Source organism: Kitasatospora sp. SUK 42, from assembly GCF_015776785.2.
Classification (GTDB): Bacteria; Actinomycetota; Actinomycetes; order Streptomycetales; family Streptomycetaceae; genus Kitasatospora.
The window spans coordinates 1841680-1884720 of the sequence record NZ_LFMD02000003.1 but is presented as its reverse complement, the minus strand read 5'-3'; the positions used below and the strand labels follow the sequence as shown (position 1 = coordinate 1884720).

General features: G+C 74.4%; 19 protein-coding genes, 1 tRNA gene and 2 pseudogenes (1 of these 22 only partly in view). 7 read left to right on the top strand and 15 right to left on the bottom strand.

Annotation, left to right across the window (positions count from 1 at the left end; genetic code table 11):
• Together RZ50_RS18135 and RZ50_RS18130 are read left to right on the top strand one after the other, a co-directional pair.
• Positions 1 to 815, top strand: a pseudogene (locus RZ50_RS18135) (hypothetical protein); the annotation flags it as partial.
• A gap of 168 nt (positions 816 to 983) precedes the next feature.
• The gene (locus tag RZ50_RS18130; protein ID WP_196950501.1) at positions 984 to 2600 is read left to right on the top strand and encodes an alpha/beta hydrolase; all 1617 of its coding nucleotides are present in this window, start codon (positions 984 to 986) and stop codon (positions 2598 to 2600) included.
• Positions 2601 to 2610: 10 nt separating this feature from the next.
• Here RZ50_RS18130 and leuE read toward each other — a convergent pair whose 3' ends face one another.
• The gene (gene leuE / locus RZ50_RS18125; protein WP_196950502.1) at positions 2611 to 3261 is read right to left on the bottom strand and encodes a leucine efflux protein LeuE; all 651 of its coding nucleotides are present in this window, start codon (positions 3259 to 3261) and stop codon (positions 2611 to 2613) included.
• Positions 3262 to 3418: 157 nt separating this feature from the next.
• A tRNA-Thr gene (locus RZ50_RS18120) sits at positions 3419 to 3495 on the bottom strand.
• A gap of 229 nt (positions 3496 to 3724) precedes the next feature.
• Here RZ50_RS18120 and RZ50_RS18115 point away from each other — a divergent pair.
• From RZ50_RS18115 to RZ50_RS18100, 4 genes are all read left to right on the top strand, one after another.
• A complete protein-coding gene (locus tag RZ50_RS18115; protein WP_196952625.1) occupies positions 3725 to 4534 on the top strand; it encodes a hypothetical protein in 810 nt (269 codons plus the stop codon).
• Between the two features lie 46 nt (positions 4535 to 4580).
• Positions 4581 to 7334: an SUMF1/EgtB/PvdO family nonheme iron enzyme gene (locus RZ50_RS30170; RefSeq protein ID WP_196952624.1), complete on the top strand. Its 2754-nt coding sequence runs from the start codon at positions 4581 to 4583 to the stop codon at positions 7332 to 7334.
• A gap of 88 nt (positions 7335 to 7422) precedes the next feature.
• Complete coding sequence (locus RZ50_RS18105; RefSeq protein ID WP_196952623.1) at positions 7423 to 8598, top strand: phosphomethylpyrimidine synthase ThiC; 1176 nt, start codon at positions 7423 to 7425, stop codon at positions 8596 to 8598.
• Between the two features lie 124 nt (positions 8599 to 8722).
• Positions 8723 to 10624, top strand: a complete 1902-nt coding sequence (locus tag RZ50_RS18100) for a PEP/pyruvate-binding domain-containing protein (RefSeq protein WP_196952622.1) — start codon at positions 8723 to 8725, stop codon at positions 10622 to 10624.
• A 27-nt stretch (positions 10625 to 10651) separates the two neighbouring features.
• Here RZ50_RS18100 and RZ50_RS18095 read toward each other — a convergent pair whose 3' ends face one another.
• From RZ50_RS18095 to sbnA, 13 genes and pseudogenes are all read right to left on the bottom strand, one after another.
• Positions 10652 to 11296: a response regulator transcription factor gene (locus tag RZ50_RS18095; RefSeq protein ID WP_196952621.1), complete on the bottom strand. Its 645-nt coding sequence runs from the start codon at positions 11294 to 11296 to the stop codon at positions 10652 to 10654.
• Positions 11260 to 12579, bottom strand: a complete 1320-nt coding sequence (locus tag RZ50_RS18090; RefSeq protein WP_254802522.1) for a sensor histidine kinase — start codon at positions 12577 to 12579, stop codon at positions 11260 to 11262. Before RZ50_RS18090 ends, RZ50_RS18095 begins: the two co-directional genes overlap by 37 nt.
• A 188-nt stretch (positions 12580 to 12767) precedes the next feature.
• Positions 12768 to 13211: pseudogene (locus tag RZ50_RS18085) on the bottom strand (MaoC family dehydratase); the annotation flags it as partial.
• Between the two features lie 177 nt (positions 13212 to 13388).
• Positions 13389 to 14420 (bottom strand): 2,3-diaminopropionate biosynthesis protein SbnB, encoded by a 1032-nt coding sequence (gene sbnB, locus RZ50_RS18080; protein ID WP_196952619.1) that lies wholly within the window; start codon positions 14418 to 14420, stop codon positions 13389 to 13391.
• A 91-nt stretch (positions 14421 to 14511) separates the two neighbouring features.
• Complete coding sequence (locus RZ50_RS18075; RefSeq protein ID WP_308271730.1) at positions 14512 to 16170, bottom strand: NAD(P)/FAD-dependent oxidoreductase; 1659 nt, start codon at positions 16168 to 16170, stop codon at positions 14512 to 14514.
• Between the two features lie 92 nt (positions 16171 to 16262).
• Positions 16263 to 16991 carry a 3-oxoacyl-ACP reductase FabG gene (gene fabG / locus RZ50_RS18070; RefSeq protein WP_196952617.1) on the bottom strand — a complete coding sequence of 243 codons (729 nt, stop codon included), beginning with the start codon at positions 16989 to 16991 and terminating at the stop codon, positions 16263 to 16265.
• The gene (locus RZ50_RS29920; RefSeq protein ID WP_305853038.1) at positions 16988 to 18157 is read right to left on the bottom strand and encodes a beta-ketoacyl synthase N-terminal-like domain-containing protein; all 1170 of its coding nucleotides are present in this window, start codon (positions 18155 to 18157) and stop codon (positions 16988 to 16990) included. The genes fabG and RZ50_RS29920 overlap by 4 nt, the downstream gene beginning before the upstream one ends.
• A 2-nt stretch (positions 18158 to 18159) precedes the next feature.
• Complete coding sequence (locus tag RZ50_RS18060) at positions 18160 to 19428, bottom strand: beta-ketoacyl synthase (RefSeq protein WP_196952616.1); 1269 nt, start codon at positions 19426 to 19428, stop codon at positions 18160 to 18162.
• Between the two features lie 66 nt (positions 19429 to 19494).
• Positions 19495 to 19743 (bottom strand): acyl carrier protein, encoded by a 249-nt coding sequence (locus RZ50_RS18055; protein ID WP_196952615.1) that lies wholly within the window; start codon positions 19741 to 19743, stop codon positions 19495 to 19497.
• A 257-nt stretch (positions 19744 to 20000) separates the two neighbouring features.
• A complete protein-coding gene (locus RZ50_RS18050) occupies positions 20001 to 20204 on the bottom strand; it encodes an MbtH family protein (RefSeq protein ID WP_196952614.1) in 204 nt (67 codons plus the stop codon).
• 65 nt (positions 20205 to 20269) lie between these two features.
• A complete protein-coding gene (locus RZ50_RS18045; protein WP_308271726.1) occupies positions 20270 to 27586 on the bottom strand; it encodes a non-ribosomal peptide synthetase in 7317 nt (2438 codons plus the stop codon).
• Positions 27583 to 35508: a non-ribosomal peptide synthetase gene (locus tag RZ50_RS18040; protein WP_217680606.1), complete on the bottom strand. Its 7926-nt coding sequence runs from the start codon at positions 35506 to 35508 to the stop codon at positions 27583 to 27585. Before RZ50_RS18040 ends, RZ50_RS18045 begins: the two co-directional genes overlap by 4 nt.
• Positions 35509 to 35580: 72 nt before the next feature.
• Positions 35581 to 36618, bottom strand: a complete 1038-nt coding sequence (gene sbnA, locus RZ50_RS18035) for a 2,3-diaminopropionate biosynthesis protein SbnA (protein WP_196951853.1) — start codon at positions 36616 to 36618, stop codon at positions 35581 to 35583.
• Positions 36619 to 36874: 256 nt separating this feature from the next.
• On the opposite strand from sbnA, the gene RZ50_RS18030 reads away from it, so the two are divergent.
• A protein-coding gene (locus RZ50_RS18030) for a non-ribosomal peptide synthetase (protein ID WP_196951852.1) crosses the window boundary here: on the top strand, positions 36875 to 43041 show its 5' portion. 979 nt of this gene lie beyond the right edge of the window; 6167 of the gene's 7146 nt are visible here — the first part of the coding sequence; it begins with the start codon at positions 36875 to 36877; its stop codon lies off the right edge, out of view.

Sequence of the window (43041 nt, the reverse complement as noted above, 5' to 3'; positions counted from 1 at the left end):
AGCAGGCCGCACCGCCGGCGGCCCCGGAGTCCGCCGCCGCGGCGCAGCCCGCGGCCAGCCGCTTCGACAGCGTCGGACACCCGGCCGGCGGCGAACTGCTCCAGTCCGCCGTGCCCGGCCCGGACGGCAAGCCGCGCAACATCAGGATCTGGCTGCCGCCGCAGTACGCCCAGGAGCCGAACGCGCGCTTCCCGGTCGTCGTGATGCACGCCGCCACCCCGGGCAGGACCGCCGACGCCGAGGTCCCGGACGTCTTCGAGGGCATCGGCGCCGCCCTGCAGACCGGCCGCTCCCGGCCGTTCATCCTGGTCGCCCCCGAGGCGCCGAGCGGCACCGCGCACCCCTGCGAACTGGTCGCCGCCGCCCCGGCCGCCGTCGCCGACGACGAGGCGCTGCGCACCACCGTCGCCACCTCCTTCCGCATCCTGCCGCCCGGCCCGGCCTCCTGGGGCGCGCTCGGCGTCGAGGGCGGAGCGCCGTGCGCGGCCGCGGCCGGGCTGGCCCGCCCCGACCTGTACGGCGTGGCCGCGGCCGTCTCCGGCCGCTACGACGCCGCCGTGCTCGCCCAGACCGGCGCGGAGGCCCCGGCCGGCAGCACGGTCAAGCTGCTGCTGGCCGCCGCCAAGGCCGACACCGCCGGGCTGGACGCGGCCCGCAAGCTCCAGGGGGCGCTCAAGGCCGGGTCCGGTTCGGCGGGCAAGGCCGAGGTGAAGGTCTCGGACAACGTGCAGGACTACACCCCCGACCGGGAGCGGCTGCGGCTGGTCCGACAGGCGGCGCAGTTCCTGTCCGAGGCGTTGACCAAGGCGTCCTGAACGCCGGTCGGGCGGCCGTTACGCTGCCCGGTACCCGGGGTGGGTACCGGGCAGCGGGCGTTCCTCCGCACTCGTCCTTCCGCCCGCTGCGGGGGCGGTGGTCGGGCAGCCGGGGCAGTCTGGGTTGGGTCGGGTCGGGGTGGGTCGTCTGTTGTGGAAGGGAAGCGGATGAGGGTCTTCGGACGGGTACGGGTGGCGGCCGCGGCGCTGGCGGCCGGAATGCTGGCGGCCGGGTGCAGCGCGGGGTCGTCCGGGGCGCCGGGTGCGGCCCCGTCAGACTCGGCGGGCCCGGCGGGCTCGGGCGGGTCCCACGGGCCGACTGCGCAGGCCGCCGCCGTCACCCCGTTGGAGCCGCTGCCCGCCGCCGTACCGGCCGCGCTCGCGCCGTACTACGGGCAGCGGCCGGCGTGGAAGCCCTGCGACGACGGGTTCGAGTGCACCACCTTCCGGGTGCCGATGGACTACGACCGGCCGGGGGACGGCGACCTCACCCTCGCGGCGGCACGGGCGGCGGCCGTCCCGGGCGGTTCCTCCGAGGCCCGGATCGGCTCCCTGCTGCTCAACCCGGGTGGGCCCGGCGCCTCGGCGATCGAGTACCTGGAGGCCGCCGCCCGGACGTACGACGGCGGGGTGCGCGCCCGGTACGACCTGGTCGGCCTCGACCCGCGCGGGGTGGGCCGCAGCAACCCCGTCACCTGCCTGAGCGGCGAGCGGATGGACGCCTACGCCGCCGTCGACCTCACCCCCGGCGACCAGCGGGCGATCGACGCGCTGGTCGCCGCCGACAAGGAGTTCGCCGAGGGCTGCCGGCAGCAGGCCGGGCCCGCGCTCGGCCACCTCAGCACCGTCGAGGCGGCCCGCGACATGGACGTGCTGCGGGCCCTGCTCGGCGACGAGCGGCTGAACTTCGTCGGCGAGTCCTACGGCACCTTCCTCGGCGCCACGTACGCCGGGCTCTTCCCGGCCCGGGTCGGTCGGCTGGTGCTGGACGGCGCGATGAACCCGGCGCTCGACTCGGCCACCGGCAACCGCACCCAGGCCGGCGGCTTCGAGACCGCCTGGGCCGCCTTCGCCAAGGACTGCGCCCGGCGCGAGGACTGCCCGTTCGGCCGCACCGAGCAGCAGGTCGGCGACCAGCTCACCGCCCTGCTCACGACCGTCCACGCCAACCCGCTGCCGGGCGGCGACGACGGGCGCCGGCTCACCGCGGCCCAGGCGACCACCGGCGTCATCCAGTCCATGTACGCCGACTTCCTGTGGCCCAGGCTGCGCACCGCGCTCGCCGACGCCAAGGCGGGCGACGGCACCGGCCTGCTGGAGCTCTCCGACGAGTACTACGGGCGCGAGGAGGACGGCACGTACCCCAACCTGATGTTCGCCAACACCGCGGTGAACTGCCTCGACCTGCCTGCCCCGTTCGGCTCGCCGGCGGACGTCCAGCAGGCGGTGCCGGACTTCGAGCGGGCCTCGCCGCACTTCGGGCGCGGCATGGCGTGGATGGCGCTGACCTGCGCCTACTGGCCGGTCAAGGCCACCGGGGCGGCGCACACCATCCGTGCCGCCGGCGCCCCGCCGATCGTCGTCATCGGCACCACCCGTGATCCGGCCACCCCGTACGACTGGGCCCGGTCGCTCGCCGGGCAGCTGGAGTCCGGGCGGCTGCTCACCTACGACGGCGACGGCCACACCGCGTACGGGCGGCACAACGCCTGCGTGGACGGCGCGGTCAACCGCTTCCTGCTCACCGGGGAGGCCCCGGAGCAGGATCAGCGCTGCGACCGGTAGCGGTGTCGTCCTACGCGGAGGAGACGGCCAGCTTGGCGGCGAAGCCGGCGAACAGGACGGCGACCCCGCTGGTGAGGGTGGCGGAGAGCCGCTTGCGGCGGCGGAAGGCGGTGGCCAGCGTCGTCCCGGCGAAGATCAGCAGGGAGAGGTAGAGCACGCTGAAGGTCTGGAGGACGCCGCCGAGCAGGGCGAAGGACAGCGCGGGCTGCCCGTAGGACGGGTCGACGAACTGCGTGAAGAAGGAGAGCAGGAAGAGGATCGCCTTCGGGTTGAGCAGGCTGATCACCAGCGCCCGGCGGAACGGCCGCTCGACGGACTCCGGGGCCGCCTCGGCGGCCGGGTCGGCCTCGGCCCGCCGCTCGCGCCACAGCTGGCGGGCGGCGCGCAGCATCCCGAAGCCGATCCAGAGCAGGTAGGCCGCGCCGCCGAACTTGACCACCGCGAACACCGCCGGGTTGGCCTTCAGCAGCGAGGCGGCGCCCAGCGAGGTGAGGCTGATCAGCGTGAGGTCGCCGGTGAACACCCCGGCCGCCGCCTTGTACCCGGTCCGGACGCCCTTGCGGGCGGCGACCGACAGCACGTACAGCGAGTTGGGGCCGGGCAGCAGGACGATGACGAGGGCGCCGAGGACGTACGTCGCCAGGTTGTTGACACCGAACACGGTGCACTCCGGGGAGAGGGAGGAGGGTGGCAGAGGGGCGCTCATCGTAACGTCGTACCGGTGATCGATTGAAGCGAAAACCATCCGCACCCCGCCCGGCAAACGCCCCGCGGGAACGACAGAACCCCGGGCCGTGGTGCCGACCCGGGGTTCTCGATGGAGCCGCCTGCGGGATTCGAACCCGCGACCTACGCATTACGAGTGCGTTGCTCTGGCCAACTGAGCTAAGGCGGCACCGTTGCCGTGTGTGGTGGCAACGCGGGCCAGTCTACACAGGTTCGCAGGTGATCCGTACCCGGGTTCGGGGTGGGGTGGGGGGTGGTGGTGGCGGGGGGTGGGGTTGTGTGGTGGTGCGGGGGCGGCGTGCGGGGTCAAGTCTGGGGCGGGGAGGGTGATTTGGTGGTGGCGGGGGGTGGTAGACCGTTGGTGGAGCGGGCAGGGTGGTCGGTGACGGGAGGGCCGCGTGCGGGTGCGGCGGGTCGAGGGCGACGGGGCGGGGTTCTTCCGGCGGCACGAGTCCGGGCGTCCGCTGAGCGCCTGTGTCGGGGTGGACGAGGCCTCGGGCGGGGCGTTGAGGCTGGAGTTCGGGGCGGGCGGCGGGCACGTGCTGGTGGTCGGGCGGTCCGCGGAGGCGGCGCTCGGGATCCTGGTGATGATGCTGTTCGACCTCGCGACGCAGGTCACCGGTGCCGCGGACCGCGGGAGCGCGTACACCACACCGCCGTTCAGCGTGATGGACTTCCACGGGAGCGAGGGCGCCCGGGTGTTCGGCGAGGCCGCGATGGCGCTGCCGCTGCCGGTGAAACTGGAGCGGGCCACGGACACCGCTATGACCACGCTGAGCGACTTCCAGTACGAGCTGACCAGGCGGGGCGAGCCGGGGGCGCCGAGTCCGGCGAAGTTCCTGTTCCTGTGCGGGCTGCAGTCCGCGCACGGGATCCGCTCGCGGGGCGCGTACGCGGAGGACGGTGCGAACCCGGGGGCGGCCAGGTTCGGGCGGCTGCTGCGGGAGGGGCCGGCGAACTCGCTCCACCTGATCACCTGGTGCAACAGCTTCGCGAACATCGACCTGACGGTGGCGGAGGGTCTGGGCTTCTTCCGGCACGTGATCGTGCTGGACGGGGCGGGGCCCGGCCAGGGGCTCGAAGTCCCGGACGGGGACGGGGAACGGGCGTGGTACCTGGACGTGGGGGAGGGGCGGGCGGTGCCGATGACGCCGTTCGCGCTGCCGGCGGCGGACTGGTGCGAGTCCTTCGCGCGCGGGCTCGGTTGAGACGGGCAAGGCCACGGACGGTCACCGCAGATCGGGAGGGGGTCCGGTGCGACACATTCGAGTGTTCCTGTCCTCGCCGTCGGACGTCAGGGAGGAGCGGGCGGCGCTGCGCAAGGTGATCAGCGATCTGCCCTACGACGCCTTCCTGCGCGGTCTGGTGGAGATGGAGGAGATCTCCTGGGACCGGCCGGGCGCGGGGGTGCCGCTGTTCGCCTCGCTGCCGCCGCAGGAGGCGGTCAATCGGGGGCTTCCGCGGCCGAGTGAATGCGATATCGTGGTCATCGTTCTATGGAGCCGTATGGGTACGCCTCCGCATGTACCCGCCTTCTCGGACGATGATCGTGCGTACCGTTCGGGAACGGAATGGGAATTCTTCGACGCCGTTCAGGCCGAACGGCGGACCGGGCGCCCCAAGGTCCTGCTCTACAAGCGCACCGCCGATCTGTTCGTCTCGTTGAAAGATCCCGAATTCGAGCAGAAGAGGTCCCAGCAGGAGCTGGTGGACGCCTTCGTCGCCGAGATCACGGATGCCGCGAACGGGATTCCGGTCGGCGTCAACCAGTACGCCGACCTCAGCGAATTCCGGCCGCTGGTGGAGAACCACCTGCGGTTGATCGTCAAAGAGATCATGGATGAGGAGTTGACGTTGGAAGCGGGCTCCCGATCGCGCCGCGATTTCTCCCTTTCCCCGTTCCCGGGGCTCCGGCCGTTCACCGACGAGGAATCCCTGGTGTTCTTCGGCCGGGAGCACGAGACCAGTGAGATCATCCAGCGGCTCGGCGATCAGAGACATCGTTTCCTCGCCGTCATCGGGGCCTCCGGCATCGGCAAGTCCTCGCTGGTCAACGCGGGGGTCATGCCGGCGCTGCGGGCCGGGGCGATCCCCGGGGCGGAGAGCTGGCGGTCGCTGCGCTTCACCCCGGCCGAGATCGAGGGGAACCCCTTCCTGGCGCTGGCCGCCCAGCTGTCCGAGCACGGGCGGGCGCCCTGGACGGCCACGCCCGAGGTGGCCGCCCGGGAGCTGGAGGCGGACGCCGCGGCCGTCGGGCGCTACATCGACGAGGCGCTGGCCGGAGCGCCCTCCTGGGCCCGGCTGCTGGTCGTCGTCGACCAGTTCGAGGAGCTCTTCGGCTCGGGGGTGGAGGAGGAGCGCCGGGCCCGCTTCGTCGGCCTGCTCACCGAGATGGTGGCGGCCGAGCGGGCGCTCGTCGTGGTCACCCTGCGCGCCGACTTCTACGCCCACTGCCTGAACCACCCCCGGCTCGCCGAACTGCTGCGCAGCGGCTCCTTCCCGCTCGGCGGGGTCGGGCTCGGGGCGCTCTACCGGATGATCACCCGCCCGGCCGAGATCGCCGGACTCCAGTACGAGGGGGACCTCGCCGAGCGCATCCTGGAGGACGCCGGGGCCGAGCCCGGGAGCCTGGCGCTGATGGCCTTCGCCCTCAACACGGTGAGTCAGCACGCCAGCCCCGAAGGCCTGTTGCTGCTGAGCGAGTACGAGCGGATCGGCGGCATCCGCGGGGCCGTGGCCACCCGGGCCGAGGAGATCTTCGACGAACTCGCCGAGACCGACCGGGAGCAGCTGCCCGCCCTCTTCCGCAAGCTCACCGACGTGAGCGAGTCGGACGCGCCGGTGCGTCGGCGGGCCAAGCTGAGCGGCCTCACGGCGGACCCGTCGACCGCGCGGCTGGTCGACCTGCTGGTGCGGGCCCGGCTGCTGGTGGTCAGCGACGACGAGTACCGCGAACCGACCGTGGAGGTCGCCCACGAGGCGCTGTTCGGCTCCTGGCCGCGCCTGGCCGAGTGGATCCAGCAGACCCAGGACGACCTCACGCTGCTGCGGCAGCTGCGCCGGGCGGCCGTCGACTGGGTGAAGGCCGACCGCCCCGCCTCCTTCCTCTGGCCGCACGAGCGGCTCGTCCTGGTCGAGGCGATGCTGCGCAACCTCGATCCCGAACTCGACCCGGAGATCGAGAAGTTCATCGTCCCCGAGGCGGCCCGGATCCTGGCCGAGACCACCGACGCGGCGACCACGCACCAGCGCCGGGCTAGCCTCGGCGACCGCCTGTGGGAGATCGGGGACCCTCGCCCCGGCGTCGGTCTGGACGCCGACGGGCTGCCGGAGATCCAGTGGTGCGAGGTGCCGGGCGGATCCGTCCGGCTGCGGGACGTCGGCGAGATCGAGGTCCCCGGCTTCCGGCTGGCCGCCTACCCGGTGACGTACCGCCAGTACCGGGCCTTCCTGGACGACCCCGGGGGCTTCGCCGACCCGCGCTGGTTCGAGGGCCTGGCGGTGCGGCCCGAGGCCCCGGGGAGCCAGTTCCGCAAGCTCGGCAACCACCCGGCCGAGAACGTCTCCTGGTACGACGCGGTCGCGTTCTGCCGCTGGTTCAGCGCCCGGACCGGGACGGAGGTGCGGCTGCCGGCCGACTGGGAGTGGCAGCTCGCCGTCGCGGGCTCCGGGGACGGCGGCGGCTACGCCTGGGGCGGGGCCTGGGAGGACGAGCGGGCCAACCTGCTGGAGAGCGGCCTGGGCCGGACGGTCGCGGTCGGCCTCTACCCGGACGGCGCCACCGCCGCGGGCGTGCACGACCTGCACGGCAACATCTGGGAGTGGTGCCTCAACCTGCTGTCGGACGCCAGCGTCAACGGCACCGACCAGGGCTCGACCAGCGCGAGGGTCGTCCGGGGCGGGTCCTGGCTGGTCTCCCGGTCCTTCGCCCGCGCCACCTTCCGGGGCTGGGACGATCCCGAACTGCGCTACCCGGCCCTCGGGTTCCGGCTGCTGCGCGCCGCCTGACCGCTCGGCCGGTTCCACGCTCAACCATCCACCGCACGCGCGTACGACGGTTCGATCGGTTCGAGAGCTTCGATCGGGAGGGGAACTCATGGACGCCGGAGCCGAGGACAGGTCCTTTCTGCTGCGAAACGACGCCCACGACATCGACGGGGCCCTGCTGGGCAGACCCCACCCGGTGGTGCTCGGGGTGATCATCGGGGTGACGCCCGGGGAGACCACGCCGGAGACCGAGTACGACAAGGCCGTGCGCGCCGTCGCCCAGGGGGCGCACACGCTCACCGACGTGACCACCGACGGCGACCCGACGCTGCGCCGCCGGGTGCTGGAGAGCCTGAACGTCTCCTACGGGACCGTCCCCACCTACGAGGTCTTCCGCCGGATCAAGCGCGACGGGCGGGACCCGCGCGACGCGGTGCTCGCGGTGCTGGAGGAACAGGCGGAGGAGGGCGTGGACTTCTTCACCGTCCACGCCTCCGGGACCCCGGAGATGGCCCGGGCGCTCGGCACCTCGGACCGGGTCATCCCGGTCACCAGCCGCGGCGGCGCCATGATGGTCGAGGTGATGGACGGCCTGGGCGGCGAGAACCCGTACGCCGGCTGCTTCGACGAGGTCCTGGAGCTGTGCCGGGCCAGCGGTGCGGCGCTCAGTCTCGCCGGGACGTTCCGGCCCGGGAGCGTCGCGGACGCCATGGACGCGGCGCACCTCGCCGAGATCGAGGTGCAGGCCGAACTGGTGCGGCGCGCCCAGGAGCGGGGCGTCAAGGTCTCGGTCGAGCTGGTCAACCACGTGCCGGTTCACCTCATCCCGGCCTACTGCGCGTTGGGGCGCGAGAAGCTGCACGGCGCGCCGTTCGGGGCGCTCGGCCCCTCGCCGACCGACATCGCCATCACCTACGACCACGTGGCCGGGGCGATCGGGGCGACGACCGCCGCGCTGCACGGCACCTCCTGGGTGACCTGCGTGACCGCCGGGGAGCACTGCCGCATCCCCGACGCCGAGGACATCGTCACGGCGGTCAAGTACTTCCAGATCGCCCTGCACATCGCCGAGTTGGGCTGCACCGGGGACCTCGCCCGGGACGCCAAGCTCTCCCGGGCGCGCAACGACAACGACTGGACGGCCATGGCCGAACTCGCCGTCCACCCCGCGGACGCGCAGGCGCTGGTCGAACGGCAGGGCTACCACCACGGCGAGGCCTGCACGATGTGCCGGGGCACCTGCCCGCTGGTCCGCGGCAAGGCGATCCGGGCGCGGCAGCGCTGACCCGGGGCGGTGGTGCCGGGCCGTGGGGCGAGCGCCGGGAGCGGTGCTCGTGCCACACTCACGTGTCCGAACTCGCTTGTCCGGCCCGCACGGTGACGGTCCGATGGTTGTCTGAGGGGAAGCCATGAACGGCGCGGTCCGATGGAGTGAGGAGTTCGCCGCGCTGCCGGCGACGGCGATCGGCGGCAAGGCCAAGGGCCTGGGCACCCTGATCGCCGCCGGGCTGCCGGTGCCCGAGGCCTTCTGCGTCACCGTCGAGGCCCACCGGGCGGCGCTGGCCGGCGCCGGCCAGGACGTGGACGGGGAGATCCGGCGGGCCCTGGCCGTGCTGCGGGAGCGCGGGGCCGACTCCTTCGCGGTGCGCTCCTCCTACCTGTCGGAGGACACCGCCGAGGCGCTCTCGCCCGGGGTCTACCTCAGCGAGGTCGGGCTCGGCGAGGACGAGGAGGTGCTCGCCGCGGTGCGCCGGGTCTGGCGCTCCGCGGGGTCCGCCGCGGCCGTGGACTACCGCCGGACGATGGGCCTGGCCGGCGGCGCGGACGCGATGGCGGTGATCGTGCAGCGGGCCGTCCCCGCCCGGGCCGGCGGGGTGGTCTACACCCTGCCGCCCGGCGGGGACCCGGCGACCGTGCTGGTCGAGTACGCGGCCGGGGCCCCGGGCAACGTGATCGACAACCTGGCCCCGCCGCTGCGCAGTGTGCTCGGCAAGCGCGAGCAGTCCGTACCCGAGGTCGGGGACGGCCCGGTGAGCGGTGCGCAGCTGCGGACGCTGGCGGGCTGGGCGGCCCGGCTGGAGCGGGAGCTCGACGGCCCGCTCGACCTGGAGTGGCTGCTGGACGGGGCCGGGGAGCTCCAGCTGCTCCAGGCCCGGCGGCTGCCGTACCCGGTGGTCGCCGCCGAGCCGCCGTACGTCGCCCCGGCGGCCGGGACGGCGCTGCGCAGCGACAAGCTGGCGCCGTTCCGGCTGCGCGGGCGGGTGGAGCTCAACACCATCGAGGCGGACCTGGTGCTGCCCTCGGCCTTCGCCGCGTACCGGGACTCGGGGGCGGTGCCGGAGGAGTGCCGGGAGGTGTTCGCGCGGTACGCCGCCAGGGGGCCGGTGTCGGTGCGCTCCGTCTACTGGTCGGCGCTCGGCTCGGGGGACATGCTCCCGCAGTCGGCGCTGCTGACCTCGGTGGCGGACTGCGTCGCGCACCTGGAGCGGTACTGGCGCTACGTGCTGGAGCACGGCAAGGCCGACTACTCGGCCGAGGTGGCGCTGCTGGTGGCGAACTGGACCGATCTGCGGGCCTCGGTGATCGCGACCGCCGGGGCCGGCGGGCCGGTCGAGATCGGCGCGCTCTTCGGCCAGTTGGAGGGACTGGAGACCTGCGCCCACGACCGTTACACGGTGGCGCTGCCGGAGCTGCGCACCGAGCGGGCGGACGTGCCGCACAAGCCGCTGGCGGTGACGGTGCCGCGCCGCCCGCCGCAGCCGCTGCCCGAGGAGCTGCGCGACCGGCGGGTGCTGGACGAGGAGGAGGTCCGCGAGGCGGCCGCGATGACGGCCCGGCTGGCGGAGCGGCTGGGACCGGTGCGGGTCGAGCTGCTGGTGCTGAACGGCGCCTCGGCCGCCGCCGAGCGGGTGGTCGCCTGGCAGGTCACCGAGCTGCGGGAGACGGCCGGGCTGCGCTACTTCCACCTGCGCGGCGCGGGGGCGGGCGGCGGTACGGGCGGGGCCGGGAGGGAGGCGGTCGCGTCCGGGCGGCTGACCGTGCTCGGCGCCCCCGAGGACGTCGGGGCGCTGGACGGCGGCGGGCGGCGGGTGGTCGCGGTCGACTTCGAGCGCTTCGACCTGCGCGACCCGCAGCTCGCCACCGCGATCGCCAGGGCGCTGCGCGCCGCCGGCCACCCGGTGCTGCTCAAGGGCAGCATCCTGTCGCACTTCGCCGCGCTGCTGCGCGAGTACGGCGTCGCCGTCTACCCGGTGAACTCGGTGCCGGCCGGGCTCGGCGACGGGGACCGGGTGGACGTCCTGCCGGACTGAGGGGCCGCAGGGACCACTGGTCCGGGACTACTGGTCGAGGTAGGCCAGCACGGCCAGGACGCGGCGGTTGTCGCCGTCGGTGGGCAGCAGGTTGAGCTTGGTGAAGATGTTGCTGATGTGCTTGGCGACGGCCTTCTCGGTGATGAACAGGCCCTGTGCGATGCCGGCGTTGGAGCGGCCCTGGGCGACCCACTCCAGGACTTCGCGCTCGCGCTCGGAGAGGGCGCCGATGTTCTCGTCCCGCTCCTTGCGGACCAGCAGCTGGGAGATGACCTCCGGGTCCATGGCGGTGCCGCCGTCGGCGACCCGACGGATCGAGTCGAGGAACTGGGAGCCGTTGGTGACCCGGTCCTTGAGCATGTAGCCGACGCCGCGGCCGCCGCTGGCGAGGAGCTCGCGGGCGTAGAGCGGCTCGACGTACTGGGAGAGCAGCAGGACGGGGAGGCCGGGCATGCTGCGGCGGGCGGTGATGACGGCGCGCAGGCCCTCGTCGGTGAAGCTCGGCGGCAGCCGGACGTCGACGACGGCGACGTCCGGCTGCTGTTCGGTGAGGGCCTTGAGGAGGTCGGCCCCGTTGTCCACGGCAGCCACCACCTCGTGGCCGTAGGCCTGGAGGAGGCGGATCAGGCCGTCCCTCAGGAGGAAGTGGTCTTCGGCGAGGACAATGCGCAAGGGAGCTCCATGGTGACCATGGTCGGGCCGTTGACGGGACTGCTGACGGCCAGGACTCCGTCGAAGGTGGAGAGCCGTCGCTCGATGCCGCGCAGACCGCTGCCGCGGGCGGCGTCGGCGCCGCCGCGTCCGCTGTCCGTGACGGTGATGCGAAGCATGCCGTGATCGTAGCGAATGTCGATCCAGGCGCGGTCGGCGTGCGAGTGCTTGGCGACGTTGGTGAGGATCTCGGAGATGGCGAAGTAGGCGGCGGACTCGACGGGCATCTCCGGCCGGCCGGGCAGGTCCACCACGACCTCGGTGGGGACCGGGCAGACCATGGCCAACGCCCGCACCGCGTCGGCCAGTCCGCGGTCGGCGAGGACCGGCGGGTGGATGCCGCGGACCAGGTTGCGGATCTCCTCCAGGGCCTTGGAGGAGGACTCGCGGGCCTCGATCAGCAGGGCGCGGACGGCCTCCGGGTTGGTCTCCAGGAGGTGCTCGGCGGCGTCCAGGGTCATGCCCATCGCGACCAGCCGGGCCTGGGCGCCGTCGTGCAGGTCGCGCTCGATCCGGCGGATCTCGGCCATCTGGGTGTCCACCGCGGTGCTGCGGGTGGTGGTCAGGTGCTCGATCCGGCTGGCCATCAGCTCCTGCTCGCTCGGGGCGAGCATCGAGCGGGTGTACAGCGCGTGCTTGCGGACGGCGCGGGGCGCCATCCAGAGCGCCAGCGGCAGTTGGAGGACGCCGAGCACGCCGGCCAGTACGGCGGTGGCCTGGCCGTCGATCGGGATGAACTGGTACCAGAGGCCGTCCCACTCGGTGGACAGCGGGATGCCGAAGAACGCCAGGAAGATGCCCCAGAAGCCGCTGAGGACGAAGGCGATCGGCATGAAGGCGAGGAAGCCGCCGGCGATCGGGTCGGTGAGGATCCAGGTGAACTCGCGGCGGGTCTGCGGGTCGCTCATGATCCAGCGGTAGCGGGCGATCGCCCCCGAGGCGCCCTCGGGCGCGGTCGGCAGCGGTCCGGGCGGGCCGGGGATCCGCACTCCGGACCAGCTCTCGGCGAGCCCCCGCTGACGGGCCGCCAGGGCCCGTACGCGCTCCATCGCCCGCGGGACCAGGCCGAGGCCCGGGCCGATCAGGGAGATCGCGGTGGTGACGCCGAGGGCGCGGCCGAAGCCGGCGATCGACATCCAGCAGAGGGTCAGCGCCCGCCGCAGCCCGGTGAATCCGGCCGAGGCGGAGAAACCCCTGACCTCGGCCGGTGCGGGGTTGCCCCCGAGCTGCATCGTGCGGTCCATGGACACGCTCCTTCCTGGTGCCTTCGCGGTGCCCTCGGCCGTGGTGGCCGTGGGACCATTCTGGCGTCCGTGAGGCGTCGAAATCGGTAGTACTAACTCCCCTCTTGACCGGCGGACCCGGCGGATCCGGTGGACCCGGCGGACCCGGATGCCACCGCCGGCTCCGACTCCGGCTCCGGCTGCGCGATGAACAGCGACAGGGTGTCCGCCACGCAGGCCGCGCGCGGATCGCCCTCGACCTCCACGGTCATCCGCACCGCCGCCAGGTGGCCCACCGGCGTCTCGCGGACGCTGGTGACCTTCGCGCCGCCGCGGACCCGGGCGCCGACCTTGATCGGGTGCGGGAAGCGCACCTTGTCCAGGCCGAAGTTGACGCCCATGGTGACGTCCCTGATCTCGAAGATCGCGCGCATCATCGCGGGCAGCAGACCGAGCGTCATGTAGCCGTGGGCGATGGTCCCGCCGTACGGGCCGGTGGCCGCGCGCTCCGGGTCCACGTGGATCCACTGGAGGTCGCCGGTGGCGGCCGCGAACCGGTCCACGTTCTCCTGGGTGACTTCGAGCCACTCGCTGTAGCCCAGGTGCTCGCCGATCGCCCCGGTGAACTCGGCCAGGTTGGCAAAGGATCTCATGCGGTGATTCTCCTGCTTCCGTGCTGACGCCCAACTGACGCAGCGCTGACGTGCGGCCCTACGGGAGTGGCGGCCGGAGAACACCGGACGGCCGGAGAACACCGGACGGCTGGAGAACACCGGACGCCCGCCGGGCGGGGGAGCGCGGCGGGCGTCCGGGACTCGTGACGGCGCGGGTCAGCCGTAGCGCTTGAGCTCGTGGAAGAAGTCGGGCACGGTGTGCAGCTGCCCGGCGGCCCCCACGCGGTCGTAGACGTGCTTGGCGACGGCGAGGTCGAGCACGCCGAGGCCGAACGGGGAGAACACCACCGGGCGGTCGGCGGGCGGGGTGATCGCGCCGGTGAGCACGTCGTACAGCGTGCCGGCCACGAACTCCCGGTGACCGACCCGCTGTTCGGCCAGGTGCGGGGAGGTGTCGGCCTTCATGCAGTGCTCGATGTCGTCGACCACGTTCCAGGAGCCGAGGACGATCTCCGGGGAGAGGTCGCGCAGCGAGACGTGCAGCACCAGGGGGTTGTGCGCGAACCAGGCGGGGTCGGTGACGTGCGGCTCGCCGGCCACGGTGGCGAAGACCACCAGGTCGCTGGAGCGGATCAGGTCCTCGGGCTTCTCGTGGACGGTGATCGCGAGCTGCTCGCCCCCGGCCCGGCGCAGGTAGTCGGCGAAGCCCTCGGCGTGATCGGCGGACAGGTCGTGGACGCCGGCCTCGGTGAAGTCGAAGCCGTTGGCGGCGAGGTAGGTGTGGATGTAGCGGGCGATCAGGCCGACGCCGAAGAAGCCGACCCGGCGCGGGCGTTCGCCGCGGGCGTCGGCGAGCCGGGCGGCGGCCAGGGCGGCGGAGGCGGCGGTGCGGGCCGCGCTGATGATCGAGCTCTCCAGGCAGGCGATCGGGTAGCCCGTCTCGGCGTCGTTGAGGATCAGGACGGCCGAGGCGCGCGGCAGCCCCTCCGCGACGTTCCCCGGGAAGCTGGAGATCCACTTGACGCCGTGCACGCCGACGTCGCCCTTGACCGAGGCGGGCAGCGCGATGATGCGGTCGGAGGGCCGGTCGGGGAAGCGCAGGAAGTACGAGTCGGGGTTGACCGTCTGCCCCTCGCCGTGCAGCCGGTACGCGGCCTCGATCGCCGTGACGACCTCGTCCTCGTGCCCGTGGAGGGCCTCGTGCACCTGGGCGCCGGAGACCACGGCGAAGGTTGGTACCTGGGTCATGGGAACACTGCTCCTGGTCGGGTGAAGCCGGGTGAAGCCGGAGCCGGAGGGAACCGGGCGAGTCGGTGGAGTCGGTCGACGGGCGGGGAGCTCAGCCGATGCGGGCGAGGCCCTTGGCGGTCCGGCGGGTCCGGCCGCGGGAGACCACCAGCGGGTCCCAGTCCGGGCCGCGCTCGGGCAGCAGGGCCGGGTCGCCGAGCACCGCGCCGCCGAGCACCTCGGGCAGCAGCGGGCGGCCGAGGACGTGCCCGGCGGCGGCCATCCCGCTGGTGGCGACGGCGCCCAGGCCGCTGCCGTAGCGGACGCTCTGGCCGACCACGTACAGGCCCTCGACATCGGTGCGGACGTCCGGGCGCTGGCCGACGCCGCCCCAGTTCGCCATGCCGTACGGGGTGCCGCCGGTGCCGCGGATGTAGCGCTCGTGGCTGAGCGGGGTGGCGGTCTCCAGGTGGGTGATGCGGTCCTGGAAGGGGCCGATCACCTTCTCGGCGGTGGCCAGCATCAGCTCGGTGAGCCGGCGCTTGCGGGCGAGGTAGGCGGGGTTGCGGCGGTAGGGCTCGCCGCCCACCGGGCCGCCGTCCAGGCCCCAGAAGCCGTAGCCGGGCGGGCAGCCGGTCATCAGCTGGAAGTTGCTGTGGCCGGGCGGGCAGACCGCGGCCGCGCCGGGGTCCTTGAGCGAGGCGAAGGAGAAGGTGAGCTGCGGCACCGAGTCGAAGACGCCGTCGCGCTCCCAGCGCTCGGTCATCGCGGCGTGCGCGGCCTCCATGTCGTCGCTGTCGTGCCACCAGATGTTGGCGTTCGGCAGGCCGGGCAGCTCGGTGTCCAGCGCGACGTACACGGCGATCACGGCGCCGCGCATGGTGGCGGCGCGGGTGCGTTCGACCACCTCGGCGGGGAAGGTCCGCTCGCCGCCGCACAGGTCGAGCACGGTGCGGCGGTAGTCGGCGTTGGAGATCACCAGCGGGGCGGACACCCGGGTGCCGTCGGTGAGTTCGACACCGGTGGCACGGCCGTCCTCGGTCAGGATGCGGCGCACCTCGCAGCGGGTGCGCAGCTCGCCGCCGTGCGCCTCCAGGGCCTCGACCAGGGCGGCCACCAGGACCTGCCCGCCGCCCTCGGGGTAGTAGGCGCCGCGCAGGTAGTGGTCGAGCATGGCGGCGTGCTCGGCGAAGGTGATGCCGTCCGGCATGGTGCCGTAGTTGCCGGCCTGGGCGGCGACCAGGGTGCGGGCCTTGGGCGAGAACCCGCAGTGGTCCAGGGCCTGGCCGAGGGTGCGGCGGGTCCAGCGCATGGTCTGCGGGGAGCGCCGGAACAGCTCGACCATGGAGGCGCCGTGCAGGCCGTCCCGGGTGGCGCCGGCCACCGCCCGGGCGAGGTCGACGAACGCGTCGATCCGGTCGGCCTCCTCGGGCAGCGCCTGGCACAGCCGGTCGCGGTAGGCCGTCCAGCCGGCCGGGATGTCCACGGTGGCCGTGGGGGTGATGATCCGGTCGAAGCCGTGCTCGTTGTCCATCGGCCGGAAGGTCACCCGGTCGCGGACGCCGAGGCCGGCCAGCAGCGACGGGAACAGCCCGCCCTCGGCGCAGTCGCCGATGTAGTGGGTGCCCACGTCGAACTCGTACTTGCGGCGGCGCCGGAAGACGTGGGCGTTGCCGCCCGCGATGTCGTGCTGTTCGAGGACCAGCACGCTGCGCCCGTCGGCGGCCAGGTAGCCGGCGGTGACCAGCCCGCCGAGGCCGCTGCCGACCACGATCGCGTCGTAGTGTGCTCCGAGCCCTTCGGCTCCCGGTCTCGCGAGTCTCCCGACTCCCCGCATTCGCGCCCCCATTCGCGTCGATGCCATCAGAAGGTGCCGCCGCCGTGGATCTCGAAGACCGAGCCGCTGATGTACGAGGCCCGGTCCGACAGCAGGAAGGAGACCAGGTCGGCCACCTCCTCCGGCTTGCCGGCGCGTCCGAGTGCGACGTTCTTCAGCATCCGCTCCACCGCGGCCTCGGACATGTCGCCGACCATGTCGGTGGCGATCAGGCCGGGGGCGACCACGTTGGCGCGCACCCCGCGCGGGCCGCACTCCTTGGCCAGGGACTTGGTGAAGCCGATGATCCCGGCCTTGGAGGCGGCGTAGTTGGCCTGGCCGAGGTTGCCGTAGATCCCGGACACCGAGGACAGGTTGACGATCGATCCGCTGCGGCGCTTGCTCATCGCGAAGGCGGCGGCCCGGCAGACGTGGTAGACGCCGTCCAGGTTGGTGCGCAGCACCTCGGCCCAGTCGTCCTCGGGCATCAGGATGACCGGGCGGTCCCGGGTGATGCCGGCCGAGGTGACGACGGCGTCGACCGGGCCGAGCTCGCGCTCGGTGCGGGCGAACCAGTCGCGGACCTCGGCGGCGTTGGCCACGTCGCACCGGGTGGCGGTGATCCGGGTGCCGAACTCTCCTGCCTCCTTGGCGAGTTGCTCGGCGGCCTCGGCGTTGGAGCGGTAGCAGAAGGCGACGTCGTAGCCGTCCCGGGCGAGCCGCAGCACGATGGCCCGGCCGATGCCCCGGGAGCCGCCGCTGACCAGGGCGATCATGCGGTGGCTCCGTTCGGGTCGGAGTTCGGGGCGAGGTTCGGGTCGAGCAGGCGCAGCACGGCGCAGCCCACCGCGCCGTCCCGGTCCACGGCGGTGACCAGGGCGATCCGGCCGGCCGCGGCGGGTTCGCCCTCGGCGACGCTGAGCACCGCCTGGATCTGGAAGGTGGCGGCGGCCGCGCTGGTGTCGCCCAGCAGCTCCATGGACGGGACCTTCGTGAGCGCCTCGGCGGGCAGCAGGGCGGTCAGCGCCTCGTGCTCGGCCCGGCCGGCGGCGGTGGGCGCGGCGCTCGGGACGGCGGCCCACACCTCGTCGGCGGTGACGCCGGCCTTGGCGAGGGCGCGCCGGACGCAGGCGGTGACGGCGGTGCCGGGGTCGTCGTCGATGTCCACCCGGGTCTCGACCGCCAGGACGGCGGCGAGCGCGGGCCGCTGGGCGGTGCCGGCGTGCTCGACCACGAACAGGCCGCAGCCCTCGCCGAGCAGCGGCGACGGGTCGCCGGGCAGGACGGCGGTGTGCTCGATCCAGGCGTGCGCGGCGGAGAACTCCTCGGCCGAGCCCACCAGGTACTTGGTCGCCCGGCCCTGGCCCATCAGCCGGCGCGCGTAGTTGAGGGCCAGCAGGCCGCTGACCCGGCCGCCCGCGACGGTGGTGTTGGGGCCGGTGAGGCCGTGCCGGATCGCGGTGGCGCCCGCGGCGTGGTTGAGGCTGCCGAAGGGGATGCGGCCGGCGTCGACGTGGAAGGGCAGCGCGTTGGTGTACGACTGCTTCAGGAAGTTGGTGACGTTCTCCAGGCTGCCCATCGAGATGCCGAGGACCACGCCGGTGCGGCCGTCGGTCTCCACCACCCGGTTGCCCTCGGCGTCCTGGAGCAGGCCGTCGGAGGCGACCAGGGTGAGCGCGGTCAGCCGGTCCATCTTGGCGGTGCCGACCGGGCCGAGCAGGCCCTTGATGTCGAAGCCGGGCACCAGGCAGACCTCGGGCGAGGGCAGCGGGCCGTAGGCCTCGTCCGGCTGGACGGAGGTCTTGGCGCCGGAGCGGACTCCGGCGGCGAAGGCCCGGCCGGTCAGGCCGTGCGGCGAGACGGCCGACCAGCCGGTGATGACGAGGGTCTCCGGCGGCAGGGCCGCCGGGGTGGCTGCGGGGCTCTTCAACGAACTCGTCATCGTCAGACTCGCTCTCCGTACGTGCCCAGGATCAGGATGGCGTTGTTGCCGGCGAAGGCGCTGGAGTTGTTCTCCACGATCCGGACCTCGGCGTCGATCGCCTCGTTGGGGACGACGTCCAGAGGGCAGTCCGGGTCGGTCTCCACGTGGTTGATGGTCGGGGGGATGAACTGGTTCTCGATGGCGAGGCTGCAGGCGATCGCGCCGAGCGCGCTGGCGGCGCCCATCGAGTGGCCGAGCATCGACTTCACGGCGACGGTGCGCGGCGGGGAGTCGCCGTACACGTCGAGGATGGCCGCCGACTCGGTCTTGTCGTTGGCCTTGGTGCCGGTGCCGTGCGCGGAGATGAAGTCGATCTCGTCGCGCTCGACCCCGGCGTCGTCCAGGGCGAGCCGGATGCCGCGGGCGATGCCGTCCCGGTTGGGGGCGGTCGCGTGGGCGGCGTCGCAGCTGAGGCCGTAGCCGAGCACCTCGGCGTAGATGTGCGCGCCGCGGGACAGTGCGGACTCCAGGCTCTCCAGGACGAGGATGCCCGCGCCCTCGCCGGTCAGGATGCCCTGGCGGTTCCTGTCGAACGGGCGGACCACGTCCGGGGTGAGCGCGCCGAAGCGCTTGAACAGGGCGAAGGCCTTGCGGCAGACCGCGTCGGCGCCGCCGCACAGCGCGATGTCGACCTCGCCGGAGCGGATCGCGTCCAGGCCGTAGCCGATCGAGTAGTTGCCGGCCGCGCAGGCGGTGGTGATGGTGGTCGGCTCCACGTTCGGCATGCGCAGCTCGCGGGCGATCACGGTGCTCAGCCGGCCGGCGTTGATCCGGCGGGACAGCACCGGATCCAGGGCCCCCGGGTCACCGGCGGCGATCTCCTGCTCGACCAGCACGCCGATGTCGTGCGACTCGCCGTCGGTGGTGCCCACGCTGATCACGGCCTGGCGCTCGCCGAGGTCGGCCTCGGTCAGCCCGGCGTCGTCCACCGCCATCCGGGCCGCCGCGACGGCGAACTGCCCGGCCCGGCCCATGTCGTCGAGCGGTACGCGGTGGATCCAGCGCTCCGGCTCGAAGTCGGGGACCTCGCAGGCGATGTTCTGGCCGAAGCCCTCGGTGTCGAACCGGGTGATCGGCCGTGCCCCGGAGCGGCCGGCCCGCAGCCCCTCGGTGTACTCCTCGACGCCCGTACCGATGCTGGAGATCGCCCCGAGGCCGGTGAGGACGACCCGGCGGCGCCCGTCCGGTGTACCGGACCGGGGGGCCGCTGGTGACTGTGCGGTGGACATGGGACTGGACTCCTTATGCGGTGGGAAGCGTGAGGCTGGCCGTCCGGGGTCGGGGACGCCCTCGGGTCACCAGCCGGCGGCCGCCGCGGTCACCTGGTAGGTGGTCTCCACGTTCACCATCTTCGGCAGCTCGTTCATGTCGATGACGATGGAGTACTCCATCTCCAGAGCGCTCAGCACGTCGATGAGCTTGAGGGAGTCGGCGCCCAGCTCGTCGACGAACAGCGCGGTGTCCGAGAACTCGCTGTGGACGTCGATGTTCTCGGCGATGATTTCGCGGATACGGGTGAGGCGCTCCGGCGCAACCGTCGTCATGCTCGTTTCCTCCGTTTTCCAGATGCCCGGATATGGCTTCTGGCCAGAAAACTAATGAGCACCGATGACGGGTCGATGACGTCCAACTGACCGCTCACTGACATGAGTCGGCGTGCGGTCCGGGGCCTGGTGGGGCGGGCTCGCGGGGACAAAACGATCGCCCGCCGCACCGGTGGGCGAGGGCTCCACGGGTACGGCGGGCGGGGTCGGCGGGGCCGGCCCGCGGGGATTGGGGAATTCCCGCGACGGCCGGAGGGTCAGCCCAGACGCTGCAGGCTGAGCGGACGCATGTCGGTCCAGTTGGCCTCGATGTGGGCGACGGCGGTGGCCCGGTCGGTGGCGTCCAGCGCGACCGACCAGCCGCCCGGGACGGCGGCGAAGGACGGCCACAGGGAGTGCTGCCCCTCCTCGTTGACGAGGACGAGGAAGGTGCCGTCTTCGCGGTCAAAGGGGTTCGCCATGGCGGTTCTCTCCAGGTGGTTGTTCGTCAGGTCGGTTGTGGTCCGGGGTTGTTCAGGGCCGGGGGTCACCGGCGGTGCAGGTCGGCGAGGCTCCGCTCGACGACCGCGCCGATCGCGGCGGCCGGCCCGGGTTGCAGCAGCTGCTGGTGGCCGGCGTCCACGGCGTGTGCGTGGACGGCCGGACCGACGTACGGCTCCCAGCTCTTGAGCTTCAGGGTGAGCTCCTCCGGGGTGGGCCGCCGGGGGCCGCCGACGGCCGTGAAGAGCGTCATCGGGCAGTCCTCCAGCCGGCCGGGGGTGAAGCGCTGGAACAGCTCCAGATTGTTCCTCATGACGGCCAGCAGCCGCTCCAGAACGGCCGGTTCCAGTCCGGAGAGCGGCCCCCCGGCACCCGCGAGGTGGGCGGCGACGCCCTGCGGGGTGAGCTCCGCGGGCCCGGCCGGATCGGCCCCGGCCTCGGTCAGGAAGTCGGCGAGGAACTCGGCGTCGCTCGGCCGCGCGCCCCCGGCGTCGTCGGGGTAGGAGTCCAGGTTGGCCAGGAAGGCCACCCGTTCGCCGGCCGCGCGCAGCCGCACCGCCATCTCGTGGGCGACCACGCCGCCGTAGGACCAGCCGAGCAGGTGGTACGGGCCGTGCGGCTGGACGCTCCGGATCCGCGCCAGGTACTCCTCGGCGACCGCCCCGAGGTCGGTGGGCAGCGGGCCGGGGTCGGACAGGCCGCGGGCCTGGAGGCCGTACACCGGCTGCTCGGGGTCGAGGTGTTCGGCGAGCGCGGCGAACGGGAGGGCGAAGCCGAGGCCGCCGTGCACGCAGAACAGCGGGGCGCGGCCGCCGGTGGGCCGGATCGGCAGCAGCGGGGCGAGCAGGTCGACGCCCCCGGCCCCCGTCGGTCCGGAACTCGCCGCCAGGGCCTCGATGGTGCGGTGCTCGAAGACCGCGCCGAGGGTGAGCGGCAGCCCGGCCCGGGTGGCGGCGTTGACCAGCCGGATGGCCTTGAGGCTGTCCCCGCCGAGGGCGAAGAAGGAGTCGTCCGGGCCAACCTCCGGCAGGCCCAGCACCTCCTCGACGGCCGCGCAGAGCAGCCGCTCCGGCCCGGTGCGGGGGGCCCGCGGGGTGCGGGCCGCCCGGGCGGGCTCGGGCAGCGCCCGGACGTCCAGCTTGCCGTTGGCGTTCAGCGGCAGTTCGGGCAGGGCGGCGTAGGCGTCGGGGACCATGTAGCCGGGCAGCGAGCGGGCCAGGTGGCGTCGCAGCTCGGCCGGTTCGGGCGCCGGGCCGTCCTCGGCGGGCACCAGGTAGGCGACCAGCCGGCGCTGGCCGGCGGCGTCGGCGGGGGCCAGGACGGCGGCGCGGGCGACGGCCGGGTGGGCGGCCAGCAGCCGCTCGATCTCGCCGAGTTCGATCCGGTAGCCGCGGATCTTGACCTGCTGGTCGGCGCGGGCGACGTACTCGATCCGGCCGTGCCGGTCCCAGCGGACCAGGTCCCCGGTGCGGTACATCCGGGTGCCGGGCGGGCCGTACGGGTCGGCGGTGAAGCGTTCGGCGGTCAGCGCGGGGCGGTTCAGGTAGCCGCGGGCCAGGCCCTCGCCGGCCAGGTACAGCTCGCCGACCACGCCGCGCGGCACCGGGCGCAGCGCCTCGTCCAGGACGTACCCGGCGGTGTCGCCGATCGGCAGGCCGATCGGGACGGTGCCGTCGGCGCGGCCGAGGTCCTGGCCGGTGGCGAAGGTCGTCGTCTCGGTGGGGCCGTACACGTGGAACACGGTGGTGCCGGGCAGCGCGGCCCGGAGCCGGTCCAGGTGGTCGCGGGAGTGCGCCTCGCCGCCGGTGAGCAGGGCGCGCAGCGGGGCCAGGGCGCGCGGGCGGGTGTCGGCCAGGGTGTTGACCAGCTGGGTGGTGAGGAAGGCGATGGTCACCCCGGCCCTGGTCAGGAAGGACTCCAGGGCCTGCGGGTCGGCCGGGCCGGGTGGCTGGATCGCCAGCCGGGCGCCGTGGGCGAGCGGGCCCCAGAGCTCGAAGGTGGAGGCGTCGAAGGCGACCGGCGCGAAGTACAGGAAGGTGTCCTCGGGGGTCGGCGCCACCTCGGGCAGACCGAGCACCAGGCGGACGGCGGCGCGGTGGGAGACCGCGACGCCCTTGGGGCGGCCGGTGGAGCCGGAGGTGTAGATGACGTAGAGCAGGTCGTCCGGGCGGATGGCGACCTCGGGGGCCCCGGTGGGCTGTTCGGCCAGCTCCGCCTCCGTCTCCGGGGCGTCCAGGAGCAGCGGGCGGACCCCGGCGGGCAGGTCGAGGCCGGCCAGGGCGTGCTCGGTGAGCAGCAGCCGGGCGCCGCTGTCGGCGAGCATGTCGCGCACCCGCTCGGCGGGGTACGACGGGTCGATCGGCAGGTAGGCGGCGCCGGTGCGGGCGATCGCCAGCAGGGCGCTCACCACGGCCGGTCCGCGCTCCAGTCGCAGGGCGACCAGCTCGCCCCGGCGGGTGCCGCGGGCGATCAGCAGCCGGGCCAGCCGGTTGGCCGCGGCGTCCAGTTCGGCGTAGCTGGTGAACCGCAGCCGGTCGGGGTGGCCCGGTGCGGTGTGGACCAGGGCGACGGCCTCCGGGGTGGCCGCGATCCGCCGGTCGACCAGGGCGGTGAGGGTGCTGTGCGGGGTGCCGAGCCGGTGGGTGCCGAGGGCGAGCAGTTCGGCCTGCTCCTCGGGGTCGACGAGGTCCAGCCGGGAGAGCGGGGTGGCCGGTTCGGCGAGGCCGGCGGCGAGCAGCCGCAGGTAGGCGTCGGTGATCCGGCGGGCGGTGGCGGGCTCGAAGAGGTCGGTGCGGTACTCGACGTCGAGGGCGAGGGCGTCGGGGGCCTCGGTGAACTGGAAGGAGAGGTCCCACTTGGCGGTCCGGACCGGGACGGGCTGCTCGGTGACGGTCAGCTCCGGGTCGTCGGCCTCGGGGGCCCGGGTGGACTGCTGGTGGCCGATCATCACCTGGAACAGCGGGTGCCGGGCCATCGAGCGCTCGGGGTTGAGCACCTCGACCAGCTTCTCGAAGGGCAGGTCCTGGTGCTGGTGCGCGGCGAGGTCCGACTCCCGCACCCGCTCGGCGAGTTCGCGCAGGCCGGGGTCGCCGGAGGTGTCGGTGCGCAGCACCAGGGTGTTGACGAACATGCCGACCAGTTCGTCGAGTTGCGCGTCGGTGCGCCCGGCGATCGGGCCGCCGAGCGGGATGTCGGTGCCCGCGCCGAGCCGGGTGAGCAGCGCGGCGAGGGCGGTGCGCAGCAGCATGAACGGGCTGACGGCCCAGTCGGCGGCCGAGTGCCGCAGCCGCTCGGCGAGTTGCGGCGGCACGGTGGTGCGCAGGACCTCGCCGCGGTGGTCGGCCCGGGTGCCGCGCGGGTGGTCGAAGGGCAGTGCCAGCTCCTCCGGCAGGCCGCTCAACCGCTCTGTCCAGTAGTGGAGCTGGCGGGACATTTCGCTGTCCGGGTCGCTCTCCGTGCCGAGCAGTTCGTGCTGCCAGAGCGTGTGGTCGGCGTACTGGACGGGCAGCGGCGGGAGTTCGGCGCGGTGGCCGTCGCGGCGGGCGCGGTAGCAGGCGGTGAGGTCGCGGGCGAGCGGGGCGAGCGACCATCCGTCGGCGGCGATGTGGTGCAGCACCAGGGAGAGCACGTGCTGCTCCGGGCCGAGGGTGAAGAGCCGGGCGCGCAGCGGGAGCCGGCTCTGGAGGTCGAAGCCCCGGGCGGCCTCGGCGGCGAGCGCCTCGGGCAGTTCGGCCTCGGTGGTCGGGCTGACCGGGAGCGGGAGGACGGCCTCGGCGGGGGTGAGCACCCGCTGTTCGGCGGTGTCCCCGGTCGTGGTCCCCTCGGTCGAGGTTCCTCCGGTCGAGGTTCCCCCGGCCGGGGCGCCGTCGGCGCGGCGCGGGAAGACGGTGCGCAGCGCCTCGTGCCGGGCCACCACGTCCTGGAGCGCGGCGGCCAGGGCGAAGGTGTCGAGGCGGCCGGTGAGCCGGATGGCCAGCGGGATGTGGTACAGCCCGCCGGGGGCGCCCAGTTGCTCGACGAACCAGAGCCGCTGCTGGGCGGGGGAGAGCGGGAGCACGGCCGGGCGGGGGCCCGCGGTGAGCGGGGTGCGGCGCGCGGCGGCGTCCGGCCGTCCGGTGCCGGGCGGCCGCTCGGTCAGTCGCTCGGTCAGCCGCTCGGCGAGGCGGGCCGGGGAGGGCGCCTCGAAGAGGTCCCGGACCTGGAGTTCCGCGCCGAGTCCGGCCCGGACCCGGTTGACGATCCGGGTGGCGAGCAGCGAGTGGCCGCCCAGGGTGAAGAAGTCGTCGTCGGCGCCGACCCGTTCGAGCCCGAGCACCTCGGCGAAGACGTCGCAGAGCAGCTCCTCCTCGCGGCCGCGCGGGGCGCGGGCCGAGGTGGCGTACACGGGGGCGGGCAGGGCGCGGCGGTCGAGCTTGCCGTTGGCGGTCAGCGGCAGCGCGGGCAGCGCGACCACGGCGGCCGGGACCATGTACTCGGGCAGCCGCTCGGCGGCGAATTCCCGGAGCAGGGTGGTGAGTTCGGTGTGCGACGGGTCGGCGGGCACCACGTAGGCGACCAGCCGCTGGTCGCCGGGCCGGTCCTCGCGGGCGACGACGGCCGCCTCGGCGACCAGCGGGTGCCGGTCGAGGACGGTCGCGATCTCGCCCAACTCGATCCGGAAGCCGCGCAGTTGGACCTGCTCATCGGCGCGGCCCAGGTATTCCAGGGTGCTGTCGCGCCATCGGCCGAGGTCGCCGGTGCGGTACATCCGGGTGCCGTCCGCCTCGAAGGGGCAAGCGACGAAGCGTTCGGCGGTCAGCGCGGGCCGGTTCAGGTAGCCGCGGGCGAGGCCGGGTCCGGTGATGTACAGCTCGCCGGGCACCCCGGCCGGGACGGGCCGCAGGGCGCCGTCCAGCAGGTACACCCGCAGGTCGGGGATGCCGCGCCCGATCACGCTGCCGTTCCCGGCGGCAGCGGTGGCGGCGTCCAGCTCCTGGTACGAGACGTGCACCGTGGTCTCGGTGATGCCGTACATGTTGACCAGCCGCGGCGCGTCCTCGGCGTGCCGGGTGTACCAGTCGGCGAGCCTGCCGAGGTCCAGCGCCTCGCCGCCGAACACCACGGTTCGCAACGACAGGGCTCGCGATCGCTCGGCGTCGGCGCGCATCAGCTGGTAGAAGGCGGAGGGGGTCTGGTTGAGGACGGTCACCCGCTCGGCGGCGAGCAGGTCCAGGAAGGCGTCGGGGGAGCGCGAGACGTCGTACGGGACCACGACCAGCCGGCCGCCGCGCAGCAGGGCGCCCCACAGCTCCCAGACGGTGAAGTCGAAGGCGATCGAGTGGAACAGCGTCCACACGTCCTCGGGCCCGAAGCCGAACCAGTGCTCGGTGGCGTCGAGCAGCCGGACCACGTTGCGGTGCGGCACCACGACGCCCTTGGGGCGGCCGGTGGAGCCGGAGGTGTAGATGACGTAGGCCGGGTGCTCGGGCCGGGCGGTGGCGGGGGGCGCGGTGGCCGGGCGGTCGGCGAGCGCGGCGGCGGTGTCCGGCGCGTCGAGGTCGATGCGCGGGAGGTCGAAGCCGGGCAGCAGGCCGGAGGCGCTCAGCAGCAGGGTGGGACGGGCGTCGCCCAGGGTGTAGCCGATCCGGTCCGCCGGGTGGGTGGGCTCCAGCGGCAGGTAGGCGGCGCCCGACTTGAGCACGGCGAGGACGGCGGTGATCAGCTCGGCGCCGCGCGGCAGGGCGACGGCCACGAAGGACTCCGGCCCGGCGCCGTGCTCGACCAGCAGGTGGGCCAGCCGGCTGGAGCGCTCGTCCAGTTCGCGGTAGGTCAGCGAGGCGCCCGGTGCGGTGACCGCGACGGCCTCCGGGGTGCGGGCGGCCTGCTCGGCGAACAGCGCGGGAACGGTGGTGTGCCGGGCGGGCCAGGCCGGGGTGGCGGCGCCGCTCCACTCGCCGAGGACGCGGGCCAGCTCGGCGGGTTCGGGCGCGCCGAGCCGGGAGAGCGGGGTGTGCGGGTCCTCGGCGACCTGCTCCAGGACGCGCGTCAGCCGGTCGAGCGTCCGCTCGGCCTCGGGCTCGGTCAGCGCCGTGGCGCGGTAGCCGAGTTGGAGGTCGAGGCGGTCGCCGGGGAAGACGGTCAGGCTCAGCGGGTAGTGGGTGGCGGAGAGGATCCGGGCCGCGCTGACGGTGCCGCTGGACTCCCGGTACAGCGCCGCCTCGTCCATCGGGTAGCTCTGGAAGGCGAGCACGGTGTCGAACAGTTCGCCCTGCACCCCGGAGGCGGCTTGCACCTCGGCGAGCGGCAGGTGCTCGTGCGGCATCATGGCGAGCTGCTGGGCGGCCAGCGCCGCGAACAGCTCGCTCGCCCGCCGGTCCGGCCGCAGGTCGGCCCGGACCGGCAGGGTGTTGGCGAACAGCCCGATCATCGACTCGACCTCGGGCACCTCGGCCGGGCGGCCGGAGGTGACGGCGCCGAACACCACGTCCTGGCGGCCGGTGAGCCCACCGAGCAGCAGCGCCCAGCAGCCCTGGACCACGGTGTTGAGGGTCAGGCCCTGGCCGCGCGCCCAGCCGGCCAGGGCGGCGGTGTGCTCCGGCGACAGCGCCCGCCGGACGAGGGCGGGCGGTTCGAGCGAGTCCTCGGCGTCCGGCAGCACCCGCAGCGGCCCGTCCAGGCCGTCCAGCAGCTCCGCCCAGGCGGCCCTCGCCGCGGCCCGGTCGCGGCCGTTCAGCCAGGTCAGGAAGGACCGGTACGGTGCCGGGGCGGGCAGCGCGGCGGCCCGCTCGGCATCGCCCAGCAGGCCCAGCTCCCGTACCGCCATGGGGAAGGACCAGCCGTCCATGACGATGTGGTGCACCGACCAGAGGAAGCGGTGGCGCCCCTCGCCGAGCCGGATCAGGGTGAACCGCATCAGCGGCGGCCGGGCCAGGTCGAAGCGGCGCAGCCGGTCCTCGCGGGTCAGCCGCCGGGCCTCGGCCTCCCGCTCGGCCTCGGGCAGGTGGGTGAGGTCGTGCCGGACCCACTCCGGTTCGACCTCGGTGTCCTTGAGGACGACCTGGACCGGCTCGCCGCTGCGGCGGTGGCGGAAGCAGGCCCGCAGGTTGGGGTGGCGACGCAGCAGCGCGGCGGAGGCGGTGCGCAGCCGGTCGGCGAGCTGCTCGCCGTCGCCCGCGCCCGGCCCGTCCAGCTCGGCGACGAGCTGGAGGGTGTACGGGTCGGACGCGGCCTGGTCGTACGAGGACAGGAACAGCAGCCCCTGCTGGAGCGGGGAGAGCGGCAGGACCTCGCTGATCTTCGTCCCGGCCCCGGCGGTGTTCGGCCCGGTGGCGTTCGGCCCGCCGGCGGTCGGTCCGGTGGCGCGTGTTCTCGGAGCGGTCGTCACGACAGTTCCTCGTTCAGCTCGAATTCCAGGTCGGCCAGTTCCTCGTCGGAGAGGGTGAGCAGGGAGCCCTCGGGCTCCGCCGGGACGGGTTCGGCGGCGCTTCCGGCCTCCTCGGCGATCTCGGCGAGGGCGGCGGCGGTCTTGTGGGTGAAGACGTCCCGGGTGGTGAGGGCGAGTCCGGCCTTGCGGGCGCGGCTGACCACCTGGATGGAGCGGATGCTGTCGCCGCCGAGGGCGAAGAAGTCCTCGTCGATGCCGACGCCGGTGGTGCCGAGCACCTCGGCGAGGATCTCGCAGAGCACCCGCTCGCGGTCGTTGCGCGGGCCTCGGGCGGCGCCCTGCTCGGCCAGGTCGGGGCGGGGCAGGGCCTTGCGGTCGAGCTTGCCGTTCGGGGTGAGCGGCATGGCCGCCAGCACCAGCCAGGAGGCCGGGACCATGTAGCCGGGCAGCAGTTCGGCCAGCTCGCGGCGGATCCGCTCGGGGTCGATCCCGGGGCCGGTGAGGTAGCCGACCAGGCGCGGGTTGCCGGAGGCGTCGGGAACGACGGCCACGGCGGCGTCGGCCACCGTCGCCAGTGAACGGATGACGGCCTCGATCTCGCCGGTCTCGACGCGGCGGCCGCGGATCTTGACCTGGTGGTCCCGTCGCTCGATGAATTCGAGCTGTCCGTCGGGGCGTTGGACGACGCGGTCGCCGGTGCGGTACATCCGGGTGCCGGGCCCGGCGAAGGGGTCGGCCATGAAGGTGCCCGCCGTACGGGCCGGATCGTGCAGGTAGCCGCGGCCGACGCCGGCGCCGCCGACGTACAGCTCGCCGGGCACTCCGACCGGGACGGGCTGGAGCTCGTCGCTGAGCACGTAGAGGCGGGTGTTGCGCACCGCGCCGCCGATCGGTACCCGGGCGCCGAGCTCGTCACCGGCGGTGATGACGGCGTGGGTGACGTCGTCGGAGCACTCGGTGGGGCCGTAGGCGTTCATCATCGGCACCGCCGGGTACCGGGCGTGCCAGCGCCGGCACAGATCGGCCGGGAGCGCCTCGCCGGTGACCATCAGCCAGCGCAGCTCCGGGAGTTCGGGCGCCCCGCCCTCGGTGTCCCAGGCGTCCAGGGCCGCCCGCAGCAGCGAGGGGACGACCTCCAGGACGGTGATCCGCTCCGCCCGGACCATGCCGAACAGCGCGGTCGGGTCGGCCGCCATCTTCGTCCCCGACACCCGGACGGCGCCGCCCACCAGCAGCGGGGCGAGCATCTGCCACACCGACACGTCGAAGGTCAGCGGAGCGTTCTGCACCAGGGAGTCGCCGGCCACCAGGTCGAGGTCGCCGACCTTGGCCCACAGGTGGTTCATCATCCCGGAGCGCTGCACCATCGCGCCCTTGGGCCTGCCCGTCGAGCCGGAGGTGAACATCACGTACGCCAGGTCCAGCCCCGTCCCCACCGGCTCCGGCAGGGCGCGCGAGGTGAGCGAGGGCTCCAGCCCGAGGACGGTGACCGGCCCGCCCGGTACGGCGGCGGCGAACCCGGCCGCCTGTTCCGCGTACCCGGCGCCGACCAGCAGGTGCCGGGCGCCGCTGTCGGCCAGCAGCGCGGTGTTGCGGGCGGCGGGCGCGGTTGGGTCCAGCGGCAGGTAGGCACCGCCGGCGCCGAGGACGCCGAGCACCCCGGTGATGAACGGCACGCCGGGCTCGGCGAGCATCGCCACCACCGATCCGGTGCCGACCCCGGCGGCGGTGAGTGCCGCCGACAGTCCGCCGGCCGTCTCGACCAGCTCCCGGTAGTCCACCGAGCCGGCGCCGTCCGTCACGGCGACCGCCCCGGGGGTGCGCTCGGCCACCGCGCGGACCCGCTCGACCACGCCGAGGCTCTCCTCGGGGACCGACGGGTCCCAGCTGCCGAGCAGTCCGCCCAGTTCGCCGGGGGTGGCGTTGCCGGTGAGGTCGACCGGGGCGGTCACGTCGACCTGGGCGAGCGGCAGCGCGGGCCGCTCGGCGACGGTGCGCAGCAGGTGCAGGAGGACCGTCGCCACCTGCTCGACCTCGGGCCGGGTGAACAGCCCCGGGTGGTAGTCCAGCCGCAGGCTGAGCGCCTCGCCGGGGTGCACCACCAGGCTGAGCGGGTGGTGCCGGGCGTCCCGGGCCTCGGCGCGGACCACCCGCGGGCCCTCGGTGGTGGCCAGGCCCTGCTCGTCCAGCGGGAAGTTCTCGAACAGCACCACGGTGTCGAAGGCCTCGCCGGCCAGCCCGGCGGCCTGGTGGATCGCGGCGAGCCCGAGGTGCTCGTGCGGCAGCAGCGCGGACTGCTGCTCCTGCAGGGCGTGCAGCAGCTCGGCGAGGGTGGCGCCGGGGTGCAGCCGGGCCCGGACCGGCACGGTGGTGAGGAACATGCCGATCATCGCCTCGACGTCCGGCACCTCGGCCGGGCGGCCGGAGGTGACGGTGCCGAACACCACGTCCTGGCGGCCGGTGAGCCGGCCGAGCAGCAGCGCCCAGCAGCCCTGGACCACGGTGTTGAGGGTCAGGCCCTGGCCGCGCGCCCAGCCGGACAGCGCGGCGGTCAGCTCGCGCGGCACCTCGGTGCGGACGGCCTCCGGCAGCGCGGGGACGCGCGCCGGGTCGGCCGGGACGAGCAGGGTCGGCTCCTCCAGGTCGGCCAGCACCCCGTGCCAGGCGGCGCGCGCCGCCTCGCGGTCCTGCGCGGCCATCCAGGCCAGGTAGGAGCGGTACGGGGCCGGGTCGGGCAGCAGGGTGACGTCCGCGCCGGGCGCGCTGAGCGCGAACAGCTCGCGCACCAGCAGCGGCATCGACCAGCCGTCGACCAGGATGTGGTGGCTGGTCCAGATGAACCGGTGCCGGCCCTCGCCGTGGGTGACCAGGGCGAAGCGCAGCAGCGGCGGGGCGGCGAGGTCGAAGCGGCGGGTGCGTTCGGCCTCGGTGATCCGGTCCAGCTCGGCGGCCCGGGCGGGCTCCGGCAGGTCGGTCAGGTCGGCTTCCAGCCAGGGGAGTTCGGCGTGCTGCGGGATCACCTGGACGGGCTCGCCGGCGGCCCGGGCGCGGAAGGCGGCGCGCAGGTTGGGGTGCCGGTCGAGCAGGGCCTGGCCGGCGGCGCGCAGGGCGGCCGGGTCCAGCTCGCCCTCGATGTCGGCGACGATCTGCAGGGTGTACACGTCGACGCCCTCGCCGGAGGCGTCCTGCCCGGCGGCGTCGTAGTCGGCGTGGAAGAGCATGCCCTGCTGGAGCGGGGTGAGCGGCAGCACGTCGGCCAGTGCGGTGCCGGCCCGGGCGAGTTCGGTCTCGTACTCCTCGATCTCCTCCTGGTCCAGCCGGACCAGCGGAAGGTCGGAGGGGGTGCGGCCGCCCGGCCCGGAGTGCCGGGAGAGCAGTTCGAGGGCGCGGAACCAGGTCTCGGCGACGTCCTGGGCGTCCTCCTCGGCGACGGTGCGCCCGGCCCAGGACCAGTTGGCGATCAGGTGCGGGCCGTCCTGCCGGTCCTCGGTGGCCGGGGTGACGTCCAGCAGGTGCGGCAGCGGCATGCCGGGGTGGGCGCCGGTGCCGACCACGCCGTCCCCGCCGGCCGGCTCCCACAGGCCGCTCTCGCGGGCGTCGAAGCGGCCCATGTAGTTGAAGCCGATCTGCGGCTTGTGGCGGCCCGCCAGGGTGCGGGCGGCGTGCGGGTTGAGGTAGCGCAGCAGGCCGTAGCCGACGCCCCGGTCGGGCAGGGCGCGCAGCTGCTCCTTGATCCGCTTGAGCGCGGCGGCCAGCGCGGGGCCGCCGGACCACAGCTCGTCCCAGTCCAGCGGGCCGGGGTCGAGGCGGACGGGGAAGGCGGAGGTGAACCAGCCGACCGTACGGGACAGGTCCAGGTCGTCGCTGAGCTGCTCGCGGCCGTGGCCCTCCAGCTCGATCAGGGTCTGGGCGTACTGCGCGTGGCCGTGGCGGCGGCGCCAGTCGGCGACGGCGAGCGCCAGGCCGGTCAGCAGCACGTCGTTGACCTCGGCGTGGAAGGCCGCCGGGACGTCGGTGAGCAGCGGGCCGGTGACCTCGGGGCCGAGCTCCAGGCGCAGGGTGCGCTGGGTGCCGTACACGTCGGTCTCCGGGTCCAGCCGGTGGGTGCCGACCAGCGGGTCCGGACCGTCCAGGATGCCCTGCCAGAGGGTGAGTTCGGCGCCGCGCACCTGGGTGCGGGCCTGCTCGGCGAGCAGCCGGGACCAGGCGCGGTAGGAGGTGCCGACCTGGTCCGGGGCGGGGGTGCGGCCCTCGGCCAGCGCCTCGCAGGCGGCGGCCAGGTCGGGCAGCAGGATGCGCCAGGAGACGCCGTCGATGACCAGGTGGTGGGCGCAGATCACCAGGTGGGCGCTGTCGGCGCCGGGCGCGGCGGGGATCAGCACGGCCTGGACGACCACGGCGGCGCCGGGGTCGAGCCGGGCGCGGGCGGCGGCGGCCTGCCGCTCGGCGAAGCCGAGCAGGTCGGCCTCGTTGCCCTCCGCCGTGCTGACGAGCCGGACACCGCCCAGCGCACCGGGGGCCAGCACCTCCAGGTGCCACAGGCCGGGGGAGGGCTCGGTGGCCCGGGTGCGCAGCGCGTCGTGGTGGTCGACCAGGGCGTGCAGGGCGGCGTCGAGCAGCTCCGCGTCCAGGCCGGCCGGGACGCGGACCACCACGTGCTGGCTGTACTTGACCACCGGGCCGGTGAGGCTGCGGGTGTCCTCGTGCAACTGGGCGATGATCGGGGTGAGTTCGTACGGGCCGGGGCCGCCCTCGTCCTCCCGGACGGCCGGCTCCGCGGCGCCGCCGCCGGCCACCCGGGCCAGGGCGGCGACGGTCTTGTGGGTGAACATGTCCCGGGTGCTGAAGGTCAGTCCGGCCTTGCGGGCGCGGCTGACCACCTGGATGGAGCGGATGCTGTCGCCGCCGAGGGCGAAGAAGTCCTCGTCGATGCCGACGCTCGTGGTGCCGAGCACCTCGGCGAGGATGTCGCACAGGATCCGCTCGCGCTCGGTGCGCGGGCCGCGGGTGCCGTCCTGCTCGGTGGTGGCGGGCTGCGGCAGGGCCTTGCGGTCGAGCTTGCCGTTCGGGGTGAGCGGCATGGCGTCCAGCACCAGCCAGGAGGCCGGGATCATGTACGCGGGCAGCAGCTGGGCGAGTTCGGCTCGGACCTGGCTCGGCCGGACGTCGGGGCCGGTGAGGTAGCCGACCAGGCGGGGGTTGCCGGAGGTGTCGGGCAGGACGGCCACGGCGGCGTCGGTGACGCTGTCGAGGCTGCGGATGACGGCCTCGATCTCGCCGGTCTCGACGCGGCGGCCGCGGATCTTGACCTGGTGGTCCCGCCGTTCGATGAACTCCAGCTGTCCGTCGGGGCGTTGGACGACGCGGTCGCCGGTGCGGTACATCCGGGTGCCGGGGCCGGCGAAGGGGTCGGCCATGAAGGTGCCGGCGGTGCGGGCCGGGTCGTGCAGGTAGCCGCGGCCGACGCCGGCGCCGCCGATGTAGAGCTCGCCGGGGACGCCCACGGGGACGGGCTGGAGCTCGTCGCTGAGCACGTAGAGGCGGGTGTTGCGCACCGCGCCGCCGATCGGGACGCGGGCGCCGAGGTCGTCCGCGGCGGTGATGACGGCGTGGGTGACGTCGTCGGAGCACTCGGTGGGGCCGTAGGCGTTCATCATCGGCACCGCCGGGTACCGGGCGTGCCAGCGCCGGCAGAGGTCGGCGGGCAGCGCCTCGCCGGTGACCATCAGCCAGCGCAGGTCCGGGAGTTCGGGTGCGCTGCCGTCGAGGTCCCAGGCGTCCAGGGCGGCGCGCAGCAGGGAAGGGACGACCTCCAGGACGGTGATCCGCTCCGCCCGGACCATGCCGAACAGCGCGGTCGGGTCGGCGGCCATGTCGGTGCCGGAGACCCGGACGGCGCCGCCCACCAGCAGCGGGGCGAGCATCTGCCACACCGACACGTCGAAGGTCAGCGGGGCGTTCTGCACCACGGAGTGGCCGGCGGTGAGGTCGAGGTCGCCGATCTTGGCCCACAGGTGGTTCATCATCCCGGAGCGCTGCACCATCGCGCCCTTGGGCCTGCCGGTCGAGCCGGAGGTGAACATCACGTAGGCGAGGTCCAACCCGCCGCCGACGGCGGCGAGTTCGCCGGTGTGGGCGGAGTCGCCCGGGTCGGCCAGCGGCAGTACGGCGGCCGTCGAGCCGGCCACCTCGGCGGCCTGCTCCGCGTACCCGGCGCCGGCCAGCACGTGCCGGGCGCCGCTGTCGGCCAGCAGCCCGGCGTTGCGGGCGGCGGGCGCGGTCGGGTCCAGCGGCAGGTAGGCGCCGCCGACCGCCTGGACGGCCAGCAGGCCGGTGACGAAGGGCACGCCGGGCTCGGCGAACATCGCCACCACCGAACCGGCGCCCACCCCGGCGGCGGTCAGCCGGGCGGCGGCCCCGGCGGTGCGGGTGAGCAGCTCGCGGTAGTCCACCCGCTCCCGGCCGTCGTACACCGCGACCGCGTCGGGGTGCGCGGCCGCGACGGCGCGCACCCGCTCGACCAGGCCCTGGTCCGGCTCGGCGGCGCGGTCCCACGCGCCGAGCAGCCCGAGCGGCTCGCCGGTCGCGCCGAGGCCGACCTGGCCGAGCGGGCGGTCGGCGGGCATCGTGGCGAGGGCGCCCAGGAAGGTCGCGAACCGGGCCAGGTGGGTGGCGAGTTCGGCGGCGGTGTACAGCTCGGGGTTGCCGTCCAGGTGGAGCTCCACCGTGCCGTCGTCCGCGTTCAGGACCGTCATGATGAGGTCCTTGACGATGCCGGTGGAGAGGTTCACCACCACGCCCCGGCACTCCTCGCCGAAGGGCAGCTCGGGGTCCTGGTTGAGGACGTTGATGAACGGGCCGAAGGCGCGCTGGTCGTCGATCCGCAGGCCGATGTCGCGGCGGACCCGGTCACCGCGGTAGCGCTGGTGCTGGAGCGTGCCGGAGACCTCGCGCCAGGCCGCGCGCAGCAGCTCGGTGCGGGTCATCTCCGGGCGGACCCGGACGGCCAGCGGCAGGTAGTTGGCGAGCATGCCGGGGATCGAGCGGCTGACCGCGCCGACCCGGCCGGTGACCGGCAGGGTGAGCAGCGGCGCCGCGACGCCGGTGGCCCGCTGGGTGTAGGCGGCCATCGCGGCGACCATCAGCACCGGCAGGGTGACCTTGCCGTCCTGGGCGAGGGCGTGCAGCGCGGCGGTGCTCTCCGGGGAGAGCCGGACGGTCTCGCGCAGCGCGACCCGGGCGGGGGCCGGTTCCTGCTCGGAGAGCGAGACCAGCTCGGGCAGCGGGCCGTGCTCCTCGGAGGTGAGCCGGTCGGTCCAGTAGGCGCGGTCCTTGGCGACCATCCTGGAGTCGAGGTACTTGCGCTCGGCGTCCAGCAGCCGGTGGAACGGCGGGATCGCGTCGGCGTCCAGCTCCGCGGGGGCGGCCCCGGCGCCCAGCCGGCTGTAGAGGCCGGAGAGCTTGGGGTAGATCAGCCCGCGGCTGAAGCCGTCCGCGAGGATGTGGTGCATGCACAGGTAGAGCAGGTGCCGCTCGGCGTCGAGCCGGATCAGCGCACCGCGGAACAGAGGGAAGTCGGTGATGGTGATCGGGTCGGCGTGGTCCGCCCGCATCCACCGCTCGGCCGCCGCCAGCGGCTCCACCTCGTCGCTGAAGTCCAACGTCTTCAGCGGGAGTTGGGCCAGCGGCCGGATGATCTGGCCGGGTGCGCCGTCCTCCTCGACGAACTGCACCCGCAGCCCCTCGGCCTCGTGGCCCAGGCGCTGCAGGGCGCGGCCGAGCAGCTCGGGGTCGAGCGGCCCGCGCAGGTCGATGTAGTCCGCCATGTTGTAGGCCAACGGGCCCGCGGCGAACTGCTCGTCGAACCAGATCTCGGCCTGCGCCGAGGTGAGCGGGAGGACAGCGCCCCGGTTCGTCGTCACTGCTTTGCTCTCCGTCATCGTCGCCTCAGCCAGCCTCGGAAACTCTCGACCCTCTGTCACTGCCGTCGTCGATCAGCCGGTCACCGGGTGCAGCCCGGCGAGCGGGCTCGCGTCGAGCCCCTGGTGCTCGATGCCGGGCAGCAGGCCCTCCGGGCCGATCGCGTCGCGGACCCACTCGTCGTGGTAGACGGTGTCCAGATAGCGCTCGCCCAGGTCGGGCGAGATGGTCACGGCGGTCACCCGCTCGCGCACGCCGCCGGCGCCGTCGCCGTGGTGCTCGTTCAGCCAGCGCAGCGCCCCGCTCACCGCGGTGCCGGTGGAACCGCCGAACATGAAGCCGCCGCGCATCAGCTCGCGGCAGGTGCGCACGGTGTCCCGCTCCTCGACGTGGATCGGGCGGTCCACCAGCGAGTCGTCCAGCAGCGGCGGCCGCACGCTGGTGCCCAGGCCCGGGATGTGCCGGGTGGCCGGCGGGGTGCCGAAGGTGACCGACCCGACGCTGTCCACCGGGATCACCCGCACCGAGGGGCGCCGCTCGCGGAAGTACCGGGCGCAGCCCATCAGGGTGCCGGTGGTGCCGGCGCCGACGAACAGCACGTTCAGGTCCGGGAACTGACGGGCGATCGCGGGCGCCGTGGTGCGGTAGTGCGCCATCCAGTTGCCCGGGCTCAGGTACTGGTTGAGCCAGACCCGCCGCTCGTCGGCGGCGAGCAGCGCCTGGACGTGCCGGATCCGCGCGCCGAGGAAGCCCTCGGTCTCGTGCGGCTCGGTGATCAGGTGCACCTCGGTGCCGTACGACTCCATGGTGCGCCGGGTGACCTCGTTGCAGCGGGAGTCGGTGACGCAGATGAAGCGGTAGCCGCGGGCGGCGGCGAGCACGCTCAGCGCCACGCCCATGTTCCCGGAGGAGGACTCCACCAGCGTCGATCCGGGGCGGAGCGCACCGGACGCCTCGGCCTGGGCCACCATTTCCCGGGCCGCTTTCAGCTTGATGGATCCGGCGAAGTTGAATCCTTCGACTTTCACGAAGAGACGGTGCCCGAAGATCGGCTGAAGATTCACGAAGAGGTCGCTGACCTCGAATTCGTGCGACGCGGAAATGACCGGCACTGGAGACTCCTGGCCTTCGGTAACGAATTAGCCTCGGCGGCAAGCCTCCCGCCGCTCGCTGACGAGGGGCTGACGGATTGCTGACGGGCCCCGCGGCGGGCGCATCGGCGCAGCTCGGCCACGGGCGTCAGCCGTCCGTCAGCTGCCGGTCAGTTGCCCGTCAGCGTCATCGGAAAGCGTTTGTTATTCCCTCACCCGCGAACCGCAGACGCACTGCCTGAACAGCACAACGCAGGCCTTCCACGAGGAGCCCGGTTTGAATCGGCCGTCCGCCATCAGTGAAGTCCTTCCGCTCTCGCCACTGCAACAGGGGCTGCTCTTTCTTTCGGAGTACGACCGCGAGGGCACGGACGTCTACACCATTCAGCTGGTGCTCGACTTCGAGGAGTTGACCGACACCGAGGCCGCCGCGCTGCGCACCTCGGCGGACGCGCTCCTGGAACGGCACCCCAACCTCAAGGCCTGCTTCCGGCATCGCAAGAACGGCGAGGCGGTCCAGGTGATCCCGACCGCCGTCGCGCTGCCCTGGCACGAGGTCGCGGTGGCCGCCGTCGGGGCGGAGGCCGACACCGAGTTCGACCGGCTGGCCGAGGAGGACCGGCTGCGCCGCTTCGACCTCGCCCGCCCCCCGCTGCACCGCCTCACCCTCGCGCGTGCCGGGGACGGCCGGTGCCGGCTGGTGTGGACCGTCCACCACATCCTGCTGGACGGCTGGTCGATGGTCACCCTGCTCGGCGAACTCGCCGAAGCGGCCGGGGGAGCGGCCGCCGCGCCGGACGGGCGGACCGCCCGCTACCACGCCCACCTGGCGTGGCTCGGCGCCCAGGACAAGGAGGCCGCCCGGAAGGCCTGGCGCGCCGCCCTGGCCGGGGTGGCCGAGCCGACCCGGCTGGTGCCGGCCGGCGGTACGGGTGCCTCGGAGGGCGCGGGCGCGCTGCCGCAGTCCGTCCCGCTGGACCTCGACCCCGAGGTGTCCGCCGCGCTGACCGGCTTCGCCCGGGCGCGCGGACTGACCGTCAACTCGGTGGTGCAGGGCTGTTGGGCGCTGCTGCTCGCCCGGCTGACCGGCCAGGACACCGTGCTGTTCGGCGCGGTCAGCTCCGGCCGCCCGGCCCAGATCCCCGACGTGGAGCGGATGGTGGGCCTGTTCGCGAACACCCTGCCGGTCCGGGTGGACGTCGACCCGGCGCGCACCCCGGCCGAGCTGTTCGCCGCCGTCCAGCACGCGCAGACCGAGCTGCTGCCGCACGAGCACCTCACCCTCGCCGAGGTGCAGCAACTGACCACCGTGCGCGGCGAACTCTTCGACACCGCCCTGATGTTCCAGAACTACCCGATGGGCAGCCTGCGGCTCGACCCCGGCGACGGCCCCCGGGTGACCGGCGTCGACATCCGCTCGGCCACGCACTTCCCGGTCACCCTCACCGTCTTCCCCGGCACGCCGTTCGGCCTCGCCGTCAACCACGTGCCCGCGCTGCTCGGCCGCGCCGAGGCCGAGTTGATCGGGCGCCGCTTCGCCCGGCTGCTGGCCGCCGCCGTGGCCGCGCCCGACGAGCCCTGCGGCCGGCTGGACGTGCTGGACGCGGCCGAGCGGGCCCTGGTCGTCGAGGGGCGCAACGCCACCGCGACCCCGCCGCCCGGCCCCTGGCTCGCCCCGCTGCTGGACGCGCAGGCGGCCCGCACCCCGGACGCGCCCGCCGTGCGCTGCGGCGACCAGCGCCTCACCTACCGCGAACTGCACGGTCGCGCAGACGAGTTGGCCCAGCGGCTGACCGCCGCCGGGGCCGGACCGGAGCGGGTGGTGGCGATCGCCCTGGACCGCTCCTGCGACCTCGTGGTGGCCGCCCTGGCCGTCCTCAAGACCGGCGCCGCCTACCTGCCGCTGGACCCGGACTACCCGGTGGACCGGCTGCGCTACATGCTCGACGACGCCGCCCCGGTGGTCACCCTCACCCACCGCCGGGTGCGCGAACTCCTCGCCGGACAGGACGGGTTGTGGGTCCTGGACGAACCGGAGGGCCTCCCCGCCGCGCTCGGGCAGTGCGCGGCGGGGGCTCCGGACCACCACCACCCCGCGTACGTCATCTACACCTCCGGCTCCACCGGCCGCCCCAAGGGCGTGGTGGTGCCGCACGGCGCGCTGGTCAACCTGGTCCGGGACATGGCCGGGCGCTTCGCCGTGACCCCCGCCGACCGGCTGCTGGCCGTCACCACCTTCGGCTTCGACATCGCCAACCTGGAGCTGTTCGTCCCGCTCGCGAGCGGCGCCGAACTCCTGGTCGCCGACCGCGAGACCGTCCGCGACCCGGCCGCCCTGGCCGACGCGGTCACCGGCCTCGGCGCCACCGTCCTCCAGGCCACCCCGAGCCTGTGGCAGTCCCTGGCCGCCGACCACGCCCCCCGGCTGGCCGGCCTGCGCGCCCTGGTCGGCGGCGAGGCGCTGCCCGAGCCGCTGGCCCGCACCCTCACCGCGCACTGCGCCTCGGTGACCAACGTGTACGGCCCGACCGAGACCACCATCTGGTCCACCGCCGCCGAGCTGACCGACCGGCCGGGCCCGCCGCCGATCGGCGGCCCGATCGCCAACACCCGCGCCTACGTGCTGGACGGCGCGCTGCGCCCCGTCCCGGACGGCACCTTCGGGGACCTCTACCTGGCCGGCGGCGGCCTGGCCCGCGGCTACCTGAACCGCCCCGGCCTGACCGCCGAGCGCTTCGTCGCCGACCCGTACGGCCCGGCCGGGGACCGGATGTACCGCACCGGCGACATCGTCCGCTGGGACACCGCCGGGGAGGCGCTGGAGTACGCCGGGCGCAGCGACTTCCAGGTCAAGATCCGCGGCTACCGGATCGAGCTGGGCGAGATCGAGTCGGTGCTGGCCGCGCAGCCCGGCGTCCGGCGGGCCGTCGTCACGGCCCGCACCGACCGGGCGGGGGACGCCCGCCTGGTCGCCTATGTCGTACCGGCAGGGATCGACCGCGACCGGTTGCGGGAGCGGGCGTCATCGGTGCTGCCCACGCACATGATCCCTGCCGTGTACGTTCCCCTGGACGACCTGCCGCTGACCCCCAACGGCAAGGTCGACCGCAAGGCCCTGCCCGCCCCGCCGGACGAGCGGGCGGGCACCGGGCGCGAGCCGGCCGGGGAGCGCGAGGAGCTGCTCTGCACGGTGTTCGCCGAGGCCCTCGGGCTGGAGCGGGTCGGCGCGGACGACGACTTCTTCGAGCTCGGCGGGCACTCGCTGTCCGCCACCCGGGTGGTCAACCGGCTGCGCGCGGCGCTCGGCACGGACGTCCCGGTGCGGGCGCTGTTCGACGCCCGTACGGCCGAGGCGCTGGCCCGTGCCCTGGACCCGGAGGAGGCGCCGGCGGAGCCCGCCCCGGCCCGGCCCGCGCTGCGGGCCGTCGCCGAGCGGCCCGCCACCGTGCCGCTCTCCCACGCCCAGGAGCGGCTCTGGTTCCTGGACAAGATGGACGGCCCGACCGGCACCTACAACATCCCGCTGGCCGTCCGGCTGTCCGGACCGCTGGACCGGGCCGCGCTGGCCGCCGCCGTCCGGGACGTGGTGGAGCGGCACGAGAGCCTGCGCACCGTCTTCGCCGAGGCCGACGGGCTGCCCTCGCAGCTGGTGCTGACCGCCGCCGAGGCGGAGCGGGCCGGCGCCCGGCTGGAGACGGTCGAGCTGACCGCCGACGAGCTGGAGGGCGCGCTCGCCGAGGAGTCCGCCCGCCCCTTCACCCTCTCCTCCCAGGTGCCGCTGCGGGCCCGGCTGTTCACCCTCGGCGCGGAGGACCACGCGCTGGCGCTGACCGTGCACCACATCGCCGCCGACGGCGCCTCCTTCGAGCCCCTCGCCCGCGACCTCGCCACCGCCTACCGGGCCCGGACGGAGGGCCGCGCGCCCGACTGGCCGCCGCTGCCGGTGCAGTACGCCGACCACGCGCTCTGGCAGCGCGCCCTGCTCGGCACCAAGGACGACCCGGACAGCCTCGCCGCCGCCGAACTCGCCCACTGGCGCGAGGTCCTGGCCGGCATCCCCGAGGAACTGGAGCTGCCCACCGACTTCCCGCGCCCGGCCCGCGCCGGCCACCGGGGCGCGGAGGTCGCCCACGAGGTGCCCGCCGAGGTCCACGCCCGGCTGGCCGAACTGGCCCGCTCCGGCGGGGCCAGCCTGTTCATGGCCGTCCAGGCCGGGCTCTCCGCCCTGCTCACCCGGCTCGGCGCGGGCACCGACATCCCGCTCGGCACCGCCGTGGCCGGGCGTGCGGACGAGGCCGTCCGCGAGCTCGTCGGCTTCTTCGTCAACACCCTGGTGCTGCGCACCGACACCTCCGGCGACCCGGCCTTCCGCGAGCTGCTCGGGAGGGTCCGGGAGACCGACCTGACGGCCTACGCGCACACCGAACTGCCCTTCGAGCACCTGGTCGAGGAGCTCAACCCGGTCCGCTCGATGGGCCGCCAGCCGTTGTTCCAGGTGGTCCTGGCCTTCGAGACCGGCTCGTTCGGCGGCGGGGCCGACCTGCCCCCCATGCCGGGCCTGACCGCCGAGGTGCTGCCCACCGGTACCGCCACCGCCAAGTTCGACCTGTCCTTCCAGGTGCGTGAGCGCACCGGCGCGGACGGCGCCCCCGCCGGGCTGGACATCCTGCTGGAGTACCGCGAGGACCTCTTCACCGCCGCCACCGCGCACCGGCTGGCCCGCTCGCTGGCCACCCTCCTGGCCTCCGCCGCCGACGCCCCGGACGCCCCGCTCAGCGCCCTGGAGCTGCTGACCGCGGAGGAACGGCACTTCCTGCTGGAGGACTGGGGCGCCCCGACCCCCGCCATGCGCCCCGCCTCCGCCCCCGCGGGGCCCCTCACCCTGCCCGCCCTGCTGGAGCACCACGCCGCCGAGGACCCGGACCACCTGGCGCTGATCGTCCCCGACGCCGTCCCGGCGGGCCCCGGCACCCTGCGGCTGGACTTCCGGGAGCTCAACGCCCGCGCCAACCGCCTCTCCCGGCTGCTGCTGGCCCGCGGGGCGGGCCCCGGGGACCTCGTGGCGCTCGCCCTGCCGCGCTCCCCGGAGATGGTGATCGCCCTCCTCGCGGTGCTCAAGACCGGCGCCGCCTACCTGCCGGTGGACCCGCAGTACCCGGCCGACCGGATCGCCCACATGCTCGACGACGCGGCGCCCGTCCAGGTGCTGACCGACGGGCACTCCGCCGACCGGCTGCCGGACCTGCCCGAGGGCGTCGTCCCGCTGCTCCTGGACGACCCCGCGACGGAGGCGGAGCTGGCCGCCGCCCCGTCCACCGACCCCGTCGACGCCGACCGCACCCGGCCGCTCACCCCGACGGACACCGCGTACGTCATCTACACCTCCGGCTCGACCGGCCGCCCCAAGGGCGTCGCGGTGCCCCACTCCGGGGCGGTCAACCTCGTCGCCAACCTCCTGACGCTCCAGCCCGCCCGGGTGCTCCAGTTCGCCTCCTTCAGCTTCGACGCCAGCGTGTGGGAGCTGTGCGCCTCGCTCTTCTCCGGCGGCACCATGGTGCTCGCCACCGACGACAGCCGCCTCGCCGGGGAGCAGCTCGCCGGGATGATGGCCGAACACCGGGTGAACCACGCCGTCCTGCCGCCCACCGTCGCGGCCGGTCTGCCCGAGGACGTCCCGCTGCCCGAGGGGCTGGTGCTGGCCGTCGGCGGCGAGGCCTGCCCGCCCGCGCTGGTGGACCGCTTCGCCGGGGAGGTCGAGTTCCGCAACGCTTACGGCCCGACCGAGACCTCGGTCTGCGCCAGCTGGAGCGACCCGCTGGGCCCCGGCGACGGCCGCCCGTCGATCGGCCGCCCGCTGGCGGGCCACCGGGCGTACGTGCTGGACGCGGCGCTCGCCCCGGTGCCGGCCGGGGTCACCGGCGAGCTCTACATCGCCGGGGCCGGTCTCGCCCACGGGTACCTGAGCCGCCCGGCGACCACCGCCGAACGCTTCACCGCCGACCCGTACGGCCCGCCCGGCAGCCGGATGTACCGCACCGGGGACCTCGTGCGCTGGCGCGCCGACGGGACCCTGGACTACGTCGGCCGGGTCGACCACCAGGTCAAGCTGCGCGGCTTCCGGATCGAGCTGGGCGAGATCGAGGCGGCGCTGACCCGCCACCCGGTGGTGGTCCAGGCCGCGGTGCGGGTCCGCCCGACGCCGACGGGCGTTCCGCAGCTGGTCGGGTACGTGGTGCCGCTGTCCGGTGTGGCCGCCGTCGACGTGCCGGTGCTGCGCGCCTTCCTCGGCGAGTCCCTGCCCGCGCACATGGTGCCCTCCGACCTGGTGACGCTGCCCGCGCTGCCGCTGACGGCCAACGGCAAGGTGGACACGGCCGCCCTGCCCGAGCCGGGGAGTCGGGCGGCCGAGGCGCGGGGCCGGGAACGGGCGCCGGGAACGCCCGC

Excerpts from the sequence above, each read along its gene's own strand:
- RZ50_RS29920 (WP_305853038.1), bottom strand. The coding sequence starts at position 18,157 with ATGACGAGTTCGTTGAAGAGCCCCGCAGCCACCCCGGCGGCCCTGCCG.
- RZ50_RS18105 (WP_196952623.1), top strand. The coding sequence starts at position 7,423 with ATGGACGCCGGAGCCGAGGACAGGTCCTTTCTGCTGCGAAACGACGCC.
- RZ50_RS18060 (WP_196952616.1), bottom strand. The coding sequence starts at position 19,428 with ATGTCCACCGCACAGTCACCAGCGGCCCCCCGGTCCGGTACACCGGAC.
- fabG (WP_196952617.1), bottom strand. The coding sequence starts at position 16,991 with ATGATCGCCCTGGTCAGCGGCGGCTCCCGGGGCATCGGCCGGGCCATC.
- sbnB (WP_196952619.1), bottom strand. The coding sequence starts at position 14,420 with ATGACCCAGGTACCAACCTTCGCCGTGGTCTCCGGCGCCCAGGTGCAC.
- RZ50_RS18090 (WP_254802522.1), bottom strand. The coding sequence starts at position 12,579 with ATGGACCGCACGATGCAGCTCGGGGGCAACCCCGCACCGGCCGAGGTC.
- RZ50_RS18100 (WP_196952622.1), top strand. The coding sequence starts at position 8,723 with ATGAACGGCGCGGTCCGATGGAGTGAGGAGTTCGCCGCGCTGCCGGCG.
- RZ50_RS18055 (WP_196952615.1), bottom strand. The coding sequence starts at position 19,743 with ATGACGACGGTTGCGCCGGAGCGCCTCACCCGTATCCGCGAAATCATC.
- RZ50_RS18050 (WP_196952614.1), bottom strand. The coding sequence starts at position 20,204 with ATGGCGAACCCCTTTGACCGCGAAGACGGCACCTTCCTCGTCCTCGTC.
- RZ50_RS18130 (WP_196950501.1), top strand. The coding sequence starts at position 984 with ATGAGGGTCTTCGGACGGGTACGGGTGGCGGCCGCGGCGCTGGCGGCC.